The organism is Streptomyces sp. NPDC038280 (assembly GCF_055600045.1).
In genome coordinates this window covers 1-56,000 of sequence record NZ_JBVJYZ010000024.1, presented here as the reverse complement: position 1 = coordinate 56,000, position 56,000 = coordinate 1, and the positions used below count along the sequence as shown (strand labels likewise).

At 69.6% G+C, this 56,000-nt stretch carries 48 protein-coding genes and 8 pseudogenes; 25 read left to right on the top strand and 31 right to left on the bottom strand.

Features of this window, described 5'->3' with window-relative positions:
- Nucleotides 1-93: 93 nt before the first annotated feature.
- Nucleotides 94-141 (bottom strand): annotated as a pseudogene (locus ACZ7J0_RS31420) (hypothetical protein); the annotation flags it as partial.
- A 287-nt stretch (nucleotides 142-428) separates the two neighbouring features.
- On the opposite strand from ACZ7J0_RS31420, the gene ACZ7J0_RS31415 reads away from it, so the two are divergent.
- Entirely contained in the window at nucleotides 429-1,295 is an 867-nt protein-coding gene (locus ACZ7J0_RS31415) for an alpha/beta fold hydrolase (RefSeq protein ID WP_470893089.1), read from the top strand.
- Nucleotides 1,296-2,166: 871 nt separating this feature from the next.
- Here the strand turns inward: ACZ7J0_RS31415 and ACZ7J0_RS31410 are convergent.
- On the bottom strand, nucleotides 2,167-2,553 hold the full coding sequence (locus ACZ7J0_RS31410) for a hypothetical protein (RefSeq protein ID WP_470893087.1): 387 nt from the start codon (nucleotides 2,551-2,553) through the stop codon (nucleotides 2,167-2,169).
- Nucleotides 2,554-2,825: 272 nt separating this feature from the next.
- Here ACZ7J0_RS31410 and ACZ7J0_RS31405 point away from each other — a divergent pair.
- Nucleotides 2,826-3,052, top strand: a pseudogene (locus ACZ7J0_RS31405) (cytidine deaminase); the annotation flags it as partial.
- A gap of 135 nt (nucleotides 3,053-3,187) precedes the next feature.
- Here the strand turns inward: ACZ7J0_RS31405 and ACZ7J0_RS31400 are convergent.
- Nucleotides 3,188-4,582, bottom strand: a complete 1,395-nt coding sequence (locus ACZ7J0_RS31400) for an outer membrane protein assembly factor BamB family protein (RefSeq protein WP_470893085.1) — start codon at nucleotides 4,580-4,582, stop codon at nucleotides 3,188-3,190.
- Nucleotides 4,583-4,746: 164 nt separating this feature from the next.
- Between ACZ7J0_RS31400 and ACZ7J0_RS31395 the strand changes: the two genes are divergently transcribed.
- The 4 genes from ACZ7J0_RS31395 to ACZ7J0_RS31380 all read left to right on the top strand — a co-directional run bounded on the left by ACZ7J0_RS31395 (nucleotide 4,747) and on the right by ACZ7J0_RS31380 (nucleotide 7,543).
- Nucleotides 4,747-4,899: a hypothetical protein gene (locus ACZ7J0_RS31395; protein WP_470893083.1), complete on the top strand. Its 153-nt coding sequence runs from the start codon at nucleotides 4,747-4,749 to the stop codon at nucleotides 4,897-4,899.
- A 417-nt stretch (nucleotides 4,900-5,316) separates the two neighbouring features.
- The gene (locus tag ACZ7J0_RS31390) at nucleotides 5,317-5,826 is read left to right on the top strand and encodes a SigE family RNA polymerase sigma factor (RefSeq protein ID WP_470893081.1); all 510 of its coding nucleotides are present in this window, start codon (nucleotides 5,317-5,319) and stop codon (nucleotides 5,824-5,826) included.
- Nucleotides 5,827-5,948: 122 nt separating this feature from the next.
- Nucleotides 5,949-7,181 carry a hypothetical protein gene (locus ACZ7J0_RS31385; RefSeq protein ID WP_470893079.1) on the top strand — a complete coding sequence of 411 codons (1,233 nt, stop codon included), beginning with the start codon at nucleotides 5,949-5,951 and terminating at the stop codon, nucleotides 7,179-7,181.
- 62 nt (nucleotides 7,182-7,243) lie between these two features.
- The gene (locus tag ACZ7J0_RS31380) at nucleotides 7,244-7,543 is read left to right on the top strand and encodes a hypothetical protein (protein WP_470893077.1); all 300 of its coding nucleotides are present in this window, start codon (nucleotides 7,244-7,246) and stop codon (nucleotides 7,541-7,543) included.
- A gap of 217 nt (nucleotides 7,544-7,760) precedes the next feature.
- On the opposite strand, the gene ACZ7J0_RS31375 is transcribed toward ACZ7J0_RS31380, so the two are convergent.
- On the bottom strand, nucleotides 7,761-8,636 hold the full coding sequence (locus ACZ7J0_RS31375; protein WP_470893075.1) for a sigma-70 family RNA polymerase sigma factor: 876 nt from the start codon (nucleotides 8,634-8,636) through the stop codon (nucleotides 7,761-7,763).
- On the bottom strand, nucleotides 8,633-9,010 hold the full coding sequence (locus ACZ7J0_RS31370; RefSeq protein WP_470893073.1) for a VOC family protein: 378 nt from the start codon (nucleotides 9,008-9,010) through the stop codon (nucleotides 8,633-8,635). The genes ACZ7J0_RS31375 and ACZ7J0_RS31370 overlap by 4 nt, the downstream gene beginning before the upstream one ends.
- 774 nt (nucleotides 9,011-9,784) lie before the next feature.
- Here ACZ7J0_RS31370 and ACZ7J0_RS31365 point away from each other — a divergent pair.
- Entirely contained in the window at nucleotides 9,785-10,264 is a 480-nt protein-coding gene (locus ACZ7J0_RS31365; protein WP_470893071.1) for a hypothetical protein, read from the top strand.
- Between the two features lie 110 nt (nucleotides 10,265-10,374).
- On the opposite strand, the gene ACZ7J0_RS31360 is transcribed toward ACZ7J0_RS31365, so the two are convergent.
- A complete protein-coding gene (locus tag ACZ7J0_RS31360) occupies nucleotides 10,375-10,605 on the bottom strand; it encodes a hypothetical protein (protein ID WP_470893069.1) in 231 nt (76 codons plus the stop codon).
- A 537-nt stretch (nucleotides 10,606-11,142) separates the two neighbouring features.
- Between ACZ7J0_RS31360 and ACZ7J0_RS31355 the strand changes: the two genes are divergently transcribed.
- Nucleotides 11,143-11,616, top strand: coding sequence for a lamin tail domain-containing protein (locus ACZ7J0_RS31355; RefSeq protein WP_470893067.1), 474 nt, complete (start codon nucleotides 11,143-11,145; stop codon nucleotides 11,614-11,616).
- Between the two features lie 698 nt (nucleotides 11,617-12,314).
- Here ACZ7J0_RS31355 and ACZ7J0_RS31350 read toward each other — a convergent pair.
- From ACZ7J0_RS31350 to ACZ7J0_RS31330, 5 genes are all read right to left on the bottom strand, one after another.
- Nucleotides 12,315-12,554 (bottom strand): hypothetical protein, encoded by a 240-nt coding sequence (locus ACZ7J0_RS31350; protein WP_470893065.1) that lies wholly within the window; start codon nucleotides 12,552-12,554, stop codon nucleotides 12,315-12,317.
- A 586-nt stretch (nucleotides 12,555-13,140) separates the two neighbouring features.
- Nucleotides 13,141-14,196 carry a PP2C family protein-serine/threonine phosphatase gene (locus ACZ7J0_RS31345; protein WP_470893063.1) on the bottom strand — a complete coding sequence of 352 codons (1,056 nt, stop codon included), beginning with the start codon at nucleotides 14,194-14,196 and terminating at the stop codon, nucleotides 13,141-13,143.
- An 893-nt stretch (nucleotides 14,197-15,089) separates the two neighbouring features.
- A complete protein-coding gene (locus ACZ7J0_RS31340) occupies nucleotides 15,090-17,315 on the bottom strand; it encodes an FG-GAP repeat domain-containing protein (RefSeq protein WP_470893062.1) in 2,226 nt (741 codons plus the stop codon).
- A 295-nt stretch (nucleotides 17,316-17,610) separates the two neighbouring features.
- Nucleotides 17,611-18,201, bottom strand: a complete 591-nt coding sequence (locus tag ACZ7J0_RS31335) for an HAAS signaling domain-containing protein (RefSeq protein ID WP_470893060.1) — start codon at nucleotides 18,199-18,201, stop codon at nucleotides 17,611-17,613.
- Nucleotides 18,198-18,572, bottom strand: a complete 375-nt coding sequence (locus ACZ7J0_RS31330; RefSeq protein WP_470893059.1) for a PadR family transcriptional regulator — start codon at nucleotides 18,570-18,572, stop codon at nucleotides 18,198-18,200. The genes ACZ7J0_RS31335 and ACZ7J0_RS31330 overlap by 4 nt, the downstream gene beginning before the upstream one ends.
- A gap of 406 nt (nucleotides 18,573-18,978) precedes the next feature.
- Here ACZ7J0_RS31330 and ACZ7J0_RS31325 point away from each other — a divergent pair, with 406 nt between their 5' ends.
- Nucleotides 18,979-19,713, top strand: coding sequence for a dienelactone hydrolase family protein (locus ACZ7J0_RS31325; RefSeq protein WP_470893058.1), 735 nt, complete (start codon nucleotides 18,979-18,981; stop codon nucleotides 19,711-19,713).
- Between the two features lie 456 nt (nucleotides 19,714-20,169).
- On the opposite strand, the gene ACZ7J0_RS31320 is transcribed toward ACZ7J0_RS31325, so the two are convergent.
- From ACZ7J0_RS31320 to ACZ7J0_RS31310, 3 genes are all read right to left on the bottom strand, one after another.
- Nucleotides 20,170-20,817, bottom strand: a complete 648-nt coding sequence (locus ACZ7J0_RS31320) for a hypothetical protein (RefSeq protein WP_470893056.1) — start codon at nucleotides 20,815-20,817, stop codon at nucleotides 20,170-20,172.
- A 282-nt stretch (nucleotides 20,818-21,099) separates the two neighbouring features.
- Complete coding sequence (locus ACZ7J0_RS31315; protein ID WP_470893054.1) at nucleotides 21,100-22,593, bottom strand: APC family permease; 1,494 nt, start codon at nucleotides 22,591-22,593, stop codon at nucleotides 21,100-21,102.
- Between the two features lie 130 nt (nucleotides 22,594-22,723).
- The gene (locus ACZ7J0_RS31310; protein WP_470893052.1) at nucleotides 22,724-23,935 is read right to left on the bottom strand and encodes a saccharopine dehydrogenase family protein; all 1,212 of its coding nucleotides are present in this window, start codon (nucleotides 23,933-23,935) and stop codon (nucleotides 22,724-22,726) included.
- Between the two features lie 189 nt (nucleotides 23,936-24,124).
- Here ACZ7J0_RS31310 and ACZ7J0_RS31305 point away from each other — a divergent pair.
- Both ACZ7J0_RS31305 and ACZ7J0_RS31300 read left to right on the top strand, forming a co-directional pair.
- Nucleotides 24,125-24,817 (top strand): annotated as a pseudogene (locus tag ACZ7J0_RS31305) (TetR/AcrR family transcriptional regulator); the annotation flags it as partial.
- A gap of 51 nt (nucleotides 24,818-24,868) precedes the next feature.
- Nucleotides 24,869-25,444 (top strand): TetR/AcrR family transcriptional regulator, encoded by a 576-nt coding sequence (locus tag ACZ7J0_RS31300; protein WP_470893151.1) that lies wholly within the window; start codon nucleotides 24,869-24,871, stop codon nucleotides 25,442-25,444.
- Nucleotides 25,445-25,736: 292 nt separating this feature from the next.
- On the opposite strand, the gene ACZ7J0_RS31295 is transcribed toward ACZ7J0_RS31300, so the two are convergent.
- Nucleotides 25,737-26,465, bottom strand: coding sequence for a hypothetical protein (locus ACZ7J0_RS31295; protein ID WP_470893051.1), 729 nt, complete (start codon nucleotides 26,463-26,465; stop codon nucleotides 25,737-25,739).
- Nucleotides 26,466-27,060: 595 nt separating this feature from the next.
- Between ACZ7J0_RS31295 and ACZ7J0_RS31290 the strand changes: the two genes are divergently transcribed.
- Together ACZ7J0_RS31290 and ACZ7J0_RS31285 are read left to right on the top strand one after the other, a co-directional pair.
- Nucleotides 27,061-27,543 carry an SPW repeat protein gene (locus ACZ7J0_RS31290; RefSeq protein ID WP_470893049.1) on the top strand — a complete coding sequence of 161 codons (483 nt, stop codon included), beginning with the start codon at nucleotides 27,061-27,063 and terminating at the stop codon, nucleotides 27,541-27,543.
- A gap of 986 nt (nucleotides 27,544-28,529) precedes the next feature.
- Nucleotides 28,530-28,709 (top strand): hypothetical protein, encoded by a 180-nt coding sequence (locus ACZ7J0_RS31285; RefSeq protein ID WP_470893047.1) that lies wholly within the window; start codon nucleotides 28,530-28,532, stop codon nucleotides 28,707-28,709.
- Nucleotides 28,710-28,749: 40 nt separating this feature from the next.
- Here the strand turns inward: ACZ7J0_RS31285 and ACZ7J0_RS31280 are convergent, their stop codons facing one another.
- From ACZ7J0_RS31280 to ACZ7J0_RS31260, 5 genes and pseudogenes are all read right to left on the bottom strand, one after another.
- On the bottom strand, nucleotides 28,750-29,304 hold the full coding sequence (locus ACZ7J0_RS31280; RefSeq protein ID WP_470893149.1) for a hypothetical protein: 555 nt from the start codon (nucleotides 29,302-29,304) through the stop codon (nucleotides 28,750-28,752).
- A 312-nt stretch (nucleotides 29,305-29,616) separates the two neighbouring features.
- The gene (locus ACZ7J0_RS31275) at nucleotides 29,617-30,108 is read right to left on the bottom strand and encodes a hypothetical protein (RefSeq protein ID WP_470893045.1); all 492 of its coding nucleotides are present in this window, start codon (nucleotides 30,106-30,108) and stop codon (nucleotides 29,617-29,619) included.
- A gap of 1,705 nt (nucleotides 30,109-31,813) precedes the next feature.
- Entirely contained in the window at nucleotides 31,814-32,545 is a 732-nt protein-coding gene (locus ACZ7J0_RS31270) for a serine hydrolase (RefSeq protein ID WP_470893043.1), read from the bottom strand.
- A 2,722-nt stretch (nucleotides 32,546-35,267) separates the two neighbouring features.
- The gene (locus ACZ7J0_RS31265) at nucleotides 35,268-35,669 is read right to left on the bottom strand and encodes a hypothetical protein (protein WP_470893041.1); all 402 of its coding nucleotides are present in this window, start codon (nucleotides 35,667-35,669) and stop codon (nucleotides 35,268-35,270) included.
- A gap of 533 nt (nucleotides 35,670-36,202) precedes the next feature.
- A pseudogene (locus ACZ7J0_RS31260) lies at nucleotides 36,203-36,499 on the bottom strand (RNA polymerase subunit sigma-24); the annotation flags it as partial.
- A gap of 222 nt (nucleotides 36,500-36,721) precedes the next feature.
- Here ACZ7J0_RS31260 and ACZ7J0_RS31255 point away from each other — a divergent pair.
- Nucleotides 36,722-37,495, top strand: coding sequence for a nucleotidyltransferase domain-containing protein (locus tag ACZ7J0_RS31255; RefSeq protein WP_470893039.1), 774 nt, complete (start codon nucleotides 36,722-36,724; stop codon nucleotides 37,493-37,495).
- 121 nt (nucleotides 37,496-37,616) lie between these two features.
- Here ACZ7J0_RS31255 and ACZ7J0_RS31250 read toward each other — a convergent pair whose 3' ends face one another.
- Both ACZ7J0_RS31250 and ACZ7J0_RS31245 read right to left on the bottom strand, forming a co-directional pair.
- A complete protein-coding gene (locus ACZ7J0_RS31250) occupies nucleotides 37,617-38,078 on the bottom strand; it encodes an NUDIX hydrolase (protein WP_470893037.1) in 462 nt (153 codons plus the stop codon).
- Nucleotides 38,075-38,236, bottom strand: coding sequence for a hypothetical protein (locus ACZ7J0_RS31245; protein WP_470893035.1), 162 nt, complete (start codon nucleotides 38,234-38,236; stop codon nucleotides 38,075-38,077). Before ACZ7J0_RS31245 ends, ACZ7J0_RS31250 begins: the two co-directional genes overlap by 4 nt.
- A gap of 692 nt (nucleotides 38,237-38,928) precedes the next feature.
- On the opposite strand from ACZ7J0_RS31245, the gene ACZ7J0_RS31240 reads away from it, so the two are divergent.
- Complete coding sequence (locus ACZ7J0_RS31240) at nucleotides 38,929-39,798, top strand: ISL3 family transposase (RefSeq protein WP_470893033.1); 870 nt, start codon at nucleotides 38,929-38,931, stop codon at nucleotides 39,796-39,798.
- Nucleotides 39,799-39,983: 185 nt separating this feature from the next.
- Nucleotides 39,984-40,415, top strand: a complete 432-nt coding sequence (locus ACZ7J0_RS31235) for a VOC family protein (RefSeq protein WP_171166537.1) — start codon at nucleotides 39,984-39,986, stop codon at nucleotides 40,413-40,415.
- Between the two features lie 68 nt (nucleotides 40,416-40,483).
- On the opposite strand, the gene ACZ7J0_RS31230 is transcribed toward ACZ7J0_RS31235, so the two are convergent.
- The gene (locus ACZ7J0_RS31230; RefSeq protein ID WP_470893147.1) at nucleotides 40,484-41,251 is read right to left on the bottom strand and encodes a transposase; all 768 of its coding nucleotides are present in this window, start codon (nucleotides 41,249-41,251) and stop codon (nucleotides 40,484-40,486) included.
- Nucleotides 41,252-41,262: 11 nt separating this feature from the next.
- Here ACZ7J0_RS31230 and ACZ7J0_RS31225 point away from each other — a divergent pair, with 11 nt between their 5' ends.
- Together ACZ7J0_RS31225 and ACZ7J0_RS31220 are read left to right on the top strand one after the other, a co-directional pair.
- The gene (locus ACZ7J0_RS31225) at nucleotides 41,263-42,192 is read left to right on the top strand and encodes an ISL3 family transposase (protein WP_470893031.1); all 930 of its coding nucleotides are present in this window, start codon (nucleotides 41,263-41,265) and stop codon (nucleotides 42,190-42,192) included.
- A gap of 318 nt (nucleotides 42,193-42,510) precedes the next feature.
- The gene (locus ACZ7J0_RS31220) at nucleotides 42,511-43,383 is read left to right on the top strand and encodes a DUF6454 family protein (protein WP_470893029.1); all 873 of its coding nucleotides are present in this window, start codon (nucleotides 42,511-42,513) and stop codon (nucleotides 43,381-43,383) included.
- Here the strand turns inward: ACZ7J0_RS31220 and ACZ7J0_RS31215 are convergent.
- The 4 genes from ACZ7J0_RS31215 to ACZ7J0_RS31200 all read right to left on the bottom strand — a co-directional run bounded on the left by ACZ7J0_RS31215 (nucleotide 43,355) and on the right by ACZ7J0_RS31200 (nucleotide 46,831).
- A complete protein-coding gene (locus tag ACZ7J0_RS31215; RefSeq protein WP_470893028.1) occupies nucleotides 43,355-43,969 on the bottom strand; it encodes a class I SAM-dependent methyltransferase in 615 nt (204 codons plus the stop codon). The genes ACZ7J0_RS31220 and ACZ7J0_RS31215 overlap by 29 nt on opposite strands.
- 316 nt (nucleotides 43,970-44,285) lie before the next feature.
- Complete coding sequence (locus ACZ7J0_RS31210; protein WP_470893026.1) at nucleotides 44,286-45,452, bottom strand: oxygenase MpaB family protein; 1,167 nt, start codon at nucleotides 45,450-45,452, stop codon at nucleotides 44,286-44,288.
- A gap of 49 nt (nucleotides 45,453-45,501) precedes the next feature.
- The gene (locus ACZ7J0_RS31205) at nucleotides 45,502-46,554 is read right to left on the bottom strand and encodes a polyprenyl synthetase family protein (protein WP_470893024.1); all 1,053 of its coding nucleotides are present in this window, start codon (nucleotides 46,552-46,554) and stop codon (nucleotides 45,502-45,504) included.
- Nucleotides 46,547-46,831, bottom strand: a complete 285-nt coding sequence (locus ACZ7J0_RS31200) for a polyprenyl synthetase (RefSeq protein ID WP_470893022.1) — start codon at nucleotides 46,829-46,831, stop codon at nucleotides 46,547-46,549. Before ACZ7J0_RS31200 ends, ACZ7J0_RS31205 begins: the two co-directional genes overlap by 8 nt.
- Nucleotides 46,832-47,279: 448 nt before the next feature.
- On the opposite strand from ACZ7J0_RS31200, the gene ACZ7J0_RS31195 reads away from it, so the two are divergent.
- Nucleotides 47,280-47,588, top strand: a complete 309-nt coding sequence (locus tag ACZ7J0_RS31195; RefSeq protein WP_470893020.1) for a chitin binding peritrophin-A domain-containing protein — start codon at nucleotides 47,280-47,282, stop codon at nucleotides 47,586-47,588.
- Nucleotides 47,589-48,827: 1,239 nt separating this feature from the next.
- Here the strand turns inward: ACZ7J0_RS31195 and ACZ7J0_RS31190 are convergent.
- Nucleotides 48,828-49,043: a hypothetical protein gene (locus ACZ7J0_RS31190; RefSeq protein ID WP_470893019.1), complete on the bottom strand. Its 216-nt coding sequence runs from the start codon at nucleotides 49,041-49,043 to the stop codon at nucleotides 48,828-48,830.
- 248 nt (nucleotides 49,044-49,291) lie between these two features.
- Here ACZ7J0_RS31190 and ACZ7J0_RS31185 point away from each other — a divergent pair, with 248 nt between their 5' ends.
- Genes ACZ7J0_RS31185 through ACZ7J0_RS31170 form a run of 4 tightly spaced genes read left to right on the top strand, consistent with a single transcriptional unit; the run spans nucleotide 49,292 to nucleotide 52,305 of the window.
- The gene (locus ACZ7J0_RS31185; protein WP_470893017.1) at nucleotides 49,292-50,374 is read left to right on the top strand and encodes a polyprenyl synthetase family protein; all 1,083 of its coding nucleotides are present in this window, start codon (nucleotides 49,292-49,294) and stop codon (nucleotides 50,372-50,374) included.
- 22 nt (nucleotides 50,375-50,396) lie between these two features.
- Nucleotides 50,397-51,050, top strand: a complete 654-nt coding sequence (locus ACZ7J0_RS31180; protein ID WP_470893015.1) for an ABC transporter ATP-binding protein — start codon at nucleotides 50,397-50,399, stop codon at nucleotides 51,048-51,050.
- A complete protein-coding gene (locus tag ACZ7J0_RS31175) occupies nucleotides 51,047-51,847 on the top strand; it encodes an ABC transporter permease (RefSeq protein ID WP_470893013.1) in 801 nt (266 codons plus the stop codon). Before ACZ7J0_RS31180 ends, ACZ7J0_RS31175 begins: the two co-directional genes overlap by 4 nt.
- The gene (locus ACZ7J0_RS31170) at nucleotides 51,844-52,305 is read left to right on the top strand and encodes an SRPBCC family protein (RefSeq protein WP_470893011.1); all 462 of its coding nucleotides are present in this window, start codon (nucleotides 51,844-51,846) and stop codon (nucleotides 52,303-52,305) included. The genes ACZ7J0_RS31175 and ACZ7J0_RS31170 overlap by 4 nt, the downstream gene beginning before the upstream one ends.
- A 661-nt stretch (nucleotides 52,306-52,966) precedes the next feature.
- On the opposite strand, the gene ACZ7J0_RS31165 is transcribed toward ACZ7J0_RS31170, so the two are convergent.
- From ACZ7J0_RS31165 to ACZ7J0_RS31155, 3 genes and pseudogenes are all read right to left on the bottom strand, one after another.
- Entirely contained in the window at nucleotides 52,967-53,548 is a 582-nt protein-coding gene (locus ACZ7J0_RS31165) for a GNAT family N-acetyltransferase (RefSeq protein ID WP_470893009.1), read from the bottom strand.
- A gap of 439 nt (nucleotides 53,549-53,987) precedes the next feature.
- Nucleotides 53,988-54,074 (bottom strand): annotated as a pseudogene (locus tag ACZ7J0_RS31160) (IS5/IS1182 family transposase); the annotation flags it as partial.
- A 457-nt stretch (nucleotides 54,075-54,531) separates the two neighbouring features.
- Nucleotides 54,532-54,609, bottom strand: a pseudogene (locus ACZ7J0_RS31155) (transposase family protein); the annotation flags it as partial.
- 124 nt (nucleotides 54,610-54,733) lie between these two features.
- On the opposite strand from ACZ7J0_RS31155, the pseudogene ACZ7J0_RS31150 reads away from it, so the two are divergent.
- Nucleotides 54,734-55,341 (top strand): annotated as a pseudogene (locus ACZ7J0_RS31150) (transposase).
- Nucleotides 55,342-55,545: 204 nt separating this feature from the next.
- Nucleotides 55,546-55,743 (top strand): annotated as a pseudogene (locus tag ACZ7J0_RS31145) (DNA-binding protein NsdB); the annotation flags it as partial.
- Nucleotides 55,744-56,000 lie beyond the last annotated feature (257 nt).

Below are 56,000 nucleotides of genomic sequence, written 5' to 3'. Positions count from 1 at the left end.
CAGCCGCACACCTGGACGGCCGGGGACGGCGAAGCCGCGAGCGGCCGGCAGTGGGCGGACCTCGCGGATCGCTCCGGACACGGTGGAGCGGTCCACCCCGTACAGCTGGGCCAGCGCCGCGTGCGGTAGCCCCAGCCGCATGTGCACCAGGGTGACCAGGAGCCGATCCACGAATACCAGCCGCTGCTTGGGCCCCGCGCCGGCGGCCCGCCGCCGGTCCCCGCCGCGGCGCTCGTGGAGCGCCGGCTCTCGGGCCGCTTCCCGCTTCGGGGCCAGTTCTTCGAGCAACTCGCCGAGTGTGAACGAGAGATGCCGGACAGGGCAGGGGATGGGAACAGGCCGCACGGGCCCAGGCTGGTGCCACAACTTGCCCAACCCGTGCAATCCTTCCCACGTCACGGCCCGGGACGAGGCGCGATACTCGACCAGTGGACTCGATCTACCGCAGTACGACGGGCAAGGAGCTCATCCGACGGTGGTGCATCGACCAGCTCGAAGCATGGCCCGTGCCGCACGAACGGAAGACGGTGACCGCCAAGGGCGCACAGACCCACGTGGTCCTCGCGGGCTCCGGCGCGACAACGGTGGTGTTCGTCCCGGGCACCAACTTCAACGCCGCCGCGTCCCTGCCGCTGGCCACGGCCCTGGTCGCCACCGGCTACCGGGTCCTTCTGGTGGACGTCCCGGGCCAGCCCGGTCTCAGTTCTGGCGAACGTGGTCTCTCCGGCGGCCGGTTGTCCTGGTACGGGGCGTGGCTGAGCGAGGTGATCGAGAAGATCTCATCCGAGCCGGTAGCGGTGATGGGCCACTCCTTCGGTGCCACCATTGCCCTGTCCAGCGACTCCCCCCGGATCGACCGGCTCGTCCTGGTTTCCCCTGGTGGACTGACCAGGCTGAGGTTGACCCCCACTGTGCTGGCCGCCTCGGCCGCCTGGCTCCTGCGGCCCGCACCGGCGCACAGCGCCCGGCTCCTGCGCGTCATGCTCGCGCCTGGCCATCCACCCCGTGAGGAATTGGTGACTTGGATGACGCTGGTCGCCCGGCACTCGCGATCCAGCGGGGCGCCCGGCGCTGCCATCCTGCCCGCGCGGTCAATTCCCCGCCTGGTCGTCACTGGGGAGCACGACGTCTTTCTCCCTCCGCGGCGGCTCAGCCCGGCAGTGCGCGGCACACTCGGCGCTGAGCTGGGTGTGGTCTCCGACGCCGGACACCTCGTAGTCGAAGAGCGCCCCGAATACCTGTCCACCTTGCTGGACAGTCCGGGCCAGCAGGGCTCCGACGCCGCCGTGGGGTAGCCGGCGTCCGAGTGCCTTGTCTGCCGGCCACCCGGGACCCGGACCTACATAGCGGGCACTCCTATCGCTCTCCATGTCGTCAACAGGCCCGGCAGCGGGTCTCCTTGGGGGTAGCGCCGAGGTGAGCCCAGAAGCCGCCAGTACTTGATCTTGTAGTCCCGGTTGGGCCGTCGGGGACATGACCCAGATACGCCAGAAACCCGCCACGGGGTGATCTTGGGGCGCTGAGAACCTCACTACAACTCGGTGTCCGGCGTGAGGATGCGGGCCGGACGGGGCGGGGGCGTCGGCAGCGTCCTGGAGGACGCCGAAGTCGGGGTGCGCCTGGGCGACGGCCTCGGGGTACGCCTCTTCCCTCTCGCACTCGGCGAGCGCGCGGTAGATGCTCGCGACGCTGGGCGCCCGGCCCATGCGCTTGCCGGTGGGGATGATCAGGTCGGGCTGGACCACCCGGCCGGCCGCGGCATCGCGTCGTCCGGCCGAGGTGACGGCGGCGCAGCCGGCAGCCGAGCCGAGGTTTCCGCACGGCCCGTTCGCTGTCCTGGGCGGTGACGGCTGCGCGTACGGCGTCGACGGGATCGTTCTCGGCACTAGATCATCGCCGAAGGACTCAAAGAGATGTACTTCCAGGACGGCGGAAGCCGCGCCACAGGACTCGACGAGCAACGGACGTTGATCGAACCGTACCTGCCGATAGGTGAGGACGGCCCGTAGCCCGTGCCAGGCACCGGGAGCGTGGGCCCCGACCGTGGTCGAAGGACCACGCTCCGGGCGGTACATCCGAGGAATCAGGCGCCGCTCCATCCAGACAGCGGGGCTGGGCCCTCCCCTTCTTCACCGTCCAGGCAGTCAACGCCCGACACCCACCGGGTCATGCCCGTTCTTGCGGCTCTTCCTGAAGGGCCGCCCGATGCTCCCGGCCATCGGAGGCGAGCGGCTCCGCCGGGCGGCCCTCCAATTCCCGCTGCCTGGCGGCCAGGGCCCTCGCCAGCATCTTCGCCCGGTAGGGGTTCGACGTACCGAGGGCCTTCGCCACCTCCACGGCCTCGTCCAACAGGGCCAACCGTCGCTCAGGCAACTCCCGCACCAGGGGTGACGCGCTCGCCTCCACCAGGACGTACGCCAGCTTCGACCCGTACGCCTCCGGCTCGACCTGTGCCAGAAGGCGGTAGATCCACAGCCCCTCGGCACCCCGCACCACCCGCCGGTTGGCACTGAGCAGCCTGACCCTCGCCAGCACAACCATGTCCTGATCCATCGATCCCCTTCGTCCCGCCACCCCCGGCCGGTGCACGTCACACGGCGAAACAGCACGGCGAACACGCCGACAACCGAGAAAAGGTTGCCGACAGGTTGGCCGGAGAGTGGATGACGACGAGTCTGGCGCGCGGTACCAGCTGCCACAAGACCGAACGGACGTGCCCTGCGTCCTACCGAAACCGCCTTTGAACAGGCATGATGGACCTGACACTCACTCAAGCCCCGTCTGCCACCCCTTGCGTGGTGCGGCCGCAGTACGACCCCGAGCAGCACACGCTGGACATGATCGTCGCCGTGGGCGACCGCGACCGGGGGGCGTTCCCCCGTGCGGACGGTGCCGTCAGGCCCTTCTCGACTACTTCCCGGCCCTGAAGGTCATCGTCGGGGCCGACGACCGGCTCCGGACCGTCTCCATCACCGACCTGCTTCCCGAAAGCTACATCTGGGCCGACCACCAGCTCGACACTGAGCAAACCGAACCACTCGGCACGAGCTGACAACGCCAGAAATAAGCAAGGGCGAGAAGGCAGTGGGTGTTCGAGAAGCGTACGGAGCGACGTCAGCCCACGCATGGGCCCGCGTGCCCAACTCTCCATCGCACAACCGGACTTACCACCCTGGTGCGGAGGGCCTCACGCCGAAGCCGAAGCCGAAACCGCGCTGACCCCCGCATCCGTGAGCACGTACAGGCTGCTGCCGGTGACCAGGGGGACTCCATCCGCACCCGGCTCGCCCTTCACGCGCCACAGTGCCGCTCCCGTACGGGCGTCGTAGGCCCACAACTCCGAGGAGTGGGCCACCAGGACGGACTGACTGACCGTCAACAGCGGGGCGGAGGAGCAGCCGTTGGACAGCGTACGCCAGAGGCGCTTGCCATCGGATGCGGCTCTTGCGGTGACGTAGCCGCCGGGTTCCTTCCTCCCGTCGGAGAAGGGGTTCTGGAAGCCCGAGTCCACGGAGTGCGCGCCCCGGTAACCCTCACTCGTAGCCACAAAGACGGCGGATGCGCCCGACGCGGCTTCGGGAGTCACCGGCGAATCGACCGTGGCGCGCCAGCGCCGGTCGCCGGTCGCGGCGTCGTAGGAGTACACGGCCCCGGTCCCGCCCTCGCAGGCGTAGACCGTACGCCCGTCGGCGGAGAGGGTGATCCGCGCACCCGGGCCCTCTGCGCTCTCCTTCGGGGGCGCGGGGGACGTCCAGCGACGCTCCCCGGTGGAAAGGTCGTACGCGGCCAGTTCGTTGGCCTTCCCCGACCCGGTCGCGTACATCAGCTTCGTATCCGTCGCCAGCACCACGCTGTCCTGCTTCGGCAGCGCCCAGCGCTCGTTCCCCGAATCCGCGTCGAGTGCGACGATCCGTTCGCCGCCCCGGGTCTGCGCGATCACCTGACCGCGGGAGGGGTCCCCGAGCAGCAGCCGGTTCCCCCCGGTCCGCCACTTGACGCGCCCCGTCTCCGTAGCCAGCCCGCACAGCACACCCTCGGCCATGGTGCGGGTGGAACCGGCCTCGTCCGCCGCCTTCTCCGTCGTCATCAGCACGCACACCGTGGAGCCGATCACCACAGGCGCCGCAGGGGAACCGCCGCCCAGCGGCGCACTCGCCCAGCGCCGGCTGCCGTCGTCGTCCGTGAAGGCGTTGACGTGCCCGCCCCTGGCCGCGGCATACACGGTTCCCTCGGCGACGGTGACAGGCCCGAGCACCGCGTTCGCCTGCGTGCCGCCGGTCACCTCGGCCACCCACCGCTCGCGTCCGCTCCCGGCGTTCACGGCGTGCACGGACAGCAGGCCGTGTGAGGTGACATAGAGAGAGCTGCCCGCACTGCTCAGCCAAGTCACCCCGGCGGCAGCGCCGTTCATCGCGTACGTCCAGGTGGGCTGCCGCTCGGGCGGCGCCGCAATGCCCGCGTCCTCCTCGCCGCCGAAGACCTTCCACGCCGCAAAGGCTCCGACGCCCACGGCCCCGGCCCCGAGCACTGCTCGGCGGCCGACGTGCCGACCCTGTCGTCCGGCGTGACCTCGTGCGCTCATTGCTTCACCTTTCGCGTCCAGCGACTTCCGGGCTTCCCCTCGCGCCCGGCGGAGACCAGATCGCCACACGATCGACGGGGATAGGCGTGTGCGGCCCCGAGGAAGGAGAGAGGCACAAGATGTACGGCACGCGCAGCAACCAGGCCTCGCCGCCAGCACATCACATGCAGACAAGGGGGTTCCAGGGACGCCCCAAGTGGTTCTTCCCACTGATCCGCTCGTGGGCTCTCGGCCTCGTGGCGCTGACGCTGCTGAGCTTCCTGGTGGGCTATGCGGTACAGGGTGTCTTCGACTCCCGCCTCCACTCGTTCAGTTGACGGGTCGCCCTCATCTACAGTCCCCAACGTGCTGACGATGACCACCTGCGTCCTCGCCGCCGCCCGCGTCCACCGCGCTCCGCACCGCGACTCCCTCCCCCGCCATCTCACGGCGACACTGGTCCCTGGACCGGGTGCTGAAGAGCCGCCGCTGAGCTCCTGGCGTGCCGGCGGCCGCGATCGCCCGGGGCTTCGCATGCCCCGACCACTCGGGGCCGGGGGTCCGATGATCTTCGCGCCGGCCTGGGTGCCCGTCGCGTGCCCTTCTGTCGCGATCCGGTCTGGCGGCGTCGGGTGGTGTCGCCGTACGTCCGGAAATCTCGCGGTCGCCGCGTGAAACATTCTCCGCGGGCCATCGCGTCAAAAGGGTGTGGCCGCGAGCGCGGCGGTCTGTTCGAGAACGGCGAGGGGGAGGGCATGCGGGCGTCCCGTACGGACGGGTTCGTGGAGTTCGCGGCGGCACGAACGGGGCATCTCTTCCGTTCCGCCTGCCTACTGACCAGCGGCGACACCCACCTCGCGGAGGACCTCGTCCAGGACACACTCGGCCGCATGTACGCGGTGTGGGGGCGCATCTCGAGGATCGACAATCCCGCCGCGTACGCGCAGACCGTCCTCGTACGGACCTTCCTCAGCCATCGCCGCAGGCGCAGCGCCACCGAGCGGCCCGTCGGGGAACTCCCCGACACCACCCCCACGGCGGGGGACGACCTGGCGCTGCGGGTGGCGCTCCTTGACGCGCTGGCCCGACTGGCGCCGAAGGACCGGGCGGTGGTGGTGCTGCGGTACTGGGAGGACCGCAGCATCGAGGAGACCGCGGACGCCATGCGGGTCAGCTCGGCGGCCGTACGCACCAGATCGACCCGCGCGCTCGCCCGGCTCAGAGAGCTGCTCGGCGGCAGCCTCACCGCCTTCGCCGCTCGCTGACACCACGGACGCCACGGACGCCACGGACGCCACGGACGCCACGGTCAGTACGCAGCACTCGGCACGCACAGCACGCACAGCACGCAACCAGACCAGCCTCAACAGACCGGAGTTGATTCGGCATGCCCTTCGAAGATGAACTTGGCGACGCGCTGCACCGCACCGGCGACAGCTTCGACACGAACGACGGTCGCGGTCTCGTCGACGGCGGTCTGTCCCGGGGCCGGCGGCGACTCGCACGGCGGCGGGCCGCCGCCGTGACCGGCAGTGTGCTGGCTCTCGCGATCGTCGGGGCCGGGGGTGCTTACGGTGGTGGCCTGTGGGGCGGCGGTCGGGGCTCCGGGGCAGCCGGTCCGAAGCCTGTGGAGACCGCGCAGGGGCAGGCATTGGCTTCCGGCAAGGACCTGGTCAAGGCGCTGGTCAAGAACACCCCCAAGGGGGCGTGGAGCATCGACGAGTCCCAGAGCACGGGCCGGCACGTCTCCGGGATCTACGACGACGGCCACGGCCGGGCTGCCGTCGCCGTCGGCCTGAACCGACTCCCGGACGACGAACCCTCGCACGGCGAGGCCCACATCACCTGCCCGGACACGGTCCTCGTCCGGCACGACGGCTGCACCAGCGAGAAGCTGGCCGACGGCTCCCGGCTGATGATGATCAAGGGGTACGAGTACCCCCACCGGACCGGAGGCACCAAGACCTGGCGCGCGGTACTGATCACCAAGGGCGGCTTCCTCCTCGACGCCTCCGAGCACAACGCGGCGGCGGAGAAGGACGCGGAGGTCACCCGCGAGACGCCCCCCTTCACCCTCGCGCAGTTGAAGTCGCTGGTCACCGCGGCGGACTGGCGTCCCCTGCTGGCCCGGCTGCCGCGGACGCCGGAGCCCGACCACACGACCGCGCCCGGCTCGGCGGGCCGGCCTCGCCAGGTGCCGTCGGGCAAGGCCGTGCAGTCGACGCTGCGTTCGCTGTTGCCGCGGCGGCTGTCGGTGACCGCGCAGGGCGGCAAGGACGACTGGGCCTATGCCGTCGTGGACGACGGCAGGGGAAAGAGCATGATCCAGATCAATGTGCAGCCCGGAATGGAGGACGTCGCGGCGGACCTCTTCGGCGGCGGTGACATCACGACGCTTCCCGACGGCACCAAGGTGAAGCTGGAGAAGAAGCCTGGCGAGAAGGGGGCCGCGGGGGTGGTCTGGTGGACGGTCGACACCCTGCGTCCCAGCGGCCTGCGGGTCGTCGTCTCCGCGTTCAACAGCGGTGCCCAGCACGAGAGCGCCACCCGCGCCGAGCCCGCGCTCACCATGGAGCAGCTGAAGGCCATCGCCCTCAGCGAGAAGTGGCTCAGCTCGTGACGTAGGCGAAGCGGGCGAGACAGCCCGTCACGGACGTGCGATGCGGCACGTCACGACGTGCGGTGCAAACGCGGCCCGGCGCATCGCGGGCCGGTAGCGACCCCGACGCGAACGCCAACGGCCACCTCAGGTGGGGTGCCCTGCCCACCGGGCTCCTCAACGGCAGCGGCATCATCCGTCACGCTCTCCGCGAGCTCGGCGAGACGCGCATCAACAACGACAACACCCGCGGCTTCGAGGGGACGGTCTACTTCGTTCTGCCGGACAGCCAGCCGTTCTTCGGCATGAACCTCGCCACCTATGCCGTCCTGCTCCGCCCTGCCCAGGCCGCCATCAACCCTGAACATCGCCACAGCAAGTGAGGGGAGCGGCCCGCCCCTGAAGAAGGCGGGGGCGGGCGGCGCACCCACCGGATCCACCTGCCCCCGCGCCGAACCCTCCGTATACGCGGCCACCCGATGCCTCGACGAGGTGAGTTGGCTCCGCCGAGGACCGACCCCGCATCCGAGCCGCCTGCTCGTCGGGCTCGGTGGGCCGGGATGACGTGCACATACACGTGGCAGACCCTGACGACGCCGGCTAGTTCGGGGTGGGCAGATGGATCGAGGCGAGTTTGGCCGGGTCGACGACGATGTGGATGCCGGTGATCCGGCCTTCGGTGACGGTGAAGGCGATGAGGGAGAGAGGGCTTCCGTCGGGGCTCCAGGACATGTGGCCCGGGCTGCCGTTGACCAGCACGGGTCGTTGGCGGGCGACCTCGCCGGAGAACATGCGGGCGCCGGCGGCGACCTTGGTGGCGCCGAGGGTGACGACCACGCCGTCGGCGGTGTCGACGGTCAGCTTGACGTTCGGGTCGAGGACACGCAGGAGCGCTTCGAAGTCGCCGCTGAGGGCGGCGGCCCCGAATGCCTGGACGGCCTCTCGGTGCTCGCGGCCGGGGCCCGCCGGCCGGTTTGTGGCGTGGACCTTGCGGCGGGCACGGCTGGCGACCATCTTGGTGGCGTCGGTGGATCTGCCCAGGATCTGGCCGATTTCCTGGAACGGGACCGCGAACATGTCGTGCAGGACGAACGCCAGGCGTTCGCTCGGGGTGAGCGAGTCGAGCACGATCAGCAGGGCGAGACCGATCGAATCGGCCAGCGCCACCTGCTCGTCCGGCGCGAGGCCGTCGTCGGGTATCACCACGAGGTTCGCGAACTCTTGCTCGTAGGCGATTTCGGGGTGGGCCCGGCGGGATCTCAGAAGGTCCAAGCTGATTCGGCCGACCACGGTGGTCAGCCAGCCTGCCAGATTGCCGATGGTCGCCTCGTCCTGGCGGACGAGGCGCATCCAGGCTTCCTGGACCACGTCCTCGGCGTCAGCGTGCGAGCCCAGCACGCGGTATGCGACGGCGCGCAGCCGGTCGCGCTGGGCTTCGAACGCCTCGGTCACGAGGCCGGGCGGGTGGGCGGTCACGGCGTGCGCGGCTGCCGGAGCGAGACCCGGTTGCCGTCCGGGTCCACCGCCTCGATGCGGAGCCCGAAGGGATAGTCCTGGGGTTCGGGCTCGTCGAAGGTGACGCCGCGCCGGCGCATGATCTCGAAATCCTTTCGCAGATCGTCGGATTCGAGGATCAGCGGACCGGGCCCGCCGGCCGGCTGTCCCGCGCCTGCCGCCTGCGACCACAGGATGATCTGCACCGGGCTGTCGGCAACGCCGACGGTGAGGAAACGTCCCTCGGGCCCGGGGTAGTCGATCCGCTTTTCCAGGCCGAGACCCTCGGTGTAGAACTCCAGCGCGCGGTCCTGATCGGTGACGTAGATCGTCACGTACATGATGTTGGTCAGCATCCGGTTCTCGATTCAGTCAGAGGTGTGACGACCGTCCGGCCGTCACACCTCTGACGGATGCCGAGGGAAGAAGGTAACAGGACCGGTCCGTCCGAAGGGGTCCCGGGCGCATGCGGGGTGACTCGGCAACACGCGTAGAGCTCTGGTGAGGGAGGCGACCAGCTGGCCGGCCGCTGTGCCGACGGTTTGCGGCAGGAGGAGCGCCTGGGCGACATCGGCGAGGGCGGTCTGCATCTGCTGCGGCATGGCCTTGCCGAACCGGCCCCGCGAGGCCGCCGTGCCGCAGGTACTCCTCCAGGGACCGGATCGGGGAGCTGAAGGCCGGCCGGCGGGCCGCGCTCGCCGACCAGGCGCGGCCGGCGACCGCCGATCCGGAGGTAGCCGAGCGGATCGCCACCGTCTACGCGGCCCGGCTGAAGGAGCTCAAGGAGTCGTAGTCGGCGGGCAGGTGCCGTACCGGCAGGGGCCAGAGGGGAGGGTGCGGGGCAGGCCGGTCCGGGCCGGCTGCATCCGTGCGGGCATCAGGGGCCCGCGCCAAAGACAAGGGCTGTCATTCGGCGAGCGCCTCCACCTGGTCCAGGGTTGTCCCGTAACCGCCGGTCGCTGGTGAGACGATTTCTCCGTGGCTGGTGTGATCACGGGTCAGAACCTTGATAGCCCCGTTGGCTTTGTCCGGGACTGGTCGCCCGGGGACGGAACCCGGTAAGGACTTCGGTACCTGCGTCCGCGGGAAGTCACTGGTGCGGGCGTGTTGGCTCGGACAAACTGCGGCACATGGACTGGATACCCCTGCTCTCCACACTGACCGGTGCTGTCATCGGCATCACAGCCACCCTGATTGCCGATCGCACCCGGTGGCAGCGGGAGGAGTCCAGGCACGCTCTGGAGGTGCGGCGCGAGGTGTACACCGAGTTCGCTTCCGCCCTCAAAGCCGCGGGTGAGGAGATACGGGCCATCGCCTTGGGCGATCGACTGCCCGAGTCGGCACGTGACGCCGCCGTACGGGAAGCCGTCCGTGGCACCGGCCTTCCTACAGCGAGTGAACGCCTCTGGCTCGTGGGCCCTCCGCAGGTCGTGGCGGCGGGGAACGAGGCGTTTCACTGCCTGCGTGCGATACGCGACGCCTACGCCCGGGGGGTGGCTGTCGGCTCCGCCGAGGAAGCGCCCCTGATAGCGCGGCGGCGCACGGCCATGGCGCAGATGCGTCTCCTCATGCGTGAGGACTTGGGCATCGGGCCCCTCGGGATCGAGTGATCGTCACCGACGTGATCACACCAGCCAGAAAGATCGTCTCACCAGCGACCGGCAGTTACGGGACAGCCCTTGAGGCCGGGCCGCCGCTGTGGGCCGGCAGCTCGACCCCCTCACGGCTGCCGCAGGGTGCGGGAGGTCTTGTCCGAGAAGATCAGCACCCGCATCCGGGTGTGCCCCAGTTCGAGGCCGTCCTCGCCGTCGCGCGCGGGATCAAGGGCATGCCCCGCACTGCCGGTGCTGTTCACCGACGAGGAGATGACGCGGCTCGGCCGCGACCCCGCCGAACTCACCGTGCGTCCCGCGTACGCGATGCGCGCCAGCAGCGTCGCGGGGAACGGCACGTCCGTTTTCCTGCGGATCCGCGAAGAGGGAGGTGAACGCCATCCGCCCAGGTCCCGCACGTGCGCCCACCAGCAAGCCGGAAGCCGGCCGCACCTTGCCCAGGCCGCTGAGGGGGTTTACCGCCAGCATCCGCCTCGCGGGCAGGTTTCTCTCTTGCCGCTGTGGTGAGCGAAGGTGCAGCGTGTGTGCGAAGAAACGTGCAGAACCGTTGTTACCCGGACCAGGGCCGACGCCGAGGTGGCGCGCCGGGTGGCGCAGCCGGAGTGTGCCGGAGCAAGCAAGGGCTTTCTGTTGATCGTTCAAGGGTCGGTGTAGCGGTCACCGACTGACAGGGGCACGGCCGACGCATATGCATGCCCGACACAGGCGACAGTTACGGACATGTCCGTAATCGGTAACGTGAACATTTTGGTCCGTCACCGGGCCCGTCGGCGCTCCAGAGTTGGCGTCCTCGGCACACACCGTGCCGGGAACCCGCACCGCCCATCATCAGCTGTACCGGCTGATGACGCGCTGTTCACAAGGGGACACCACCTATGTCTGCTTCTTCGACCGCCCGCCGTATCGCGGCGACCGCCCTGGCCGCCGGCGCTGTCGTCTCGGCCTTCGCCGTGCCGGCCTCCGCACATGACGGCAACCACCGCGAGCGCCACCAGCGGGTCGAGATCAGCGCCGTGCAGGCCGACAGTCCCGGGCGCGAGAACCGCTCCAACTGGTCACTGAACGGCGAGTGGGTCGAGATCACCAACAACAGCCGCCGCGCCGTGAACCTGAATGGCTGGACCCTCAAGGACGCGGACGGCAACCGCTACCGCTTCCGCGAGGTGCGCCTCGCCGGCCACGCCACCGTACGCGTCCACACCGGCATCGGCCGGGACACCCGCACTGACCTCTACCAGGACCGCCGCAACTACGTCTGGGACAACTCCGACACCGCTACCCTGCGCGACGACCGCGGCCGCACCATCGACACCGAGTCCTGGGGCCGCCACCACCACCACCGCCGCTAACCCAACCACCCGGTGATCCGACCCCCTGCCCGCCAGCAGACGCAGGTCACCGGCCGACCGTGAACCGTGTGTGGGCCGGGCAGCCTCAGCCGCCCGGCCCCTCTCAAAGCTCCTGACCGCATGGGACGACGGCAGCGGCAGCGGAGTCATCGTCATTCCTTGAGGCCTCTGACTTGGCGTTGACTCCAGGCGCGCTGGGGAGCTGACGTCGCACGTACGGCCGAGCCAGATCGCGAGGGCTGCCGCCGTTGCGGTGCCTGGGAAGGCGTGGCTGCCCGTGTCGTGGCGGGTGGCTACAGCGCGGGCGTGTTCGAGCTTGCTGATGGCCCCCTCGACGGTGTTGCGTTTCTTGTACCGCGCTCGGTCGAAGCCTGGTGGGCGTCCGCCTCGTGAGCCTTTGCGCAGGCGAGGCGGCTTGGCTGTCGGCCATTTCCCTCTCGGCCTGGGCCGAGGGCAACCCAGCGAAGAGCTGGGCGGCCCTCGTGTTCGAGGCCGCCGAGGAATCGCTCGCCGCCGAGGAATTGCTCGATCTGCTTCCCTCGGCGCAACGCTCCCGCCGACTTGTCCGGCCGGCGAGGCCCTGACCCGTCGGTCACTCCACTTTCGCTTCGCGTCGCCGATGGCGACGCGGGAAGACGCCGAGGATCGAAAGGCGCCAACTCCCATTCTTCCGGTTGCCGCTGCCCGGCCTTCACAGTTCAGTCATGTATGGGGGTCGAGCGCCGCTGCCGCGCCATGAAGATCACCGTCGTAACCGACATCACAAGGAAGAACAGGGCTGCCCCACCCGACATCACGGCCAGCACGGTTGCCCCGCCGCCATCGACATCGCCTTCACGGGCCACCACCTGAGGATCGTGCGCCTCGTATCGGACGGTGAGCCGAGTGCCCACAGAGCTCTTGCCGCCGCCGCTGCCGACCGGCAGATCCGCCACCACCGTCCGACCATGGGCCTCGAAGGGGCGAACCATCAGGGACGTCGGCGAGGACGCGGGGCGTTGGGCCGGGGGCGTGGACTTCGCGCAGGGTGTCGATCAGGTCGGGGACGTGGTCGTCGCGGCGGGTGGGGGGCAGTTGGGAGGACAGCGCCGGTAGGTGGGGGCCGTGTTGCGGATGCACCCTTGACGGCCCCTCTCTCCTGGCCCCTGCCGGGCCCCGGCACTCCCGCCGGCCGGTGACGCCGGGGGTGTGCCGCTCCGCGCCACGAAATCTTGCCCAGGACGCTTCAGTCTGCTGCGACACGGCCCTTTCAGTGAGGCTCCGGGACTGCCTCCGATCGCCTGGCCCTCTCAACGCCTGAGGCGTCTTGCCCGGCCGGCTGAATGCTCAGCGCGGCTCGGCTGTCGCGTTCACTGGCCGGCTACGGCGCTCAGTGACCGCAGGTGGGCAAGCCCTGGCCGGAGTGGTCCGGACGATGCGCGTTCGATTCTCGTTCGTGTACGGCTGTGGTGGGAGCTGTCGCCCTGTGTTCTGTGCCAGTGAACCGTGCGCGGGTGCCGTCGGGGGGCGCGTGGTGCGGGCCGCTCACTGGGACTGCCTGCCTCCGGGCTCGCACAGGCGTACGGCGAGGGCGGCGACGTCGTCGTCGAGGCGTCCTCTGCTGTAGTGGAGGAGGTCGCGGTGAAGAGCCGTGAGCAGTTCGCGGGGCGGTGTCGGGGGCTGTCGGCGCATCCATGCTGCCAGCGGGAAGAACTCGCCGTCGCGGGCGCGGGCTTCGGCGATCCCGTCGGTATAGAGGAGCAGCAGGTCGGCGGGGGCGAAGTCGAAGGTGTCGACGTGGTAGTGATCGCCGATCAGTTCCGCGAGGCTGAGCAGTGGGGCGGGGGTGGCGGGCTCGAGGAGGCGGAGTTTCCCGCGGTTCAGGAGCAGCGGTGGGGGGTGTCCGCAGTTGAGGATGTCGATGCGTCTGCCCTCGTGCGGGATCTGGACGAGAAGGGCGGTGGCGAAGCGCTCCATCGGCCCCTCGGGCGGAAAGGCGGCGTTGTAACGGGTGCTGCTGGCGTCCAGCCGGCGTGCGACGTTGACCAGGTCGTTTTCGCCGTAGGCCGCTTCCCGGAAGGCGTTGACGATCGCCGCGGCCGCCCCCACTGCCGGCAGGCCCTTGCCGCGTACGTCACCGATGAGCAGCCTGACCCCGTACGGCGTGTCGACCACCTCGTAGAAGTCACCGCCGATGCGGGCTTCCGCCGCGGCCGCGAGGTACAGCGACTCGATCTCGACGTTCTTGAAGCGGCGTGGCATGGGGCTCAGCACCACCTGTTGCGCCGCGTCGGCGACGAGCCGTACCTGGAAGAGGGTGCGCTCCCGCTGGAGCCGGACGTGGCTTCCGTACGCGGCGGCCACGGTGACCGCGATGATTCCCGCCGCCGTCCACCATGTCCCCAGATCGGGGAAGACGAGGCTGAGGCCGATCATGAGAAAGAGGCAGACCGTCCCGAGCAGGACGGTCGGAAGGACCGGCCACATGGCGGCGGCCAGGGCCGGCGCCGCGGGCAGGAGGCGGCTGAAGGCCATGTCCGGCGGAGTGGTGTATGCCAGGCTGGCGATGACGACGGTCAGGATGACCGGCGACAGCCGCACAAGTCTTCCCGGGCCGGGGCGTCGACGCAGCCTCGGCCGTACGGACTCGATCACACTTCCCAGAATATCCAGGTAACGACGGCATAGCGCTCTGACGAACGGAGTCGGGTCTGCCTGCCCCTCCCGCTCCGCAGTCGATGAGCGCCCCGTTGGCCCCGCCCCCGTGTCGGTGAAAGTCTGCTGTCACTGATCAGCCTTCGCCGGCTTAGGGACACCGTGGGCCGGCAGCACGACCAGCGCCGTCACCGACCTGCTCGTCCGCCACGCGGCCCGGTGGAGCTGACGCCGGCCACGGCCCGGCAGACCGCGTCCAAGGCCGTGGGGGCCGGTTCGCGATCCTCCCTCTGCGCTGCCCGGTGGACGTGGATCCCGGTCTCCACCGGCTACTGCATTGGCCTGGCGGCGGCTGTCACCCTGGCGGTGCAGGCCCTGCCCCCGTCTGCTGGGGTGGCGGCTGTCACCCTGGCGGTGCAGGCCCTGCCGCCGTCTGCTGGGGTGGCGGACGTCTCCGGCAGCGTCCGGTTCTTCGATCGCGGTCCGGCGGAGCCGGCTCGGATGATCCCGGGGGTGGAGCCGGCGCTGTACGGGCTGCCGGTGGCGATCGGGGTGGGCCGGGGCCGAACTGACAGCGCCGGGTTCCCGGATTCCCACAGCCCCTGGAACTGGAACGTGAATCCAACGGTCCCGGCTGGATGCCGCCGGCCCGAGCTGCCCTGCCGGATGACCGGCGGGGCCCTTGCTGCCTGGATGCTGTTGGTGCGGTACGTGAGTCGCCCTCGCGACCGAGCCTCTCGACACGGGGGGCCCTGCCCCAGGGGCACGGAGTGCGCCTCCGTGTCCCCCTTGGCCTCATGACCTCACAACCGGGCTCCCCCGGAGCTCTCCGGCCGGCTCTACTTGATGGTGGCGAAGGGCTTCCAGCCGGTGCCGATCTTGACGCCGGAGCCGATGGTGCCGGTGCCGGTGCCGGCGTAGCGGTAGAGGTCGCCGGCGGTGGTGCGGCCGACGATGTCGTTCTTGCCGTCGCCGGTGAGGTCGCCGATGCCGACCATGTTCACCATGCCGCCCCAGCCCGAGCCGGTCTTCACGCCGGAACCGATGGTGCCGCGCCCCGTGCCCAGGTAGCGGTAGAGGTAGCCGGTCGAGGTACGGGCAACGAGGTCGGCGTGCTTGTCGCCGTTGAGATCGCCGGTGCCGACGATGGTGAGCGACTTCCAGCCGCTGCCGATCTTGCCGACCCGGGTGAGGCCGCCGGCCTTGGTCCCCGCGAACAGGTAGAGGTCCCCGGTGGAGATCTGACGGGCGACCAGGTCCGGGACGCGGTCGGCGTTGAAGTCGCCGGAGTACGTGAGCGCGTCGAAGCCGTTCCAGCCACTGCTGCCGATCCGGGTACGGGGCGCGGCCGGGGTGACCGGCGTGCCGCAGACGGGGTGGTAGCGGTACAGCTCGCCCGCACTGGTGGTGACAAGGGTGTCGTTGCAGCCGTCGCCGTCCAGGTCCCCGAAGGGGATCAGCGTGGACGTGGTCGGCCAGGTACCGCCGCTCACCCTGGCGGAGAGGGTCTTGTTGGCATTGCCCTGGTAGACCGTCAGCGCGCCGGTGGTGCTCTGCGCGTACAGGTCGGGGAAGCCGTCGCTGCCGACGTAGTCGCGGTGCTTGGCAGGAGTCGTCGGCGTGGGCGTCGGGGTCGGGGAGGTGAGGCCGGTGCCGGCAGCCATCAACTGCCTGTCCGTGGCGTAGCCGGTGGTGGGCGCCTGCTTGTCGTGGGCCCAGATGGCGGTCGCGTTGCCGTCGGGGCCGACGGCAACCCTGCCGTCGGCGTACGTGGCGGGAACGGTGCTCAGCAGAGCCGGGGTGGTCCACGTTCCCTTGACGCGCGCGGAGGTGTGGAAGGTCCGCAGTCCGCCGTCGCCGGCAACCTGCGCCCATCCCACCTGTACTGTCCCGTCGGCGCCGATGGCGACGTCGTATCCGTCCTCCAGCGCGTCGGTGGGTGCATCCGCGGTGGACAGGGTCTTCACCGCCGACCAGACGCCTGCAGCGGTACGGGACGCCGTGCGGACGGCCGGGTGGTAGTCGGCCCCGGAGCCGGGAGACTCCTTCCACACGAGCGTGACCTCGCCCAACGGTCCGACCAGGGGTTCTTGGAGCTGCCCGGCCGCGTCGCCCACCTGCCACCCGGTCGGTGAGGTCCACGTCTTGCTGCCGGCGGGACGGACCATGTTGACGATCTTGGTGTCCACCACGTCGTTGACGTCGCCGACCTTGAGGTGGAACCACGACACGACGGTGGTGCCGTCCGCTCCGACGGCCACGTGCGGGGTGCCGCCCTCGTTGGGCGTTCCGACCGGCTGGGGTGCGGTCCACTGGGAGGCGTCAGGTGCGCGCTCGGCGGTCATCACGGCCGTGCCGAGATCGGATCCCCGGCCCCACACGACCGTCGTCGTGCCGTCCGGCGCAACGGCCACCCGGGGCATGGCCGCCCCGTCCGTCACGAGCTCGGGCGACGACCAGGCGCCGGTACCGGTGCGCTGCGCCGAGTACACCCGCGCGGAGTCCGCCTGCCACACCAGCACGCTCTTGCCGGTTGCGTTGCTCGCGAAGTCGAAGGAGAACACGCGGCCCTGGGAGGCGGAGACGTCCACCGGGGCGGGCCACGCAGTCGATCCCTTCGCCAGCGTGGAGGATCTCACCAGGGAAAGGTCCGTGGTGGCCTCGTGAATCCATGCCACCGTCACTCTGCCATCCGCCCCCGCTTCCAGCCGGGGGCTTTCGCGGACGGCGGTCGAGGTCGTGTCCAACAGCGTCGGGGTGCTCCACGCCATGCTCTTCGCAGGCCTGGTGGCGACCCACAGTTCCCGATCGTTTGTTGCGGTGACGTCGAACTGCCAGAGGGCAACGACGGTGCCGTCCCTCGTCGTCGTCATGTCCCGGACGACGACCTTCTGATTCGCCTTCCCGGCCAGCACCTCCGGCGTGCTCCACGGCCCCGTCTGGGCCGCTGCCGCCACGGTCGCCGTGGCCAGGACGGTCGTGGCGAGGCCCCCCACGCCGACCGCTCCCAGTGCCATGGCCGGGACGAGCGCCGCCGCCGTGACGATTCTTCTGTTGTTCGTCAAAAGAGTGTTCCTCCCCCTCTTACAAGGGCGCGACAGTAACAGCAGCGCTGAGGGGCCAGGCATGCGGGGCGACCATGATCGAGAGGCCTGCGTGAGCACGTTCAGAGGACGTGCGAGGGCCTGTCACCGTGGGGTGAAGCGCGCGGTGCAGGAGGATCGTCCAGCACTCGCAAACCCTCATCGCCTGGGCCGCCGTCACCCTCATGACCCGTCGCGTCAACCGCTGAGCGGCCGCCCTCGGTCACCGCGCCAGTCGCCCAACGGCTCTTGATACCCGCAGGCCGCGCACGGCTTCTCAGGCGCGGCGCACCCGCCAGAGCCATGCTGCGGTGCCGGCGAGCAGGGCGAGCGTGATCAGGTTGGCCAGGAGGGCCGGGGTGCCGGCCGGGGCGCCCGACAGGTTCCAGGTGGTGATGACGGCGCTCGGCAGGATGGCGGTGAGCAGTACGCCGGTGGTTTTGTGGACGGCGGTCCAGTGCACTGAGGTGCACAGAAGTACCGCGCCGGTGATGCGGAACAGGACGCCGAACAGCGGCCCGGGGAGGTCGGGGAAGACCATCATGAAGGGCAGCGAGAGGGTGAGCATCAGGAGCGGGACCAGGGGGTGCACCTTGCCGGGCCGGGCGGGTGCGCCGGCACCGCTGCGGGCCGAGGCCCCGCCGTCCCCGTTCCCCGCCTCGGCCAGCGCCGTTGCCGCGATCGTGCGGGGGTCGCCCAGCTCGGCGAGGATCTCGCCGATCGCGGCGTCGGGGCGTTCGGCGCGGGCCACCTCGATGTGTTCGGCGAGGTCGGCGAGGAGTTCCTGGCGACGGTCGGCGGGCAGTGCGGAGCCCTCGCGCTCGACGGCGCGGAGGTAGTCGCGTACGGGGTCGGCAGAGGTTTTCATGCGAGGTCTCCGGTGGAGGGGTGCGGGGTGGCCAGGAACGCGTCGACGGCGTTGCGGAAGCCGGGCCACAGGCGGGTGAACTCCTCGAGCGCGGCCCGGCCGCTGTCGGTGAGCGCGTAGTAGCGACGGGGTGGTCCGGAGGCGGATTCCTGCCAGGTGGTGGTGACCAGGTCGTCGCGGCGGAGTCGGGAGAGCAGCGGGTAGACCGTGCCCTGGCTGGTGGCCAGGGCGCCGGAGTCCTCCAGGGCGTTGAGGAGTTCCACGCCGTAGCGGGGGCGGTCCCGCATCAGGGCGAGTACGCAGTACTCCAGGACGCCCTTGCGCAGCTGGGCGGCTGCCCGGGCCTGCTTGGCCGACTCACCTGGTTCCATGCGATGCAAGATACCTGGTGGGGCAAGTGAATGAGAAGGGGGGCCGGATTCCCTTGGGCCCATCAGCTCTGGTGGTGGCGGTGGCTGCGGCGTTCCGGGGCGTCTCCGCTGTCCCGGGCAGCGCGTCGACCGGGTCGGGATCCTGGTGCTGAGCGGGGGTCATTCTCGTGAACAGCTCTGCGTACGTGGGGGGTTGGCACCGGTCCTGTGCGGTGGGCTACGTTGTGCGGCGATGACTACCGGGACGGCATTGCGCCACACACGGATTGGTGACCCGGCGCTCCTCTGAGCGCCGTACGGGCCAGTGCCGGCCCGCTGTTGGACCGAGGACCCGGCGCTGCTGCGCGGGCTCCGCCTCCTGTCGTGCTGACCACAGCTCGACACGTCAACCACGACAGGAGACCTCATGCCCATCACGACGCTGCACGTTCCCACCGCGGACGGCCGGGCCGACGCTTTCGCCGCCTTCCCCGACGGTGGTGAGCGGCACCCGGGGGTGCTGATGTACGCGGACGGCTTCGGCATCCGGCCCGTGCTGCGGGAGATGGCCCGCGAACTGGCCGGGCACGGGTACTACGTGCTCGTCCCCAACCTCTTCTACCGGCACGGCCCGGCACCGGTGATCGACCTTCCCGGGCACATCGGAGAAGAGGCCCGGCCCGCGGTCTTCGCCCAGCTGATGCCCTTGATCGAAGCGCACACCGCCGACCGTGTCCTGAGCGACGCCGACGCCTACCTCAGGTTTCTCACCACCCGGCCCGGGGTCGGCGCCGGGCCGGTCGCGGTGACCGGCTACTGCATAGGCGGCCTCCTGGCGGTGCGCACCGCCGCGGCCCACCCCGGCCAGGTGGCCGCCGTCGCCGCCTTCCACGGCCCCGTGGGCGCCGACGGGCCCGGCAGCCTCGCCGGGCTGACCGCCGAGGTCCACCTCGGTCACGCCGAGGGCGACCTGACGCCCGAGGCCCTCGGCGAGCTCAACCAGGCCCTGGACGCCGCGGGGGTCGGCTACACCTCCGAGATCTACCCCGGCACCGTCCACGGCTTCACCATGTCCGACACCGACGCCTTCAACCCCGCCGCGCTGCAGCGCCACTGGGACCGCCTGCTGCCCCTCCTCGACCGCACCCTGGCCCACGGCTGAGGCTTGGGCCCGGAACCCGGACCCGCAGTACGTGGCTCCGGAGCCCCCAGCGGTTCTATTGAGGCCTGTGTGAGGGCGGGCGCAGCCCGCCCTCATCCGGCCTGCGCCACCGGGCCGTGATCCCCCCTGGGCTGAAGCCGATCCTGCTCCCCGGCCCGGCAACCCGGTGACCGTTCGCCGCGGGCCATCGCCTGTGGCGAGTTCGCGGACGCTGGGCGAAAAGGCCGGCGTTCAGGCCGGCAGCGCCGCCAACAGGCTGCGCCGCGCGGAGGATGCCCGCACGCGCCACAGCCGCAGCGAGGAGAGCTGAGGCCGCAGTGAGGCCCACCGCCCGCAGCGTGCTGATCATGCCCGGATCGACGACCGTCACCCGGCCGGGATGCTGACGCTCTGACCGCAACGGCTGTCCGCGGGGCGTCCACGGCGTTACGGTCCCGCCCTGCCCGGCCGGGGCAATCAGCCCCCGATGGGCCGGAAGATCCCGCCCGGAATGACCACCGGCCGGTCGATCGCCTTGAAGCGGTACTCCATGGTCACGTCGTCGATCAGGAACGGCATCCGGTTCGCCGCGTCCTCGATCACCAGGAAGCTGATGTTCACCTTCTGCGGAGACGAGCTGTAGAAGGCGTCGGGCAGTGCGACCGTCACCTTCTCGTAGGAACCGCTGGTCCCGGCCTTGTTCATGCGGTCGTGCAGCTCATGGGGTGTGCCGTCCTCCGCCGTGGCCTCCACGACCAGCTGGCGGAAGCCGAAGCCGCTCGTCCCGGCGTGGACCACGTCGCTGCGCACCCAGAACGACAGCACCGGAACCCGGTACGCCGGGACCGTGACCTGCTGCGAGACGCGGCTCATGCCGGTCAGGCCCTGGCCGCCCAGCTCCGCCTTGCCGGTGCCCGAGTGGGCCGGCCACGCGGAGGAGCTGTTGATGGGGTGCCCTGCGAACGGGGTCACCTTCTCGTTCCAGGACGCGTTGCCGCTTTCGAAGCCGGGGTTCACGATCTCGGACGTGCCCGCGCTGGCGTTCGGTGCGGCCATGAACACACCCGTGGCCGCGACGGCGGTGGCGGCGGCGAGAATGCTCGCTCTCCGCGCTCTCTTTCTCATGGGTCTCCCGGCTGTTTCTCGGTTTTCGAACGGGGACACGCCGAACAGCCGGGCGGCCGGCCCCCGTACACCCCTGACGGCATGTCACCAGGGTGCTGCGGCGGGCCCTGCCCGAGGAGAACGGTGGTCGGCCGTCTTAACCGCGGCGCACACTGTAACGCCCCGGTGTGACAATGGGGCCTCGGGGCCGGCGGGCGCTGATACACGGGCGCCGACGCGCCCGGGCCGGCTCGCCGAACGCGTGCGCCGCTCGATGCGTCGTGTCCAGGGGCGGCCGGTGTGTCACCGCTTCTTTGCGGGCTTGGCGCCCGGGGTGAACACACCGGGGCGCTCGGACCAGTAGGCGGGCGCCAGGAGGCGCCGGGCGAACATGATGATCACTCCAGTGGCCGCGATGCCGATGCCGATGACGAGCGGCGGGCCCATGCCGAACCAGGAGACGCCGCTGTAGGAGTTGCGCGGGTCGGACATGTCGATGACCGATTCGGCGAGCAGCCAGGTCAGCAGTACGGAGCCGGTCACCGGGCCGAGGCCGATGAAGAGGAAGTTGCGCAGGCTCTCGGTCAGCCGGCGGCGGTAGTAGAGCGCGCAGGCCACGCCGGTGAGGGCGTAATAGAACGCGATGAGCAGCGACAGGGCGGTCAGTGAGTCGAACAGGGCGTTGGTGCTGATCTGGTTGACCGCCAGGTACCAGGTGATGGCCACGGCCGCGACCCACCAGGTGCTGGTGTGCGGGGTGCGGAAGCGGGGGTGGATGCGGGAGAAGTGAGCGGGCAGGGCGTGGCGGCGGGCCATGGACAAAAGGGTGCGGGAGGCGGGGATGATCGTGGTCTGGGTTGATGCGAGGGCGGAGGTGGAGACCGCGAGGAGCACGATCCAGTCCCAGCCGCCCATGACTTCTCCGGCGAGCAGGGCGAAAATTGCTTCCTCCTCATCGGCGTTGTCGGCCAGGAAGGCGGTGCCGGCGTAGGCGACGACGGCGAAGGCGACCGATACGTACGTCACCAGGAGCACGATCGTGGACCAGATGCCCGCTTTGCCGGGCGCGGTGGCGGGGTCTTTCACCTCTTCGGTGAGGTTGACCGCCGATTCCCAGCCCCAGTAGAGGAACACCCCCAGCAGGAGTCCCGCGGTCAGCGCCGCGCCTCCGGCGCCGAACGGGTCCAGCCAGCCGGGCGCGGGGATGAGGGACTTCAGCGTCGACGTTTGGGCGTGGACGCGGTAGAGGGCCACCGCCGCGAAGGCGAGGAGGCAGGCGACCTGGGCGAGGATGAGGACGTTTTGCACCTTGGCCGACGCCTCGGTACCGATGACGCACACGGCTGTCATCACCACGATGAGGAGCACGGTCAGTGTCTGGCGCACCGGCTCGCTCTCGGCCCAGCTGTCCAGGCCGACGGTGAGCAGGCCGAAGGTGACCGCGACGTCGGCCAGTGACCCGACGACCAGGACACCGGTCATCGCCACGGCCCAGCCGCCGAGCCAGCCCGCCCACGGTCCCATCGCCCGGGTGACCCAGGAGAAGGTCGTGCCGCAGTCCTGGTCGGCCTTGTTGAGGTAGAAGAACGCCGAGGCGATCAGCAGCATCGGCACGAACGCGGCGAGCATGACGCCGGGGGCGTGGACGCCCACGAGCGCCACGACCGGGCCGATGGCGGCGGCCAGTGAGTAGGCCGGGGAGGTGGAGTTCAGGCCGATGACGAGCGCGTCGGTGAAGCCGATCGCATCGGTTTTCAGGCCCCGGGGCGCGTCGGCGCCCGCGATGTCGTCGTTCATTCTCCCTCGCTTCGGTGTCGGCGTGGCTGGTGCGGGGTGCCCCCGGGGGTGCCGGGGGGGGCAGGAGAGGGGAGGGGTGCGGCGGTGCGCCCGGCCCGTTGGGTGGCCGGGGCGCACCGCCGCGTCGGTCCTACTGGTCGCGCATGGCCCAGGGGGAGCCGTAGGCGCTCAGCAGGTCCAGGAAGGGTTGGGGGGCGAAGGCTTCGGGGCCAAGGACGCCGGCGGCGCTCCAGGTACCGTCCGCCAGCAGTTCCAGGGCGACGACCGGGTTGATGGCGGTCTGCCAGACCACGGCCTGCGAGCCGTATTCGCGCATCGACCACTGGTTGTCGACGACGTGGTACAGGTACACCTGGCGCGCACGGCCGTCCTTGGTTCCCTTCACCCAGGTGCCGGCGCACGTCTTGCCGTGCATACGGTCGCCGAGCGTGGCCGGGTCGGGCAGGCAGGCCGCGACGACGTCACGCGGACAGACCTCGACGCCGCCGGGCAGGGTCACCTTCCCGGTGCGGTCAAGGCCCAGCTTGTGCAGTGTTTTGAGGGTCTCGATGAACTCCTCGCCCAGCCCGTACTTGAAGGTGACCCGCTGGGCGTCCACCCAGCGCGGGATGAGCAGCACCTCTTCGTGTTCGATGTTGACGCACTCGAGGGGGCCGATTCCCTCGGGGAAGTCGAAGACCTCCGGTTCGCTGAAGGGAGCGGTGGTGAACCAGCCGCGGTCCTTCTCCCAGATCACCGGCGGGTTCAGGCATTCCTCGATCGTCGTCCAGATGGAGAAGGACGGCGCGAAGCCGTAGCCGTCGACCGTCAGGTCGGCGCCGTCGCGGACCCCGATCTCCTCGATCTCGTCGAACAGTTCCTGCGCCGCGTAGCGGGCGAAGACGTCCGAGAGGCCGGGCTCCACGCCGACGCCGACGAGCGCCAGCCTGCCGGCTTTCTCCCACTGGGCGGCGCGGTCGAACTGCCGGTCGCCGAGTTTGATCCCGCACTGCTCATACGGGCGCTCGGGGTGCCGGGAGGACAGGGACATCGCCATGTCCAGGTAGTGCGCGCCGGCTGCCAGCGCGGCCTCGAACAGCGGCATGACGTACCGCGGGTCGGTGGCGTTCAGCAGCACATCGCACCGCTCCTGCCGGAGCAGGCCGGTGACCGCGGCCTGGTCGCCGGCGTCGACGCGTGCCGCGCTGAACCGCCTCTCACCCGCGCCCAGTACGGCCACGGCCGCCTGGGCGCGGGAGGCGTCGTAGTCGGCGACGACCATGTGGTCGAAGAAGGAGCGGCGGGCGGCGATCTTGGTGATCGCGGTGCCCACGCCGCCCGCGCCCACAAGGAGTACTCGCATGGCAAAGAAGCCTTTCATCGGGAAGGCCGAGGCCCTGGGTGCGCCATGAAACGGGCCCGCCCCAAAATGCGTCAACGGCGTTGGCATAAGCTGGTGCCGCCGCCGGCTCCGGGGGCCGGTGACCGCGACCCGGCCGGTGCCGGCCCGGCGCACCCGCCGGCTTCGGGCGGGCGGTTGAAGGGAGCGGTCATGGCCAAGAAGGTGGTGCCGCAGGCGGACCGGCGCCGCAGGAAACCGACCAAGCAGGGCGTGGTCCTCACGCAGCAGCTGATCGTGGAGACCGCACTGCGCATGCTGCACGAACACGGCCCAGAAGGGCTGACTGTGCGGCGTCTGGGCGTGGCGCTCGGCGCCGATCCCAGCACGCTGTACCGCTACTTCCGCGGCACCGACGACCTGACGCTGGCCATCGCCGACGAGCTGATCGGACGCGCCATGCTGGGCTGGCGGGCCACCGGTGACTGGCGCGCCGACCTGCGGGGCGTCGGTCTTCGCATCCACAGCGCCTACCTCAGCCACCCCGAGGCGGCCGTGCTGACCGCCAACCGGGTCAGTGGGCGGTCCCATGAGATCGCCGCCGACGAGGCGATCCTGGGCATCCTGCGCTCCGCGGGCCTGCCCGATCCCGATGTCGTACGCGTCTATCAGGCGTTCATCGACCTGGCCCTCGCCTTCGCCGCCCTCGACGCCGCCAGCCTCGCCCTCCCGCAGGCGGCCCGGGCAGCCGACGAGGCAGTGTGGCGCGCAACCTACGCCCGGCTGTCCCCCCAGAGCCATCCGAACATCGCAGCCACCGCTCCCCTGCTGGTCGCCCGCATGAACGACAGCGCCTACCCGAGCGCCCTGGAGATGCTGCTCGACAGCGCGGCGGCAACGCTCGCGACTGCTCCGCGGCCAAGGCCAGGCCGTGTTGAGGCCGGCCGCGGCGTCGGCGTGATCCTCGCGGCCGCCAGGAAGACCCTGGCCAGGGACCCGCATGCGCGCGTCGAGGACATCGCCACGGCCGCCGGTGTGAGCCGCCGAAGCGTGTACGCCCGTTTCAAGACCCGCGAGGCACTCATCGGTGCGGTGATCGAGGCGATCACCGCCGAAGCCGTCGCCGAAATGGACGCCGCCGACCTGGACGAGGGCCCCGCCGCGGAAGCGCTGCTGCGCCTGCTCGACGCCGGCTGGCGCACACTTCTGCGCTACCCCCGGCTGCTCGCCCACACCGCCGCCCCGACCTGCGCCGGCGCCGGCGAGGGGCGTCACCACGCCGTGTCCGGCCACCTCGAGCGCGTACTGACCCGCGGCCGGCAGACCGGCGAGTTCGCCGGTGATCTCGACACCTCCTGGCTGGCCGGCGCCGTCATCTCCCTCGGCCACGCCGCCGCACACGCGGTGAGCGCCGGCACGATGCCACTCACCGACGCCACCGCCGCACTTGCCCGAAGCGTCCTGCGCGTCTGCGGCGTCAACGCCGGCGTGATCACGAAACTGGTCGACGTCATGGACGTGAACCGGCCGTAGGGCATGGGCGATCCGCCGGCGAGGCGGCCGCACGGCCACGTGGCGGGGGCGTGCGGCCGTGGATGTTCTCCGCGTGGCGAAGGCCCGGGCACCAAGCCGGCCAGTGACCGGCCGGCGAGGCAGTCCTCGGGCTCGGCACGGCGGTCACCTGGTCCGTGCCCTTGGGAATTGCCACAACGCCGCACGCGGGTGGCCGGACGCCGGCTCGGCGACCTCGCGTCGCCGTACGCCCTACCGGCGCCGGCGCCGGCGCTGTCCGCCAGGTGCCCCCGTCGGCGCGGGAGGCGCGCGGTCACGCCGGGGCGTTCCAGGCGGTCGTGAGCCCGTCCAGCCACGCGGGCGGCAGCTCGGCTGCGTCCCACTCCTCGCGCAGCGCCTGCGGCGCGGCGACGAGCCGCTCCAGCACGGCGATGCTGGTGGCGGAGTGCAGAAGCGAGTACCGGCCGTGCACCGTGATGGTGCTGCCCGGTCCGAATGCCGCGAACAGCCGCTCCAGGCGGGTGTGGTGGACGGCGGCGAACCGCGTCAGCCGCCCGGCGTAGCCGGCCCGCTGCCGGCGGCCCATCGTGGCGAGGACGGCGGCGAGCACCTCTTCGGTCACCTCCGGATCCAGCTCCGAGACCGCGGTCAACGACAGGTACAGAGGGGTGAGTGCCACGCGCACCCGTTCCACCTCCATGCGCCCGGCCCGCGGTCCGACCCCGGCCCCGCCCGGCTGCCCGTCCGCGCCCACGGCCCGCAGCACGCTCTGCTCGGCAAGGGCGCCGAGCCTGTCCAGGAGGTCCCCGGCACCATCGAGCCGGCCCGAGGCGTACGCCCCTTCCTTGTCGCCCTGCGCGGTCCCGGCGCCGCTCAGCTCCTCGTACGCGCGAGCCAGCGCCCCGGCCTCGACGAGCCCGATCAGTTCCCGCGCGTCGTCCATGGCGACCCCCGCCCGCGCGAGAAGCTGCAGCAGTGTCGTCCTCGCGTTGTCGAGACTGACCTCGTCCGGCCACTGCCGTTGCTCGTCGGCCGCGCTCATCGGGTCCTCCTCATCGTGCGGGCAGTGCGGTGCGTGCAAGAAGATCGCTCCCTTCAACGGTCCAACGCCCGGCATCGGCCACTGTGCTCCCACCCAGCGGCGCAGCAAGAGGCACAGCAAGCAGGCCAGGGGCCGGCAGCACCCGGGAGGAAGCCTCGCAGCAAAACCAGCAGCCCCCAGACGGTGTCCTCGCACGGCGCCCGCACACGCACACCCCCTTCACGAAGGAATCCCTGACCACTGCGTACATCGCCTGCCCACAGCCATCCCCCGCGCAGCGCCGGATGCCCACCGTGGCGCGGCGTGCGTGGCGGTGTGAAGGATGCCGGCCCAGGCGAACGCGCCGCCGGGCCCGGATGTCCCCGCGGGGCAGAGGGAGCGCCGGGCGCGGGCGGCGGCCAGGTCCTCGGCGTTCGGCATGGCCGCCGCCGGGACCGACCCGCTAGGGGCAAGGTCACGGCCGCCTCAACGGCAGACCCTGATAGCCGTGACCACGACACCGCCCCGTTCACCCATGCACCTGTTTACCCTTTTACCTGTTTATGCCGGTTTTGTGGGTAGGGGGTGGGTAAACACCCCTCCTACGGAGGCCATCATGGCGTCAACCCACCGCGCACCCATCGAAGAGCACCCCGACCTGATGGAACTGCGCGCCCGGCACGACCGCGCCGTCACCACCCCACAGGCCCAGATGATCGAGGCCCTCGCCCTCATCACCGGCCTGTACCTGGCCGCATCCCCCTGGATAGCCGGCTTCAGCGGCTTCACCACCCTCGCCGTCACCAACCTCATCGCAGGCCTCGCCTACATGCTGCTCCTGGGCGGTCTCGGCAACTCCTACGAGCGCACGCACTCCATGGCCTGGGCCGCGGCCGCCATCGGCGTCTGGACCTGCATCGCCCCCTGGGTCGTCGCCGGCGACGTCGCCCACACCCGCTCCATCACCAGCAACCTCATCACCGGCGCCATCGCCACCCTCCTCGCCCTCGGCGCCGCCTCCGCCGCCCGGGACCGCACCCGCAGCCCTCGCGGCCGCTCCGGCGTACGAGAGCGCCGCACCATGCCCGGCGACCGCTGACACCGGCGCACCCGCGCCGCCGCCGGGCGCGCTGCCTCTCCCGGCCGTCCGAGCATGCCACCAGCGGCCGGGCGTCCTTGCCGCCGGGCTTCCCTGCCCGGCCGCCCTTGCCGCCGGGCGTCCTTGCCCGGCCGTCAGAGCAACCGTCAGAGCAAGGCCGTCAGAGCAAGGCCGTCCTTGCCCGGCCGCCAGAGCGAGGCGGTCAGAGCAAGGCGGTCAGAGCGAGGCCGTCAGAGCGAGCACGAGCCCGCGGCCGTCCACCGGCCGGGCCGGGACACCGGCCTCCTTGCGGGCCTCGCAAAGCGGCGTACGGGGCCGGGCGGCGGCCCTCGCCGGCGACGACTGGTGCGGCAAGCAGCGGGCGCATCCGCCCAGCGGGCTCTTCGCGGTGTCCCTCACGAAGAGCCCGCACCACCGGTCCTGGCGTGCGGGAAAAGTACGGTCAGCCGTACGTCCCGCCAGGCGGGAGCAGCGAGGGGCCCCACGCTGCGGATGCCCGCCAGGCGGGAGGCAGCCCCGGCCGGCGGGTGTCCTCACTCTTTGGCAGCTCTCTGGCAGCTCTTCACCTCACCCACCGCCACCGCCCCACGACCTGGAGACGCCGCCGCATGAACCGAACAGCACCAGCCCACGGGTGACGGCGGAAGGCGGGGAGGCCGACGACACGGCCCAGTTCGGCCGGCGCACAGTCCGCCGGCGCCCAGTCCGCCGGCGGGGCCCGTCCGGCGCCGGGATGCCGCCGTCCTGTTCGAAGGAGACGGCCCCGGACGCCGGCTCGTAGGGGCCAGAGGAGTCTGGGCATGCGCCGTTTCGCATTCGGCTCCACACTGAATGCTGTGGCCTGGCCGCCGCACGGACACCCCAGAGACCGAAGCCGCGGGGCAGGGAAACGCCCGCTTTCCCGCACGTTTTTCCCGCCGCCTCTCCCGCCGCCTGCGGCGGGAGCCGGTCCGGGAGTCCGACAGCCGGTCCCCCTGGGAGGTGCTGTGGCCCTCATAGCTCTGTGCGTGCCCGTGCTGATGATGGGACTGACGCTCGCCCTGGGGATGCTCGAGGACTTCGTCTTTCCCCGCCCGCCGTCCCTCCCGGAAGACACGGAGCGTCCTGAGGCCGCGGCCGCTGCCCACGAGCCGGGATCTTCAGCCGCAGGAATCGCCGAACCCTGACACCTTCACAGCATCGTTCAAGGCACCTTCACAGCATCGTTCACTGGACAGATGCGGAATGCTCACCGGATGCCTGGCCGAAGTCCGCGGCCGGCGGGTTGAGTCCGAGGGCGTCCTTGCGTGTGTCGACGTCGTCGAGGCGCTGGATGAGTTCTCCGACGCGCGGCCGCGTGGTGGCGTGCGGGCCGAGCCCGCCCCGTGCGCGCAGCAGTTCACCGTAGATCGCCCCGTACGCTCCGCAGAGCTTGATGGATTCCTCGCTGCGGTCGTACAGGCCGCTCGCGTAGGGCGCGGCGATGGCCACCGCGGCGAGGCACGACAGCGTGGACACCACGATCTGGGCAGTCAGACGGGAACCGTCGGCGATCAGCGGCCCGGCCAGCAGGCCGGTGATGACGCTGAGCGCGGCCGCGGCGATGTGGTACAGGCGGGCCCTGTGCAGCAGATGAACCGCTTCTTCCGGGGCTCTTTTCACCCAGTACCGAGCACGTGCGGCGGCGGCGTCGAGCCGGCGCACCGCCGCGCCGTCGATATGCGGTGTCCCAGCAGGTTCACCGGCAGGACCGTTCAGTCCTCTGACCAACGTCAACAACACTCCCATGGCACTCCCGCACTCGTCCGGTAGTGCTCCACAGTGACGCCGGCCGATCGTACTTTCCCCCGCGACGCGCCGTTTTCGCGCGACCGGACCTTATAGTCCGCCAATCAGCTGTATGCCCGCGTCTCTTTGCGATCACCACGGGGCGGGCGCATAGTATGAACGAGCCCAGCCGGGTGTTTTCCGGGGAAGGAAAAACACCCTGCGCCGGAGCCCCGGCCCGATTACGGCGGGCCGGGGTTCCAGCATGGGCGGGCCTGTCACACCATCTTGCGGTGACTTTCTTTTCTGCCGGTCGCTGCCGCCGTCTCAGTCGATGACGCGGAAGCTGCTCGTGGGAGTACCGACGATTCCGAAGCTGGTGCCGTCAGGACCGACCGTGGCCAGCGGAGAGCCGTTGTCGCAGTTGTCGCCGGAGAAGAACTGGACCGTCTCGTCGCTGTTGTTGGTGATGTTGAAGCTCGGGCCGGTACGGACCACCGCGACACACGCACCCGGGTCGTCCGAGTACGTCCGCTCGTTGATCTGAATGTCGTCGTCGTCGTGCTTGTTGCGCCCGTGGTGGTCGCCGTAGCCGTCCTTGTCGTAGCCGTCCTTGTCGTGCCGGTCCTTCTTGCGCCCGTCCTTCTTGTGGTCGTCGTTCCAGTCGCTGTCGCCGCCCAGGGGAGCCGAGGCAGGGACAACATCACGGACGGACGGCGCGGCCTCGGGCGAGGAGGCGGAGGCGTAGGTCACGCCGGTGACAGTCACGGCCGCGGCCGCCACAGACGCGGCGATCAGAGCGACAGTACGAGTCTGCATTTCAGTTCTCCTTCTTGCAGGTAAATCGGCTCAGCTGCCGATCTGTCCACGAACTTACTGAGAGAAATTTCCGGCGGCACTCCGAAGATCACTAACGTGTGACGCGCAGCGGCCAACCGGACGCACACGAAGACGCCCGGAAAGCACCCCCGTCTTTCTGAGACACCGTCAAATCGCTGACGGTTCAGGATGCTTGAAAAGCGGCTTAGACCAGAGGCGTGAATGAACCGGCCGCCTTCACCCCGCCGGAACAACGAGGCGGCGTGTCGGCCATTGACACCCCCTCAGAACCACTCCTGACCGCATGTCAAGAACCAAAGCCATTCCCGCAGCGCCCGTCGGCGTGTCCCAGGCCCGCACGGGCAGCGGCCAGCTGCGAACCGGCCGCAGCACCTCCAGGGCCCGCACGGGGCTACGGCCGGCTCCCGCGCGAGCGAACCGGCCCCAGCACGTCCGGGGCTCGTGCGGGGCTACGGTCGGCTGCGGCCGGCTGCGGCGCGAGCGAACCGGCCGCGCTGACCTGCGGCGGATGCGCTGTCAGACGCAAAGGGGCCGGGCCGGGACAGCGAGGCGCGCTCCAGGCAGCCCCCGCCGCCGCGCGCTGCCGGCGCCCCGGGCACACCGGCCGCCGGCAGCGCGCGTCCTGTCGCACAGGAGAGCCCGATCCGGCGTCAGCGGCCGCCAGCGGCACGGGCGCCGGCCTCGCCGGCCAGCCCGGGACAGGCCCGGCCCAGCGCCGGCCGGCAGCCCGGTGCGGCACAGCCGCAGCATGAAGGAGCCGGCTTCCCGCAGTGCGCAAGGCCCGGCACGCAACCGCGGCCCCCCGGGTCCGCATGAGGCGGCCGCCCTGCGAGCTTGCGTCCGATCACGCACACCCTGCCCCCGGGATGGCCCCGCAGCCGGGCAACACCCTTGCAGCCGCCAGGCGCGTACGAAAAAAAGGGAGCGGGCCGCGTCCTTGCCGTGCGGGACACCGAGCACGGGCCCGGGCCTGCCCAGCGCGGCGCGGCGCGCACCAGCGGGCGTGCGCACGCACGCCCCGAGCCCTTGCCGGCTCACCGCGCACACGGCCCGTCTTTACAGGCCGGTACGGGCGGCCTGTAAAGACGGGCCCTCAGTTACAGGCCGGCTCCCGGTGCGGACAGCCTGCGCACACAGGCCGTCGATCAGGCCGGCTCCCGGTGCGGGCGCCCTGCGCACACGGGCCGTCAGTTGCAGGCCGGCTCTTGGTGCGGGCGGCGGCAAAGGGTGCGCTGTCGCGCTGTCCGGGAGAGGGGAACAGGGCCCTGACCCTCGCGCGCGCCTGGGGCACCCTCGCATAGCGGCGCTCCCGCACGGCGCCGGCCACACCCTCGACATCCACCGCGGCCTTCCACGTACACCGGCCCTTCGGCCAACGCCGCGCCGCGGGTCGTTGCGGCAGGGCCACCCTTCAGGGAAGAAACGGGGGCAGGGTCACGGCAGAACTACCGCATCCGGGCAACACCTTGACTCCCCCGGCCCCAAGACCGGCAAAGACAGCACCCCGGACACACCACGGGCACCGCCCGCACCCCCGCAGGCGCGCAGGCGGGCAGGCGGGCAGGCGGGCAGGCGGGCAGGCGGGCAGGCGGCGGGCATGCAGACGGGCTCGCGGGCGGGCTCGCGGGCGGGCTCGCGGGCGGGCGGGCTCGCGGGCGGGCGGGCTCGCGCCGCGCCGGAGCGGTCACTGGGGATGGGGACGCAGGTGCGCGCCGGCCGCGGCCAGGGCCACTCGCGCCGCCCGTTCGACCAGCGAGATCCCGCTTTCCATCGACGGGTTGCCGCCGCTGAGGACCGAGATGAGATACCGGCGCCCGTGCACCGCGACCTGGCCGACGCTGTTGATGACCCACAGACCGGTCGTGCTCCGCTGCAGCCAGCCGTTCTTGAGGGCCCATCGGGAACCCCTGGAACCGGCCGCGGACACCCCCCAGTCCTGGCCCTGCGCGATCTCCCCCATCAGGCCCCGGATGTAGGCACGCGAGGCCTGGTTCAGCCCGTCATCACGGGAACGGGCGGAGGCCACCGGCTGGCCGAAGACCGCGCGCAACAGCCTGACCTGATCCGTCGCCGTGGTCCGGGTCAGGCCCCACCTCACCCCGGGGCCGCCCTGCGTCGAGGAAAGCCCCAGCCGCTGGTTCGCCGCGTCCAGACCCTCCGCCTTACCGATCGCCCGCCACAGCACGTTCGCCGCCTCGTTGTCGCTCGCCGTGATCATCGCCTCGGCACTGCGCCGCTCCGCGACGCTCAGCTCACGGCCCTCGTCCTGCGCCTGCAGCAGCAGCGCCGCGAGAACATTCACCTTGATGATGCTCGCCGTCTCGAACGTCGCGTCCTGCCCGTACGACGCGATCTGCTGACCGGCACTGTCCAGGTCGAGCACCGCCACCGCCAGCCGCGTCTCACCGTCCGGCACAAGCGGCCCCAGCCCCCGCGCAAGAGCCGCATCCAGCTTCCCACCCACCGCCACCCCCGGCCGCGGCTCACCCCGGCGTAGCGGCCTGAACGCCCGCGGAACAGCCACCTCCACCTTCCCGCGCACCCGCGCCGCAGGCGGCCCCCCGGCCCGCGCACCCACCCGCGCCGACGCCACCCGCGCCGGCGCCGCCCGCGCCTCATCGGGCACGCCAGTAGCCGAACAAGCAGCCAGCGACGCCACCACCGCGGTAGCGGTACAAGCGGCACAGAGCCTCAGTGCGTACGCGCGAACGCCGCGCCTCGTGCGCGTCCGGTTCCGTCCATCGGGCATGGCGGGGCGGGCCTCGGTATTCCTGAGGAGAGACAACAAGTAATCGGAAACTATGACAATCAGGATGCGAGGGTGGTGATCGACACCCCCACACGCGTGTCGCTTCCCCAGCAGCCCAGAACAACCTCACGGGCCGGCAGCCACCGCAACTGCCTCACGGGCGGGCGGCCACCGCCTTGACCAACCGGTAGCAGGACCGCTCCGATGCAGGACCGCTCCGAAACCGGCCCAACCAACAAGCCCACCAGACGGCAGAGATGACAAGCGCCCGCCGGCTCACGCACAAGACCGGCCTGCCCACAGACAACAAACGTTCACCGTTTCGGATATCCCCGCCAGGCGGCCCTCAGCCGAACAGCCACACTCACAGGCGCGGGAACAGCGCACACACCAGATGACACGACCTGCCAGGCAACCAGCCACCGGCCGGAGCACAACAAGGCCGGCCAGACCATCAGCCGGGAACCCGGCCCAGGCCCGGACCCAGGCACGGAAACGGCCCCGGGAGCGGAAGCAGGAACCGGCCCGGAAGGAGGAACCGGCACGGGGCCGGGCCCGGGAGAGAGGGCCCGGACCCGGCAGCAGGACCGGGAACGGGCACGGGCCGAGGCGCGGGAGCAGGAACGGGCGCGGACCCGGGCGCGGAAGCGGGACCGGGAGCGGGAGCGGGAGCGGGGGCAGGCCCGGCAGCGGAAGCAGGAGGGCGCGGACCCGAACCCGGGAGCAGGAGCAAGCCCGGCAGCGGGAGAGCGAGCAGGCCCAGGAGCGGGAGCAGGAGCAGGAACGGGCCCGGACCCGGGAGCAGGAGCGGGAGAGGGAGCGGCACCCGGGAGCAGGACGGGCCCGGGAGCAGGAGCAGGACGGGCCCGGCAGCGGGAGAGGGAGCGGCACCCGGGAGCGGGAGCGGGAGTGCACCGGCCGGCCGGCACGCTGTGGCGCACCAAGCCCGCCCGGCACACCTGTGCACGTGACCCGCCTGGTCGCCCGGCCTGCCGGCCGGGGGCTTGCCCGCCGGCCCGGCCACTGCCGAAACGGCCGGCCGCCCTGGGCGCCACCACCGGGCCAAAAGGGGGATGCGTGGCCAATCCACCGTCGAGATGAAACACGCCGCCGCGTACGAAGCCGCCGGCCGGAGCCGAAACAGCGCTCGGTAGCGCAGACGAACGCAGCCGCGCCTCAGGCCACCGGCCCCGCGCGCCTTCGCACCCGCCTCCACCAGCCCGGCGCCGCCCACCGCGAACTCCCCCACCCCCCACCGCTCCTGACCGGCCAAAACCTCTGCGCCACCCCCACGCCGAGAATCGCCCCGCCCGCCCGCGACGCGGGCACCCCGCCCGGCCCCCAAGCCACCCGCGCACTGCACGCCACGATCCACAACACCAAGATCACCACGACCCAGGCCCCCCGACCCCGCCCTCACCCCCGGACCTCACCCTCCACCACGGCGTCCAGGACGAACACAACCGTCCCGCACCCCCTCGCCCCAGCTACGGAAACCGGCCGCACCGGCGACAACGCCAGCCACACACACCGCCCACGTCACGGCCGATCCCCCCTCCCCCGGCCCCTCCCCCACAATCCGGCTCGACGGCGAACAGCACACCCACAAGCCGCCGGCGCTCACTGCGACGGAAGCCACACAGGCCACGAGGCACAGGGCACGGGGCACACCCGCACGGGGCACGGGGCACACCGGCACGGGGCCCACCGGAACGGGATCACCGGCACGGGGGCAGGACGCGCTGCCGATACCGACGCCCCTCCCGAAAACCGGTCACCGGGACCGGGACCGGCCACACAGACGCCCGGACAACGCCCACACACCCACAACCGACAACCGGCATCCGGCATCCGATGCCGGTCAACTGCGGCCCACAACCACAACCACAGCCACAGCCACAGCGGTCAACGAAGCCGAGCGCCGTCTCGGGCGCCGGCACCCTGCCAACCTGCCGGCCGGCGGGAGCGCTCCACGACCGACCGCCGGCAGTGACAGCACCGGCGACACACACCGCCACCCCTTCCAGGGCAGCGCGCACCTCTCACCGGAAAAGCCCGGCCCGCTACCCAGCCGCTGCCACCACACAACGCCCCGCGAGACATCGCCACGAAAAAACAACGGCCCGGCACCGGCACCGGCAACTCTCACCACAGCAAACACCGTTTTCGTGGCCGTAAACCTCACCGGCCGCCAATCAGCCGTATGCCCGCGTCCCTTTGCGATCACCACACGGCGGCCCCATAGTATGAAACGAGCCCAGCCGGGTGTTTCCCCGGAAGGAAACACCCGCGCGCCGGAGCCCCGGCCCGATTACGGCGGGCCGGGGCTCCAGATCACGCACCGGCGGAACTGCCACATCCCACCGTGACTTTCCTGCGAACCGAACGCTCAGTCCTCGTCGATGACGCGGAAGCTGCTCGTGGGAGTACCGACGATCCCGAAGCTCGAACCGTCAGGACCGACCGTGGCCAGCGGAGCGCCGTTGTCGCAGTCGCTGCCGGAGAAGAACTGGACCGTCTCGTCACTGTTGTTGGTGATGTTGAAGCTCGGGCCGGTACGGACCACCGCGACACACGCACCCGGGTCGTCCGAGTACGTCCGCTCGTTGATCTGGATGTCGTCGTCGTCGTGCTTGTTGCGCCCGTGGTGGTCGCCGTAGCCGTCCTTGTCGTAGCTGTCCTTGCCGTACCCGTCCTTACCGTGACCGTCCTTGCCGTGACCGTCCTTCTTACGCCCGTCCTTCTTGTGATCGTCACCCCAGTCACTGTCCCCACCCAGCGGAGCCGACACCGGCCGCACACCCGGCGCAGCCTCCGGCGAAGAAGCAGAGGCATAAGTCACACCAGTGACAGTCACCGCCGCGGCCGCCACAGACGCCGCGATCAAAGCGACAGTACGAGTCTGCATTTCAGTTCTCCCTCTTGCAGGTAAATCGGCTCAGCTGCCGATCTGCCCACGAACTTACTGACACACAAATCCACCGGCACTTCGAAGATCACGAACAGGTGACACACAACCGCCAACCGGACGCACACAAACACCCCCCACACCCCACCCCCACACCCCTGAAACACCGTCAAAAACCCCTAAAACCCAGCCCCCTTGACCACACCCCTTAGACCACAACGGTGAACCACCCACCCACCCCCACCCCACCCCAACAACCCACAAAAACCTCGTGTCGAACATTGACACCACCCCAAAACCACCCCCACCCCCACCACACCACCAACCCCCGGGACACAAACCCCCAGCCCACCCGCGCACACACCCCCCAGCCCACCCGGGCACGCAGCCCTTCCCACATCGCTGATGGCACCGGGTCAGCTCTCCCCCACCTCCATCCACCCACGCAGCTTCTCCGGACTACGAACCGCCCAGATCCGAGCGACACGACCGCCGGCAAGGCCGAACGCCGCCACCGTCACCGTGACACCGGCACGCTGGGCAACCAGCCCCGGCTGACCATTGACCGTTCGCTCCAGAAGCATCAACCCAGGGGCCTTGCCGGCAAAATGAACCAAGTACTCGGCGACCCGCCCACTACCCACGACCGGACGCAGCACAGCACCGACCAAACCACCACCATCAGCAACCATCGCGGCCTCGGGATCGAGGAGACTCTTTGAAAACGGCCAGAGCTGCTTCTCTCTTCACTCGTTCCGGTTTTGAACGACGTGGTGAGGGTGGGGAGCAAGAGCATGTTGTACTGGTAGAGATCGTTATTCGGCCGGCCTGTATCCGTCGTCCGCGATCTCGGTTCCGTCACGCTTCGTAGCGGTCAAGCAGGGAAATGGGAAACCCAGTCGCCGTTGATCAAGGTTCCTGAAAGCCTGACAGGTATGACCCCGGATCCCGTCGGCCAGGCTCGACGTCTCGTATGTGACCGTTTCCCCGATGCGCTCGCCGTGATCCTTGCCGGGTCGACGGCTGCGGGGCGAGCCACTGCCAGCAGTGACCTGGACATCGCGGTGCTCATCGGGGACGGTGGCGAGACCTGCCGGGAGACGATCCGGTTCGAGGGACGTGTCGTGGAACTCTTCATCCACACTCGTGCCGGTCTCGTGGATCTCTTCGCTGCGGGCGTTGCCGCACGTCGTGCGGTGCTGCAGAGCATGTATGCCGCCGGTCTCGTCCTGGTCGATACGGATGGGGAGGCTGGACGCGCCCGCGCCCTGGCCGAAGCTGACCTCCGCAAAGGTCCGCCAGCGCTGGAACCGGAGACGGTCGAAACGAAGAGATATGGGCTGACGGACGCGCTGGACGATCTCGCCGACACGGGCGACCACGTCGAGCGCCTGGCGGTGGCCGGGTTCGTTCTCAACGCCGCGGCCGATCTGCTCTGCAACTACCACCACGCGTGGATCGGCGGCGGGAAGTGGCTGCCACGGCGTCTTCTGGAGGCGGACGCAGAGCGTGGGGCCGCCCTGCTCGAAGGGCACCTGCACCTCTGCAAGTCGGGAGATCCGGAACTCATGATCGACGCGACAACAGGGATCCTCAACCTGGTCGGCGGGCCTCTTCGTGAGGGCTATCGCAGGACCTGGCACGGTGTTATCGACTCGCTTGCTGCGACGCCTCCGCGACCTCCTTCGGGCCTGCGGCGACCTGAGTAGTGCCGTGCCTGAGAACAGCCCCCATAGGATTGCCCTCAATCGGGTCGTTTTCGGCTTACCTGGTGACACATTTGAGTGGTCGCCGACCGTCAGGTCGGCGACCACTGGGGATCGGTGACGGTCAGACGGTGTTGTCGGCGTAGTAGACGCGGAGCATGCCGTCGATGTCGTTGACGATGGTCGAGATGCTGATGCTGTCGATCCAGAGGTGCCGGACGTGAGCGCTCTGGCAGATGCTGTCGGGGTGTTCGACGGTTACGGCGAAGACGAAGACTCGGGTGATCTTCCCGTGGTCGTGGATGTGGTCGTTGTGGCCGAGGTATCGCTCGACCTCGGCGGATGAGAAGCCGAAGTGCTCGGCCAGGACGCGGTGCATGCCCGTGATCAGGGTTTCGCCGACCCAGACGCTGCCGGCGGGCAGTTCCCAGGCGGGCGGGGTGTCGAAGTCGGGGGCGGCGGCCTCGATGAGGAGGAACCTCCCGTTGTACTCGATCAGTGCCGCGGCGGCCAGGTCGGTGATGCCCTCGCTGCGGGTTCGCGTGACCAGCTCGCCGAGCTGGCCGTTGTTCACGAGGCTGATCACGGAGTCCTCCGCAGCGGGATGACGTCCGGGCTGTGGACCGGCATGGATGGGCGGGCGGCTTCGGGGGTTGCCAGCAGGGCGACGATGGTGGCGGGCTGCTGGCAGTGGGGGCAGTTCCGTGTCGCGGCGGGCTCCAACGGGTCGCGTTCGGCAGTCACTTGGCGGGACGCTCCGGGTCGGTGGGCGGGTTTGGGTGGCGGTGGTGGTTCAGGAAGGGGAGGCAGCGGCGCAGGCGGCGTTTCGTCGAGGCGGCGGGCTCGTTCCTCGTCGCGGACCTGGCCGCGGGGGCGGTCGGCGTCGCGGCGGCAGGTGGGAGAGCAGTAGACCTGCCGGATGGTGCGGGCGGCTTCGAAGGCGCCGTCGCAGGAGGGGCAGGCGCGTTCTTCCAGGGCGTCTTTGCTGGTGCGGGCCGTGTTGCGGCACTCGGCCGAGCAATAGATGGGGAGACCAACTGAGCAGGTTTGGTGAGACCCCTGAGCACGGTGGGGACTTTCAAGGCTCTGACCGCGCTTGCATGAATGCCCAGGTCAGTGCCCTGCATGCAGGATCGTTTCGCTGCGGCATTTCCTACTCATGGACCTCTGCGCGACCAAGGATGTGCATTTCCCGGTCTCGAAGTCGAGTTGAAGCGGCTGATCGTGGAACCGCAGCCCGTAGTCCTGGAGGCGACAGCGTGCAGTCGGCGGCCGCGGTGTCCGGACTGCGGAGACCGGGGACGTGGGGTCCATTCCACCTACTGGCGCGGAATCGCAGAACTGCCCCTGGCTGGAAAAAGTCGTTGGTACGGCTTCGGGTTCGGCGGTTCTTCTGCGAGCAGAACCGATGCGAGCGCCGGACCTTCGTCGAGCAGGTGGAGGGTCTGAGTGAACGCCGTCGGCGGTCCAGCGTCCGGTTGAAGCGGTGGCTGCGGTCGATAGCGACGGAGCTCGGCGGCCGGGCCGGCGAGCGTCTGTGCCGCAAGTTCAGTCTCGCGGCCGGTCGGACCAGCCTGCTGAAACTCCTGGAGGCTCCGGACGTGCCCGAACGCGCGCCGAGGGTGCTCGGCGTCGACGATTTCGCGTTCCGGCGCGGGCGCCGCTACGGGACGATCCTGATCGACGTGGAGACTGCCCATGTCGTGGACGTGCTGCCCGACCGCACTTCGGAGACCCTCGCCACCTGGCTGACCGCGCACCCCGGCGCAGAGATCATCTGCCGCGACCGCGCGAGCGCCTACACGAAGGCCGCCAAGGAGGCCGCCCCGGAAGCCCTGGAGATCGCGGACCGCTGGCATCTGCTCCAGAACCTGTCCGCCGCGGTGGAGAAGACCTGCCATCAGCACCGGCCCTGCCTGAGGAAGCACGCAGAACGGGTGAGCGAGCGCCCGATTCAGATGCCGCTGCTGGACGCACTGCCGACCACGCGCATCGTCCAGCGCGTCCTGCACCACCACGCCGAAGTCACACGCATGGTCGCCGCCGGCTACCCACTGAGCGACATCGCCCGCCGTCTCAACCTGGACCGCAAGACGGTCCGCCGCTACCGCGACACCAGCCTGAACCAACTACTCGACAGCGCCCGCGACCGCCGCCCCGAGCAACTGGATACCTTCAAGCTGTACCTGCAGCAGCAGTTCGCCGCAGGTGTCACCTGCGGACGGACACTCTTCCAGCAGATCCGCGAGCGCGGATTCTGTGGCGGCTACTCAACACTCACCGCCTACCTAAGGCCTGTCCCGTAACTAATTTTGGTACGAGAGTGGTCGGCTGAGATCGGATCCTGGGTCCCACCCTTTGGAAGAGGCGCCGACCTCGGTTCACCCCTGTGACCGCACGACACAGCAGCGGATGGCAGGGGCCGTCCTCCCGGCAACGTGTGGATCCACCCGCCCGGGGAGATGAGCAGGGCCCCTGTTATCGTGCGCCGATGTCAACGATCAAGCAGTTCCAAGTGACCTTCGACTGCGCGGAACCTGCGCGCCTCGCCGCCTTCTGGTGCGAGGTGCTGGGGTACGTCGTACCGACAGTCCCGGAGGGCTTTGCCACGTGGGAGGAGTACCACCACTCGCTGCCGCCTGAGGACGAGGTCTACTTCGCGTGCGCTGATCCCTCGGGTGTGGGCCCGCGCGTGCTCTTCCAGCGAGTTCCCGAAGGCAAGGTCGTCAAGAACCGGGTGCATCTTGATGTGCGGGTCGGCACAGGGCTCGTGGGTGACGAGCGCCTGGCCACACTCGAGGCCGAATGCGCACGGCTGATGGCGCTCGGCGCGAAACACGTGCTGACGCAGCGCGCCGATGGCGTCAACGAGTCGTGCATCACGATGCAGGACATCGAGGGCAACGAGTTCTGCCTCGCCTGATTCTCCTCCGAGGCTGCGAGGGGGGAGCCGCCTCCCGGGGACCTCTCAGGTCTCGTATGCGGCAGGAGCTATCCCGTGAGAGCGAGGTTGTGCAGGCGGGCGATGCCGAGCATGGCGTGTCGGACCCCATCGCCTTTGAGACGGCAGTCGCGGAGGATCTTCCAGGTCTTCATGCGGGCGAAGACGTGCTCGACGCGGGCCCGGACCTGTTTGTGCGAGCGATTGTGCTCGCGCTTCCATCCCGGCAACTCTTCGCCCGGGGTGCGGCGGTGGGGCATGAGGAGGCCGGTGCCCGGATAGCCGCCGTCGGCCATCGTGAGGGTCCTGCCCACGGCGGCCTTCGCGCCAGACTCCTCCCATGCCCGGCAGTCGTTGCGATTGCCGGGCAAAGGCTCACCGACCAAAACGACCAGGCGGGTATCCGCGTCAATGACGACCTGGTGGTTGGTGGAGTACCGGTAGTTCTTTGACTGTTCAGCGATGCTGTGGTCCCGGGTAGGCACCAGGGTGCCGTCGACTACCAGCACGGTGTCCTTGGCGAACCGGCGCCGAGGCTGCAATGCGATGAGCGGGCCGAGCCGGTCGATGATGCGGTCGGCCGCCGACTTCGAGATGCCAAACAATGAGGCGAGTTGGCGCATCGTCAGGTTCGTGCGCCAGTAAGCGACTACCAACAGCACCCGGTCCTCCAGCGGCAGACCCCACGGCCGCCCCTGGCCCGGGGAGCTGGCGCCCTCGCGACGAAGCGCGGTCAGCAACTTGCCGAAGACGCGCAGGCTCAGCCCGGTAAACGGGGCTATCCAGGACGGTTCCGACGCCGTGATCACACCTGACACGATCAAGATCATTGCACGGCGAGATCACTTACGGGACAACCCTTAGGCACCTTGCATGCCGGCACGCCCCGTCCGCACCTACCGAGATCCCCAGCCCGCGCCGGATCACCGCATGGATCACGCGGAATCGCGACCGCCTCAACGCAAAGGAGGTCGACCAACTCGACCAGGTCCGGCTCGCCTGCCCGGACATCGCGCGGGTCTGCGACCTCGCCCGAGCCTTTACCGACCTGGTCCGCAACCGCCGGGGGCAGCTGCTTACCGACTGGGTTCGCCAGGCTGAACTGTCTGGCACAGTCTCAGTCGCGAAGTTCGCTGCGTTCCTCCGTCAGGACCTCGACGCAGTCACCGCCGGGCTGACCCTCGAATGGAGCTCCGGCGTCGTCGAGGGCCACGTCAATCGCGTTAAAACGATCAAGAGAGCGATGTATGGACGGGCATCGTTCCGACTCCTCCGGATACGCAACCCGGAGATCTTCCTCACCCTGGAGTCCTGGGGGCTGGACCCGACCGCGCTGCTGGCCGTGCTCGGCGTTTTCCTGCTCTGGGGCCTGGTCCGCCCGTGGGGGCAGGTCTTCCCGCGCTGGACGCTGTGCCTTCGCGGCCGACGGGTGCCGCGCTGGCTCCCGCTCGCCCCGGCTCTGCTCGGTGCTGCCACGCTCGCCCCGTACGGCGTTGTGGGCGTCGGATACTTGGCCCTGGCCACGGCCGGCGTAGTGACGATGCGGCGTGGCGACTTCCACTCCCCGGGCGACGCACTGCTGGTCGGCTGGATCGGGATGGTCGCCTTCGCCGTCTACGGTATCGCCCTGATCATCGCGGCCCGCTCGTACTGGCTTCAGACGCGGCCCGCTTGCCAGATGACTGTCATCACAAGAGTGACCATCCGCAGCCAGTCAGATACCGCTGACTGGCCACGGAGAATTTCAACAGGCCAGTGACACCAAGGGAGGGCCGAGCAGCCCAGGATGAGCGAAACACCGCCACAAGCGCCCTGCGCAACTCGGCACAGCCGCACACTCCCCAGACCCCAGTTGCCGAAGCACCCGGCTGGGGAACGAACAGCAGCCCTGGGGAAAATTCGAGATCCGCATCAGGGCAGCGTCCGGCTTGAGCGGGACGGTGCGGCCGATCGGGCGCAGCCGGCTGGTCGATGAGCTGCTGCCGGACCGGTGCGCGGGGCATGGTCCCCGTTACGGGGCCGGGAAGATCTCGTTCACCGGGTTATGAGCCTTTCTGATTCCGCAGTGTCAACGGGTGTGTGTGACGACTCGAACGAAGCCGTCGTCGCGGCAGTGCGGCAGCTGACCCGGAGCACACCCTGGACGGTGGCCGGGCGGGTGCCGCTGGACTTCCCCGCTCACCACCCTCAAGGCGTCACGCGTGGCCAGGACCACCGCTTGTACGTGTCAACGGCGGAGATCACCGAGGCGACCCGCTTCCATGACAGTCCCGTCGACGGCTACGACCGAACTCCCGGCCGAGGGCAGGGCCATGTGTTCGTCACGGACGCCGACGGCGCGGAGCTGGGCCGTGTGAGCGTGGGTGAGGGGACGATCTACCACCCGGGTGGTATCGACTTCGACGGCGAATCCCTGTGGGTGCCGACAGCGGAGTACCGGCCCGACTCTCATTCCATCGTCTACCAGTTGGACCCCGACACCCTGGAGGTACGGGAGGCATTCCGGTTCGACGACCACATCGGCGGGATCGTGCGCGACCGCCACAGTGGCCTGCTGCACGCCGTCACCTGGGGTTCGCGGCGGCTGCTCACGTTCACGGCCGACGGGAAGCTCACCCACCGGGTCGAGAACAAGAGCCACTTCGTCGACTACCAGACCTGTGTGAGCGCGGGCGGCGGCCACATGGTGTGCACGGGCATCGCTGAATACCCGCTGGCCGGGGGCGGGGTCTTCAGCCTCGGCGGGATCGCAGTCGTCGACATCGCCTCCGGCCGCATCGAGCACGAAGCGCCGGTGACCGTGCTCTCACAGGCCGGCCGAGTGGTCACGTACAACGCGGTGCACCTCGAGACCGACGGGCACGTCCTTCGGATGTTTGCCGTTCCCGACGACGGGGACACGGCGGGCGAGTCGCACCTGATCACCCTCGAGACGCCGCTGGCCCGGTGACGATCCGGACGGCGAGGAAGTACAGCCCCTCGTACATCAGCTCGCCGTTCAGCTCCGAGCACAGGCTCTGCGGGGTGAACCGGCGCCGGAAGATGGGATATGTGGCATCGGTGACGGAGCGCAGCTCTATCTTCTCCTCGTGCACGTCGCCGTCGCTGCGCAGGTCGATCACGATCAGCTCGCGCGCCGTACGACGTGACTCGGCGAGGAACAGGGCACGCTCCTCGGGCCGCAGCAGCCCGTAGAAGTTCGCGGTGACGATGCGGTCGAAGGCTCCGGTGGCGAACGGCAGGGGCGGGAACAGCGCCCGCACGCGCTCCGCCCACGGCGCCCGGGTGTGGGTCAGCTCCAGCATCTCCGCGCTCTGGTCCAGGGCAACGACCGGGCCGCGGAGGAACTGGGTCCACACCCCGGTCCCGCAACCCACGTCAAGCGCCCGCCCCGCGGGCAGTGCGCTGAGCAGCTTCCCGATGTCCGCGGTCTCCCTGTCCAGGCCGGCGTTCACCACGGGGTCGCCGCGATAACTGGTCTCGTCGTAGACCGGGGCACGATGCCGGTAGTACTGCTCCCGCACTAAGTCGCGCATGCCCCGACAGCTACCCCCGCCCGAACAACAGGCAAACAACAGCGGGCCTCCCCCTGGCGGAACGGCCGGAAAGAACCACTGGCCGAAAGGCCATAAGTGCGTCGGCTTGCCTCGACCGCTGGGCGCCGCCCCTACGGCCACAGAGGACTCGTGAGCAGCACGGTACACAGGCGGTTGGTGATTTCGGGGGTTCACACCTGCCGTCACGCCCTGGTCCCCCGCTGAAGGCAACCGTCCGGCCAATGGTTCAGCCGCCCGCCCTCCGGGCGTCGGGTCCCCCGCCTTCCTCGGACTTTCCCGCTCACCTCCTGACCGGTCACGGTGCAGCGATGGTGGGAGGAGGGGGTGTCCATCGGCGGGTGCGGAGAATGGTTGAGGGGACGTCGTAGTCCTTTTTGAGGTGTTCGGGGATGGCGTAGTGCATGACGCGGCCGCGGGTCAGTGAGCTGAGTTCGAAGAGAGTGGTCAGGTGGCCGAGGCGGTCCAGGGCCCAGGCTCCCAGCGGTGAGCTGTCTTCGATCGTCTCCAGGATGCCGAGGAGCGCGGGTGCGGCTTTGACCGCGGTGTCCCACGGGCTGCGGGGGACTTGCAGCCAGTCGGCGCAGGTGTCGCCGACGAGGTAGCGGATGAGGGCGCTGACGAGGGGGTCGAAGAAGGTGCCGGGGACGACTTCTTCGAAGAGATCGATGAGCTGACGGGTCAGATGGGCGCCCTCTTCGGAGGGTCCCATGTGGCGGGTCATGTACAGGTCGGAGAATTGGCGGGCTTGTTCCAAGGTCTGGGGCGCGTGGGCTTGGTCGATGCCGAGCATGGCGCCGACAACGCGCCACGCGTAGTAGTAGGACTCGGCGCCTTCGGTGCTCATGTGGATGCCGAGCCGGTGCAGGGCGTCCAAGACCTGGATGGAGAACATCATCTGCCCGCCGATCATGTCCTCCTGGCAGATCGGGGTGCCCAGGTTCTCGGTGTCCCAGCGGTCTTCGCGGCGGAGGTGGTGGCGAATGGAAGCGTGCAGGAGGCGGACCTTCTGGGCGGCGGGGATGAACCGGCTGCCGGCCTCGAAGGCGTCGGGTCGCATGAGGTAGACGGTGAACTGCCCGGTCTCCGCCATCCGCTTGGACGGGTACTTCAGCCCATGGGTGGCGGAGAGGAGTTTGGCGACGTGAGGCAGGACGTAGCAGGCAGGCATCGAGGCGAATGACAGCGCGGTGGAGATGTGGACGTTGTTGTCGATGAAGAACAACCGGGCCTTTTCCATCTCGCCCCAGTCCACCCAGGACGGTGGGGCGCTGGTCTCCTTCAGGTACTCGCGCGCCACCTCAGGCAGCCCCTCGGGAAGTTCCTGGCCCGTGGTGGAGACGTAGCGCATGAGCGTGTTGAACTTGCCGATCTCACCGCGTTCGAAAAGAGTCGCCACGGTGGCGTCAGCCAGCTCGTCACCCGCCAGGCGCAGGCTTTGGAGGGACTGCTCGGTGTAAGCCATAGAGGGCTCCTTGCAGGAAAAGTGAACGGTGGTCCGGGCGCGAGGCTGTTCAGTGATGGCGGACGGTGGCCATTCGTGCCAAGTCGGCAAGCGTTCGGGCCGCTTCCACGGGCAGCGCCGTGTCCTCAAGGACGGCGGTGGCGACATGGATCCGCTCAGTGATCATGCCCTCGATACGAGCGGGCGCCCCGGTGCGGTACATGATCTCCCGCACCCGCCGCACACCGTCCTCGTCGAGTTCGCGCTGCCCCAGCATCTGCTCCAGTGCTCGCCGCTCGCCGGCCGTGGCGTGTTGCCAGGTATGCGCCAGCAGTGCGGTGGGGCGGTGTGCGGTGATGTCGTCCGCGTTCGCCTTACCGGTCAGCTTCGGGTCTCCGAAAAGCCCGAGCAGGTCGTCCCGCAACTGGAACGCCTCCCCCAGCGGCAGCCCGTAGTCGGAGAACGCCGCGCGTAGCCCTGGGGAGGCACCGGCCAGGGCCCCGCCGATGTGCAGCGGATGTTCCACCGTGTATTTGGCGGTCTTGTAGCGGATCACTTTCAGGGAGGCGTGCGGATCCGGGCGAGTTCCGGTGCGCAGGATCTCAAGGCATTCCCCCGCCACCAGCTCGCGGGCCAGCACAGCCCACAGTGGGCGTGCCCGCGAAAGGTAGGCACCGGGCAGACCACAGGTGGTGAACAGCTGCCCGGCCCACGACATCAGCAGGTCACCCACCAGCATGGCCAGCGATCGGGCAGCCGCCTTGGGGTGCGGACTCGCGGTGGTGGCAGAGCAGAGCGCCATATGAGGGGTCGGAAGGCCATGGCGCTGAACACTGTGGTCGATGAGGTCGTCGTGCACGACGGCCGCGGCGTGTACGAGTTCCATCGCCGCTGCCGCAAGGACCAGGGCGTCGCTGTCCGGCTGCCCGGCCGCCCGCCATCCCCAGTAACAGAACGCCGCCCGCAACCGCTTCCCATGAGCCGTGGCGACCTTGAGCTGGTTGGCCACCGGAGCCAGGTCCGCGTCGATGTCCAGCAGCGCGTCGGTCTCCTGCTCGACGAAGTGCTGCAGCACCTGGTCCACACGGGCCTTGAGAGCCACCTGCCCGGTGCCTTCAGGCATCGCCCGGTCCACTGTGCCGGGCGGCCACATGCCGGGCGAGCAGCTCCATATGTGCTGGCGGAACCGCGGCATAACGGTCCAGGACCAGACGCCCGCGTGCCTTGATCTCCTGCTGCCCCTCGTCCGCCAGCCCGGCCACGTCCGAGCGGCCCAACAGCCCCCGGACCTCCTCCACCGCGCTGCTCACCGCGGTGACCGCGATATCGGCCAGTCCCGCGACCAGCAGAACCGCGTCCCTCGGTCGTGCCCCGCGCGCCGGTCCGCTCTCGTACGGCATGCCGTCCTCCCCTTCGGCCACCTACCGTTCCAGCGGCATCATCAGCCGCTTCGAGACCGGGGCCGGTGGCCCGCCCCTCTCCCCGGAGAGATCGTGACCGAGCCACACCAGCTGCGCATGGAAGATCACCCTTCGGGCGACCCGCCAGACGCATGTTCCATGTGTCCAGGTGGAAAGCCACCAGTGCTCTTGTGTCGCCGTGCCCGGGTCCCGTGGTGCCCAGGTCGCGCCGGAGCCGGCGGAGTGGCAGCGGCACTTCGCCGCGCTGCGTGAGTTGGTGCGTGACGAGGAGGCCCGGCGGAGACCCTGCCAGGGTTCACCCTCCACGGGATGGACGCCGGGAAGTGTTGGAGTGGCAGCGGAGTAGCCGCGTGTGAGGCCAGGTGAGGGTCCGTGTCGCAACCGTCGGCACGGCAGCATGGGCCGCTTCACCATGTAGTCGGCTGAAGTGTCACAGCGCGGCAGGTACGTAAGCGGAGCCCGCTCCTTGACCACCGCGGCTGTTCTCGGCGGCTTGGCCCTCCCTGCCACCGCACAGGCCGGCGATGGGCCTAACACCATCGGTTGCCACGGTCACCAGTACGGGGAGCTCCATGCCGACCCTTACGACCCGCACAGCTTCTACCACTGCGCCCATGGCGCGAGTGGAACGATCGAAACGCACCGCAAGCAGTGCCCCAGCAACCTGGTGTTCCACCCCGAACTCCGGGTCTGCGACTGGCCCGAGAACGTACAGGGGTACACCAGCAGCGAGTAGTTGAGCTCTCATTCCGAGCCTGTGTACGTTCATACTCGGACACCAGGGCGGATCTGGCCCTGCCTGCACTGCCTGCGTGCCCACCTGGGCGCTGATGTCGACCCGTGAGGACTACCGGACCTCGCTTGCCGCGGAGTTGGCGCGGAAGGCGACCAGGGTAGGTCCCGGAGGGAGCCGCAGCCGACAGCCCGTGACAACGGGGTCGCGCGGCGTCATCACCGACGATGGGGAGGCTGGCTGATCTCCATCATGGATCGCTGCGTTCCCCGCACGCCGGGCAAGTCCGAGGCCGTGTGGCTGAGCTACAGCAGCTAAAGGAATTGTTGAAGCGTCCGCAGGCGCGGTTCCCGGCGGTCTGCGCCGCTGGCGGGGTCGGTAAGACCACCGTCGCCGCGCAGCTCGCTGCCCTCGCAGAGGCGGCGGGCTACCGTGTTTCACGCCGACGAACCTGAGACGATCGGACCCGAGGGTGAGACGGTGGCGTCTTATCGCGGCTGGATCCGTCCGTACGGCGGTTGACTCCTGCTGATCACTACGCGGGACACAAGCGCGACCACCTGGGGTCCGTGCGCGTATCTGCTGCGGCTTGCCCCGCTTCCGGCTGTGCCGGCCGGGCAGGTCCTCCGCGACTTGGCGCCCGGTGCTGGCTCCGCCGAACAAGCGCAGGAATTGGCGGAGCGGCTCGGCGGACTGCCTTTGGCGTTAAGGCAGTCGGCGCCTATCTCGCCATGCCCACAAGCCGCTACCGCACCTTCATCGCCTACCAGCAGGCTCTACGAGCGGAGTTACCTGACTTGCTGGGCGCTGCCCACCCGAACGCCGATAACCCCGACACGGCCCGACAGGTGGTACGTCATACCTGGGACCTCTCGCTGGACCAGCTTGCACGCGATGGCGTGACATTGGCTCGCACCCTGCTGCGTCTTCTTGCCCAACTCGCTCCGGCGCCAGTTCCCTTGGCCCTAATAAGCCCTCACTTGCTCGCTGAAGTCGCCGGTGAGCAAGTGAGGGCGGCCGCATTAGAAACGGCCCTCGCCGGCCTGTACCGCTACGGGCTCCTCGACGCCCCGCTACCGAGCACCGGGGCGGACGGAGGAAATGATGCAGGTGTTGCTCAACTCGTGTTGCATCCCCTCGTCCGGGACGTAACCGTCCTTGGTCACTTCGCTGAATCCGCCGACCTCGCAACATGGCACGATGCACTAGCTTGTCGCCTGACGACAGCCGTCGACGAAGTGGTCAGGGCTGGGCGCTCAGGTTGGTCCGCCGCCGCCCTGCTTGCCCCCCCACCTGCCCCTCCTCCTCGACCGCCGGACCGCCTGCGCATTCACGGATGTTCGCGACTGCTTCACCGACCTCGCCCGCGTTCTGGATGATGCTGGTGCATATACCGCTCAGCGCGTTCTCCGCCAGCGCCTGCTGCGCGCAGAAGCCGATCGGCTGGGCCCGGACCACCCCGATACCCTGACCAGCCGACACAACCTCACCAACGCATTGCATGGCGGGTACCGCGAGGCTGAGCGTCTGTGGGGGTCTCTGTAGCACTCGCCGAAAGAAGAACGAAGTAGTTCCTGAACTGGGCCGTTGCCGTTGACCGACTGGCTCGTTGGGCCAGCCGAGTGGATCCGGCTGACCGTCGCCGTCGTTAGGCGAGCGGAGTGGCCGCGATACCGCGAGCCGCGATGGGGCAGGACGAGGGATCGATGACACACACACCGCCGTACGACACCGGGCTGCTCAGCGCGCCCGTGAACGGGGCGGACGGTGAGGAGCTTCTGAGGCGGGGGACGGAGCTCGTCGATCCCCCGCTGCGGGAGGCCGTGGATCGGCTGCATCCATCCATGGCCACGGTGTGCCGGTACCACCTGGGTTGGGACTCCGGCGGCTCCCAAGGAACAGTGCGGCAGGTGGCCAAGCGGGTCCGCGCGGCGCTCGCGCTGCTTTCGGTCCGCTCCGTGGGCGCCTCGGAGCAGTTCGCGGCCGTCGCCGGTACGGCGGTGGAGCTCCTGCATCAGCTCTCCCTGCTGCATGACGACATCATGGACGCCGACATGGAGCGGCGGGGCAGGCCAGCCGCGTGGGCCCGGTTCGGTACCGGCGCCGCCGTGCTGGCCGGTGACGCTCTCGTCGTCCAGGCTGTCGCCACGATCTTCCACGCGCCGGCCCCCGGAGCCCGCGCCGCCATGGAAGAACTCATCACCGCCGTGGAACGGATGGTGGAGGGCCAGGCGGAGGACCTTGCCCTGGAGCGCCAGCCCCTTCGTGAGATGTCCGTGAGCAGGTACGTGCGCATGGCGCGCGGTAAGACCGGGGCACTCTTCGGCTGTGCGGCTGTCCTCGGTGCCGTTCTCGCGGGCGCGCCGCCGGCCGTGGTGCGCGCGCTGCGCAGCGCGGGCTGCGACCTCGGCGTGGCGTTCCAGATCCTCGACGATGTACTCGGTCTGTGGGGCGACAACGCGCTCACCGGGAAACCCGTCGGCACGGACCTGACGCGCGGCAAGAAGACCCTGCCACTGGTTCTTGCCGCCGCGTCTGGGACGGCCGACGGCCAGCGGGTTGCGGCCCTGCTCGACGCCGTGCCGATCGGCACCGCCGGGCTGGCACCGGCCGACGTCGTCGAAGTCATGCGCCTGTTGGAGGCCACGGGCTGCCGGGAACTCGCCGAGGAAGCCGCCGCCCACCACGTGACGTCGGCCGTCGCCGCGCTGGACGAGGCGGCGATTCCCCAGGCCATGCGGCAGCAGTGGCGTTCTCTCATCGACTGCCTGTCCAGCCGCAGGCGCTGACCCACGCAGGAGGAGGCCCGCCATGCCCGCCACCCCGTACGCCCTGCGCGTGCACGACGTTTACAAGGCCTACCGGTCGCGCCGCGTGCTGAAGGGTGTCTCGTTGAGCCTCGAGCCTGGCACCTTGGCGGGAGTGGTGGGGGAGAATGGTTCGGGCAAGAGCACCTTGCTGAGGGTTCTGTGCGGGCAGATGGCCGCTGACACGGGAGAGGTGGAGTACCGCGGCTCGCTGGGGTACTGCCCGCAGGAGGCAGTGCTCAACGACGCGCTCACCGTCGACCAACACCTGCGGTGGTTCGGGACGGCCTACCGCCTGGACGGGACCGGCCGCGGGCAGGAGCTGTTGGAGGAGCTGCACTTCGCCGAGTACCGGCACACACGGGTGGAACAGCTCAGCGGAGGCGCCCGGCAGAAGCTGAACCTCACCTTGGCGCTCATGCACGACCCGCACGTCCTGCTGCTTGACGAGCCGTACCAGGGCTTCGACTGGGAGACGTACCTGCGGTTCTGGGACGTCTCGACCCGGCTGCGCGACCGGGGCCGCTGCATCCTGGTCGTGTCGCACCTGGCCTGGGACGCCGGCCGTATGGACGTCGTCCACCGATTGCGGGACGGCGTGGCGACGCCGTGGAGCGGAGAAGGCCAGCCGACCGTCGTCGAGGGAGCGGTGCGGTGAGCCGGGCGTGGGAGGCGTTCCGTACGGGTGCTGGCTTTGCGCTCCTGGAACACGCTCGCAACCGCCTGGCCCTCGTGCTGGTCGTCGGCTACATCCCTCTCTGGCTGACGCTGGAGCACTGGTTCGTCACCCCCACGCCGCTGCGCTTCCTGCTGCGCGCGGCCGGGCAGACCGTCACCGTAAACGGCAATCACCTCACCATGGTGTCCGGGGCCATCAACACGGTGACGCTCGTCGTCGGGTTCATGATGTTCATGCCGACCTTCAAGGCCCTCGCCTTCGATCGCAGGCTCGCGCTCGCCGGATACCCGCGCACCTGTCTCCTGGCGAGCAAGATCGTCGCGATGGTGATCGCTTCCGCGCTCATCGCGACGTACGCCACGGTCGTGGTGTGCTGGTACTGGGACCCGGTGCGGCCCGTCCTCCTCGCGCTCGGCCTGTTCACCGCCGCCTTGAGCTACGGCGGTATCGGCATCATGCTCGGCGCGTTCCTGCACAATGAACTGGCCGGCCTCTTCGTCATCATCATGGCCAGTCTGCTCGACACGATGCTGCAGAACCCGATGAGCAACACGGGAGCCGAAAAGGGCGGGCTCCAGTTCCTTCCCGGGTACGGCCCCACACAGGTCGCAGTCGCCGCCGGCTTCACGCCCTCGGTCACTCCGTACGGTCATCTGCTGCTCGGCCCCGCCTGGTTCCTCGCCACGTGGCTGCTGGGCATGGCCGCGTTCTTCGCCCGGACCCGCAACCACCTCCCCACGCCCTCCGCCACACCGCCTACAGGGAGAACCACGTGAACCGCGTGAACCGCCACGACATCCGCTTCACCGGCGCCTGGCGATCACCGCTCTCGCCGGATGCCGTGTATGCGACGCTCGCCGACGTCGGGGCATATCCCTCCTGGTGGTCGGCCTTCCGATCGGTGCGACAAACCGGAGAACGCGAATGCGAGGTCGTCATCCGGTCCCTGCTGCCCTACGGGCTGACGGCCCGGCTCACGCCAGTCGTGGAGGATCCGGTCGCGCGCGTTCTGGAAGCAGCGGTGGACGGTGACATCGCGGGAAGCGTCCGCTGGACCGTGGAACCCGACGAGCACAACGGTTGCGTGGCCCTCTTCACCGAACACGTCACCGTACGGAAGGTGGCGCTGCGGCGCTGGATGCCGCTGGCGCGACCCTTCTTCCACCTCAACCACACCGCAGCCATGGGATCCGGTCAGCGTGGGCTCGCGGCACGGGCGCACCAGGTGCGGTAGGCCCCGAGTGGGCGGATGACGCCAGCGCAGAACGATGGTCCCGCGGCTGGGTTCGAACGCACGGCGTTCAACAGGAGCGTGCTGGGCACATCGGAACGAAAACCCGCGCTACGGCCACCCGCCGAGCAACCTCCGGCCACGGGTTCACGCACGGTCATTCTCACAATTGAACAGTTACGCGAGTTCTGTGAGAGGCCCAGAGTCGATCACGTTTCGCAGGTCGCCGTTCGCGGAAGTCCTCTCAAAACCGGCGTGTTGTGCGAGATGGTTCTGACGCACTGTCGGGGTGGATCTGACGCCCGATCCGGCTGCAATCGCGGTAGAACGAAACGACTGTCCGAAGTGTGAAGCCCCGGCCGGGAGTCCGTGCCGCACCCACAAGACGATGTGCGCCGTCACCAGCCTCACCGCTGAGCGGGCCGATGCCAAGGTGATCGCCCGGCTCGTTCGCGATCACTAGGCGGTGGAGGCCTTGCATCATGTCAGGGACACCACGTTCGCGGAGGACGCCTCTCAGCTGTGAACCGGCAATGCATCCCGATCGATGGCCAGTGCCGCGACCTCGCCATTGGCGCTCTCCGACTGACCGGGGCCAGGAACATCGCTGTCGGGCTGCGGCGCAGCGCCCCCCGTCCCGAACGCCCCTTCGCCCTCCTGGGCCTCACGTGATCCGAACCGGGGGTCGTGTCCCGCCGCGTGGTGCGGCCCGTGGGCATCTTGCGGGGGTCCGGTACAGCACACACTGGCGAAGCGGCCCTTCGGGCACGCTGGGATCCTCGAAGTCGTCGGCCGGGTTGCGGGTCATGCCGATCCGGCGCATCACTGCCTGGGAACGACGGTTGTTGACGGTCGTCGACGCAACGACCTCCGGCAGCCCGAGGGCCTCGAGGCCGAAGGCCAGGCAGGCCAGGGCGGCCTCGGTGGCGTAACCGTGGCCCCACGCCGGACGCACCAACCGCCACCCGATATCCACCCCCTCGAACGGCATGCCCTCGTCCACCTCGTCCAAGCCGGCGCGGCCGATGAACTCACCAGTCTCCCGTGCTTCGAGCGCCCACCACCCAAAACCTCGCTCGTCGAACCCGGCCTGCATGAGTGCCACCGCGGCGTCGCTTTGCTCCCGCGTCAGCAGTTCCCCCAGATGTTCTCGGACTTCGGGATCGGCATTCATCGCCGCCCACGGTTCGAGGTCGGACTCCCGCCACCGGCGCAGCAGGAGACGATCGGTACGCAGTTCTGGCATGCCAGCCAGCTAACGCCATCACGATCAGAGTGTCGATCGGTTATGTGGAACCTTACGGCGCTCGCCAAGGCCGGCCCCGCTGCCAGATCTTCACGGCCTACACCACTTGGCGGGACACCATCCGAACCGGACACCCGCCGCCGTTGCCGAAGCCCTGGGTCCACCGCCGGCTCGGAACGGCCGCTATAGAAACCGACGGGCCGTCATGACATATCGCGGGTAGAGATCGTGCCGATTTTTTGGGTTCCTGGTTTGGGGGTAGAGAGGGCCAGCGGGGGAAGGTCGCTGCCCTGCCATTAGTCCGCGAGCCCGCTGAGCGTCGTCGTCCATGAAATCGGATCATGGCAGGAAGAATTCGGCATTGATCGCCCTAAGGGCTGTCCCATAATTGACCGTTGAGATGGCCGGGACAAGGCGGGCTGATCGCGGGTGGGTCGGGCTATGCGGCCTGGAGAAGGTTGTGGAGGCGGGCGATGCCGAGCATGGCGCGGTGGACGCCGTCGCCCTTGAGCCGGCCAGAGCGCAGCGTCCAACCCCGCCCCGTCCGCGACGATCCGTCAAGCCGGCGCGGCTTCTCGATAGCAACCCGCCGCAGGCCTTGACGGACGAGATCTGACGTCGTGCCATGAGAGGACACACCGCAACGGGGGATGAAACGATGGCGGCAGAGGGACACGACGGACCCAGTGGCGAGCCCGAGAGCCACAATGAGGTCCCACAGAGCAGCGCTCCGAAAACCCCACCCGACAATAACGATTGGGTCGGCCATGTAGTTGTGATCGTCCTGGCTCTCATCGTCTTAGCTTTGATCGTCCTGGCTCTCATCGCCTTGTGGATGATCGTGAGCGACGCGGCATCCAGCGGTTGCTCCCCTCACTGCGGCACCAACTCGCCCTTGTGGCACTGATCATTGAGCTGCCCGCGAACCTGGCCGCCACCGCGCTGGTGGCCCCCACCGGTTCGCTGCTGCGGCGCCATCGCCGGGGCGATGCGGCCGACGGCCGACTTCGACACTCCGAACAGCGGCGCCAACTGCCGCAGCAGAGGTTGGCCCGCCAGTGCACTTGGAAGCGGCGGAGCGCGAGATCCGGCGCATGGAATAGGTAGGTTCCGTGGAGCCCCGGGAGAGCTGCTGCGGCTGAGTCGCGCTTTCCGAGATCCACAGGTGTGGAACGATCTCTTCACGTGGCTGGTGTGATCACGCGTCGGAGCCGTCCTGGATAGCCCCGTTCACCGGGCTGAGCCCGCGCGCCAAGTCAGCGGCCGACCGCATCATCGACCACGTCGGCCCGCTGCGCGCGCTCAAGCCTCGGCGGCGCTTCGCCAAGGGCACGGTGTTGATTGTCGACGGGACCCTCGTCCCCACTCGCGACCACACCATCGCGCAGAAGTCCAAGAACTATCGGTACTCCACGAATCACCAGGTCGTCGTTGACGCTCACACCCGCTTGGTCGTGGCGGTCGGCAAGCCCCCGCCCGGCAACCGCAACGACTGCAAGGCCTGGGCAGAGTCCGGCGCCAAAGCCGCGGTCGGCAGGACGACGACCATCGCCGACGGCGGTTACCCGGGAACCGGCCTGGTCATTCCGCACCGCCGGCCCAAGGGCGGTGAACTCACCGAGTGGCAGGCCGAGCACAATCGGGACCACAAGAAGGTCCGCGCCCGCGTCGAGCACGTCTTTGCCCGTATGAAGAACTGGAAGATCCTTCGCGACTGCCGCCTCAAGGGAGACGGAGCCCACCATGCCATGCTCGGCATCGCCCGCCTCCACAACCTGGTCCAGGCCGCGTAGCACGGCCGACCGATCCTGCCTCGACCCTCTCAAAGATCAGTTACGGGACAGCCCTTAGTCTTCTGAGTCAGGAATTCTGTTCAGATTTATAGGCTTTGCGGCATGGCGCGGACGGGGCGGCCGAAGGCCGAGTTGACGTTGTCGGACGAAGAGCGGGCCGCACTCGAGGGGTGAGGGCGGCGCCGTTCCTCGCCGCAGGCGTGGGCGCTCGCCGCAGGCTCCGCGCTCAGCAGCGCCATGCACGACTGGCTCCACAAAAGAGGCACTGGAACGATCCGTCGAAGTGTTCCGCGCCTGGGACGCCGCCCGCGGCGGCCGGCTCCAGCGCAAGGCCGTCGTGGGCCGGCTCAACGAAGTGGGCGGCATGCTCACCCACCCGACCGCCTCCCGCGACGCCTGTGGGCCACGGGGAGACTTGGCAAAGCGCACAGCGCAGCGCACTGATGGTGATCTCGGGCGCCCCTGGGCGGCGATCCACGACGACCTACAACCACCACCGCTGCCACACCGCACTCGGCGGACACCCACCCATCAGCCGCGTTAACAACCCTGCGGGTCAGTACACCTAGGACTTGTCCGGTCGATCATGTGACTACTTCGTGTCCAGGTCGTTGATGTGGACATGGGGCGGGGTGATCTGAGTGATGCTGAGTGGGAAC

Coding starts and splice junctions, on each gene's coding strand:
- ACZ7J0_RS31410 (WP_470893087.1), bottom strand. CDS start 2,553: ATGGATCAGGACATGGTTGTGCTGGCGAGGGTCAGGCTGCTCAGTGCC.
- ACZ7J0_RS31400 (WP_470893085.1), bottom strand. CDS start 4,582: ATGAGCGCACGAGGTCACGCCGGACGACAGGGTCGGCACGTCGGCCGC.
- ACZ7J0_RS31395 (WP_470893083.1), top strand. CDS start 4,747: ATGCAGACAAGGGGGTTCCAGGGACGCCCCAAGTGGTTCTTCCCACTG.
- ACZ7J0_RS31390 (WP_470893081.1), top strand. CDS start 5,317: ATGCGGGCGTCCCGTACGGACGGGTTCGTGGAGTTCGCGGCGGCACGA.
- ACZ7J0_RS31385 (WP_470893079.1), top strand. CDS start 5,949: ATGCCCTTCGAAGATGAACTTGGCGACGCGCTGCACCGCACCGGCGAC.
- ACZ7J0_RS31370 (WP_470893073.1), bottom strand. CDS start 9,010: ATGCTGACCAACATCATGTACGTGACGATCTACGTCACCGATCAGGAC.
- ACZ7J0_RS31365 (WP_470893071.1), top strand. CDS start 9,785: ATGGACTGGATACCCCTGCTCTCCACACTGACCGGTGCTGTCATCGGC.
- ACZ7J0_RS31355 (WP_470893067.1), top strand. CDS start 11,143: ATGTCTGCTTCTTCGACCGCCCGCCGTATCGCGGCGACCGCCCTGGCC.
- ACZ7J0_RS31335 (WP_470893060.1), bottom strand. CDS start 18,201: ATGAAAACCTCTGCCGACCCCGTACGCGACTACCTCCGCGCCGTCGAG.
- ACZ7J0_RS31330 (WP_470893059.1), bottom strand. CDS start 18,572: ATGGAACCAGGTGAGTCGGCCAAGCAGGCCCGGGCAGCCGCCCAGCTG.
- ACZ7J0_RS31325 (WP_470893058.1), top strand. CDS start 18,979: ATGCCCATCACGACGCTGCACGTTCCCACCGCGGACGGCCGGGCCGAC.
- ACZ7J0_RS31320 (WP_470893056.1), bottom strand. CDS start 20,817: ATGAGAAAGAGAGCGCGGAGAGCGAGCATTCTCGCCGCCGCCACCGCC.
- ACZ7J0_RS31315 (WP_470893054.1), bottom strand. CDS start 22,593: ATGAACGACGACATCGCGGGCGCCGACGCGCCCCGGGGCCTGAAAACC.
- ACZ7J0_RS31310 (WP_470893052.1), bottom strand. CDS start 23,935: ATGCGAGTACTCCTTGTGGGCGCGGGCGGCGTGGGCACCGCGATCACC.
- ACZ7J0_RS31295 (WP_470893051.1), bottom strand. CDS start 26,465: ATGAGCGCGGCCGACGAGCAACGGCAGTGGCCGGACGAGGTCAGTCTC.
- ACZ7J0_RS31290 (WP_470893049.1), top strand. CDS start 27,061: ATGGCGTCAACCCACCGCGCACCCATCGAAGAGCACCCCGACCTGATG.
- ACZ7J0_RS31275 (WP_470893045.1), bottom strand. CDS start 30,108: ATGCAGACTCGTACTGTCGCTCTGATCGCCGCGTCTGTGGCGGCCGCG.
- ACZ7J0_RS31255 (WP_470893039.1), top strand. CDS start 36,722: ATGACCCCGGATCCCGTCGGCCAGGCTCGACGTCTCGTATGTGACCGT.
- ACZ7J0_RS31235 (WP_171166537.1), top strand. CDS start 39,984: ATGTCAACGATCAAGCAGTTCCAAGTGACCTTCGACTGCGCGGAACCT.
- ACZ7J0_RS31215 (WP_470893028.1), bottom strand. CDS start 43,969: ATGCGCGACTTAGTGCGGGAGCAGTACTACCGGCATCGTGCCCCGGTC.
- ACZ7J0_RS31210 (WP_470893026.1), bottom strand. CDS start 45,452: ATGGCTTACACCGAGCAGTCCCTCCAAAGCCTGCGCCTGGCGGGTGAC.
- ACZ7J0_RS31205 (WP_470893024.1), bottom strand. CDS start 46,554: ATGCCTGAAGGCACCGGGCAGGTGGCTCTCAAGGCCCGTGTGGACCAG.
- ACZ7J0_RS31200 (WP_470893022.1), bottom strand. CDS start 46,831: ATGCCGTACGAGAGCGGACCGGCGCGCGGGGCACGACCGAGGGACGCG.
- ACZ7J0_RS31185 (WP_470893017.1), top strand. CDS start 49,292: ATGACACACACACCGCCGTACGACACCGGGCTGCTCAGCGCGCCCGTG.
- ACZ7J0_RS31180 (WP_470893015.1), top strand. CDS start 50,397: ATGCCCGCCACCCCGTACGCCCTGCGCGTGCACGACGTTTACAAGGCC.
- ACZ7J0_RS31165 (WP_470893009.1), bottom strand. CDS start 53,548: ATGCCAGAACTGCGTACCGATCGTCTCCTGCTGCGCCGGTGGCGGGAG.